Below are 55,507 nucleotides of genomic sequence, written 5' to 3'. Positions count from 1 at the left end.
TGCCGGGTGGCGCCCGCCGGCAAAAGCCGCGAAACCGTCGTTGTAGATCATGACGCCGTCGGCGCCCCACATCAGGAGCATAGGCACCTTGGCGCGCAGGACGACGGCAACGATAGACTTGAGCCCTGTGGACCAGCTCGAAAGAGGGCCGATCGATGTCTGCGCCCAGTCGAAGGTATTGATCAGCGATGCGATCTCGCCGTCCACGGCGAGGAACGGGTATCGCATGTCGGATGCAGCCGCTTGCATGAAAACCTGAAATGAAAAAGAGTAAATTCCGCGCCACGACATCAATCGTCAGCAAGGGCTAGATAGAGCGCTTTGCCCGCGCATCAATCGCGTGCCGGCAAAGTTTTTGCCACTTTCCTGTTCGCCCGAAAACAGGCCCGAAAAGGATAGCACATCTGGGCTTTTCAAGCACGAGCCAGTGGACAGATAGAGGACGTTACTCCGCCGCCTTTGCCAGAGCGGACGGCGCTTTTCTCCGGCGGTCGGGAATGAGCTGGGCGTAGAGGGCCGCATATTGTCCGGCGCTTCGCTCCCAGGAAAAATTGGCCTTCATGCCCTGGTTCTGCAGCCGCGCCCATTTCTTCGGCTCGCGATAGGCAGCGAAGGCGCGGTGGATGGAAAACCGCAGGTTCTCCGCCGTTGCCGGATGAAACTGGAAGCCGGTTGCCACCCGGGCCGAGACCGCCGCGTCATTGGCATCGATGATCGTTTCCGACAGGCCGCCGGTGCGCGAGACGACAGGGACCGCGCCGTAGCGCAGGGCATACAGTTGAGTGAGGCCGCACGGTTCGAAGCGCGACGGCTGGATGATGACGTCGCAGCCTCCGTGGATGAGGTGGGCGGTCGCTTCGTCATAGCCGATCCGCACGCCGATCCGATCGGGATGCCGGCCGGCGGCGGCCAGAAGCGCCGTCTCGATATGCTCCTCGCCCTTGCCGAGCACGATCAGCTTGCCACCGAGCGCGGAAATCTCCTCCGCCACCTCAGCCAGCATGTCGCCGCCCTTTTGCCAGGTCAGCCGGGTCACGGCGGCAAAGACCGGTCCCGGTCCGCCATCCAGCCGGAAGGTCTCCAGCAGTCTGGCGCGATTCTGTTCTCTCAGCCGAATTCTCTTGTGGTCGTATTTGACCGGCAGATAGGCATCCGTGGCCGGGTTCCAGATATCCATGTCGATGCCGTTGACGATGCCGGTCAGCGCCCGTGGACGTGAACTGAGCGCCCCCGCCATGCCCATGCCAAGCTCCGGCGCGATCACTTCGCGGGCATAGGTGGGGCTGACGGTGGTAATGGCGCTGGCGGTGCGGATGCCGCCCTTGAGATAGCTGACATCGCCGTAATATTCGAGGCAATCGAGCGACACCGCTTCCGGCGGCAAACCGATCTGGCTGACGACCGAGGTTGGGAACTGGCCCTGGAACGCCAGATTGTGGATCGTCAGAACGCTCGGAACCTTCCTGGCATTGCTCGAATATTGCATGTAGACGGAAGTCAGCGCCGTCTGCCAATCATGGGTATGGACCAGATCGGGCGACCAGCCCGCGATCAGACCGCCGGCAATGGCCGATGCCACATAGGACAGGACGGCGAAGCGTTTCCAGTTGTCGGGATGATCGTGGCCCCATTCATCGAGATAGGGACCGCCGGGACGATTGTAGAGGGCGGGCGCATCAAGGATGAGCAGATCGAGCTGCTCGTAGCGCGCTTGCAGCAGCGAGGCCGGAGCGCCGAACAGATCGGGGAAGAAATAAATCTGCCGGGCATCGGGCAGATTGGCAAACAGCTGGGGGTATCCGGGAACCAGCGTGCGTGTCTGGCAATTGTAGCCTTCCAGAGCCTTCGGCAACGAGCCCGTGACATCGGCGAGACCGCCGGTCTTGATCAATGGAAAAATTTCCGACGCCACCGAAAGTATCTTCACGCAGATCACATTCCTTGTACCAACGGTTTATCACTGCGACGCGATTGCACGAAGCACGTCGGCGAGCCCCATGATGTGGCAAAGAGAAGTCGATGTCCGCAGAAAAGCGCATCGGGGATCAAATTTTTTGCAGTGCGAAAACGATCCGCTACAAACGGCAAGGTCGCGCCTCCACTATCGCGTCCAGACACCTCCGGACACGGGAACCGCAGCGTGGAACCGTGTGAGATGCCGGCTTTCCGGCATCTCACCGCATGTCAAAGAAATCAGGCAGTCCGGCTGCGCTTGCGTGTGGCAGGTTCGATTGCCGCGTCGTTCTTGACGACCGAGAGCTTCGAGGCCTTTGCAGGCGTCAGCGGAATGCTGCCGGCTTCCTCCGTCAATTCCCGCAATGCCTGCAGCCAATGCGTGTCGTGGCTGCCGTCCGGGTGGCCATCGGCTTCCCAGAGAGCATAGGCACGTATTCTGATATCGTCTTCGCTGATACCCGTCATCTGCTTCTCCCTTGCAAAATGGTCAACAACAACTGTGACGAGAGCGCTTGGTTTCGCCGGAAATTTCAGCACGATCTGTCACCGCACTGAATTTTCGGACCTGGAAACCGGGGATTCTACAACAGGATTACGCGCTCCCAAGGCTGCGAAAAGGACGCGTCAAAAACGATTCGCACCCAATCCTGGGTGTAGTTTGCGTGCAATCCAAAGATAGCGCAACCACTACGTGGTGTTTTTGCACTGTCTTCTTCGGAACGAAAAACGGCCAGCCCCGTTATGTCCCTTGGGCTGGCCACAGGGCCGGCAATTCGGGAGCTTGCCATGAGAACAATCATCCTCGCCCTGGCGTTGATCGCCACTCCGGCCGCCGCGCAGACGATGAAGGTCGAGGATCTGTGCGTGAAAGTGGCAAAGCACCTGCTGATGACCGAGACCTTGCACACCGGCGTGGTCCAGTCGTTCCCCGAACTCAAGCCGCCGGGCGCGCGTATGACCTATTCCACCCGCGACGGCGTCGAGAAAAAGGACATGGTCGATACGTTCGAATGCCAATTCGACAGCGCCAAGCCGCCGTTCGGGCTGAAGCGCTTCTGCCTTGCCAGCACTTGCTACTCGGCGGATGAAAAGAACGAGGAAAACAAGCGCAGGTTCGAGGAGGTCCGAATCCTGCTGGAGCGCGACGGCCTGTAGCCGCCCAGTGCTATGAACCGTTCCTGGTCGCCATCCAGATGACATGACGGGCGCCACGGCCTTTGGTGCTGGCGCGCACCGACAGTTCCTCGACAGCAAACCCGGCGTCGCGCAGCCGCCGCGTGAACCCCGCATCGGGCGCCGACGACCAGACGGAAAGAACGCCGTTCGGCCTGAGCGCCTTGCGCGCCGCGCGCAGGCCGGAGACGCTGTAGAGATCGTCATTGGCCCTGCGGGTCAGCCCCTCCGGGCCGTTGTCGACATCCAGAAGGATCGCGTCGTAGCCGCTGGAGGCTGATTTGATCAGATGGCCGACATCGCCTTCGCGGATCACCACCCGCGCATCGTCGAGGCAGCCCGAAAACACCTCGGCCATCGGCCCACGGGCCCAGGCGACGACGGCAGGCACGAGTTCGCCGACCGTTATCCGCGCATCTTTGGGGAGTTCGGCGAGCGCCGCCCGCAGCGTGAAGCCCATGCCGAGCCCGCCGATCAGCATATGCGGCCGGGCATGGGTGCGGATTCGCTCGTAGGAAAGGCGCGCCAGCGCCTCTTCCGAGCCGCTGAGGCGGCTGTTCATCAGTTCGATCGCGCCGAGCATGATGGAGAATTCGCTGCCGCGCTGCTTCAGCCGCAGTTCCCCGCCGCCATCGGGCATTATCGCTGTATCAATCAGGGTCCAGGGTATCACGCGCGCTTCCAATCGTTTCAGGCGGACGCGATAGCACAAATGGATCGGGAAAACAGTCCATAACATCGCCACACCGCGGCTGAGCAAGGAGCCGGTGTCGGCTGGCTATGAAGGACTTGGGGGTTCCTCTCCCGTGCCTCGACGGGATCGAGACCGGAGGGAAACAGGCCGACCGTGGATCAAGGCCTATGGAGCAACAGTTTCGGGGGGAGTGTTTGCCGGCTGGCGGTAGGCGGCGATCGCTGCTTCGCAAGCTCGTTTGAACCGCATCGAGGGCCCTTCGCTGCCGGTGGCGAGTTTGCTGACCTGGGCGCCCTCCATCAGCATCGAGAGGGTATCGGACAACAGTTCCGGCTCGCTTACCCCGGCATCGCGACAGAGCTTTTCGAGGCGCTGGCGCTGCGCCAGCTTGAAATTTTCGATGACCACATGGGCCGGATGGCCCTGTTCCTTGAGTTCGACGGCGGCATTGGCAAGGTCGCAACCAAATTTATTGTCTTCGAGACACTGCGCTCTGGCCTTCACCCAGCCCATGAGCTGGGCCATCGGGTCGTTTGGATGGGAGGCTTCAAGCTGGTCCCAGAAGGCGGCTGCTTTTTCCGATGTATATCGCAAAGCCTCACAGACAAGGTCGTCCTTCGAGCCGAAATGACGGTAGAGCGTCATCTTGTTGGTTTCGGCGGCCTCCGCGATGGCATCGACGCCGATGCCGCGGATTCCGTGTTGCCGAAACAGCTCGCAAGCCATTGAAACAATACGATCGCGCGGCGCCTGACGCGCCTGCACACAGTCACCTTTTTCCAGCCTTACATCTGCCGGTTTCGGGGCTGATACGGATTTCGAATTTTTATTGACAAGGCTTCTTGACATAGGTGTGACCGGTCGGTAACTATTCGAATGTTACTTAGTGGTAACACCGCAAGAAAACGATGTCAAGTTTAAGACACCGGCCGGGATCCGCCCGCCGGAAAAGACGATGAACCCGAAGGAATACCCCAATGCACCAGGCAAACAGCGATCTGACCATCACAGAGGTCCTGACGGACCCGATGATCCGTGCCGTCATGCGTGCGGATGGCGTCACGACCAATGAAATGAAAACGCTCCTCTATTCGGCTGCCAGCGCACTTCGCCAGATGCAGCCCGGGACGGTGAGCGCCAAGAATCATACGGCCAACCTGCTCGCGGCGCCCAAACGCCGACTGCTGTCGATGGTCCACCCCCTCGCCTCGCGCGCCGACTGCCTGCGCCTGAGCGCGTAGCACAACCGTTCTGCCGGCGCTTCCCCCAACAGGAGCGCACATAAAAAACCCAGCCGGGCACCTCCGCCGGCTGGGTTTTTCTTTTCAGGCCCGGGCTCCGGCGGCACTTATGCCGCGCGGCGTCCGTAAGCATCGCTGCGATCGGTGGCCTGCAGCGTGAAGCGCGCAATCAGGGCGCGCAGATTGACGCTCTCATTGGCCAGCGTCGCCCCCGCCGCATTGGTCTCCTCGACCATCGCAGCGTTCTGCTGGGTAACCTGGTCCATCTGGTTGACGGCGGTGTTGACCTCGGCAAGGCCCGCTGACTGCTCGCGGGCCGATGTGGCGATGGCATCCATGTGCTGGTTGATCGTCACCACATAGGCCTCGATGGTCTTCAGCACGTCGCCGGTTTCGCTCACCAGCTTGACGCCGTTTTCAACCTCGGCCGTGGAATTGCGGATCAGCTCCTTGATTTCCTTGGCGGCCTTGGCAGACCGCTGCGCCAGTTCGCGCACTTCCTGGGCGACGACGGCAAAGCCGCGCCCCGCGTCCCCTGCCCGCGCCGCTTCGACGCCGGCGTTCAGCGCCAAAAGGTTGGTCTGGAAGGCGATCTCGTCAATGACGCCGATAATGCTGGAAATCTGGCTGGACGACTGCTCGATCCGGCCCATGGCGTTGACCGCGCTGGCAACGACGACGCCGGACTGCGATGCACTGGCATTGGCCTTGGCGGCGATGCTGCGCGCCTCCTCGGTGCGCCGCGACGAACTGGCGACATTCACCGTGATCTGGTCGAGTGCGGCGGCGGTCTCTTCCAGCGAGGCCGCCTGCTGCTCGGTGCGGCGCGACAGGTCGTCGGCGCTGTGACTGACTTCGCGCGATCCGGTGTCGATCAGGTCGGCGGCCTGCGCCACCGAAGACAATGTCTCCTGCAACTGGCTGACCGTGGCGTTCAGATCATGGCGCAAGGCCTCGAAATCCGGTGCAAATGGCTCGTTCAACTGGAACGACAGATCGCCGGCGGCAAGCCGCTTCAGGCCAGCAGCGAGACCGGAGGTCGCCTGCCGCAGGCGGGCTTGCGCGGCGGCTTCGGCCTCTGCCGTGAGGTGCTGGCGGTCGGCTTCGGTCCGGCGGCGCACTTCCTCGGCCTCGAGTTCCAGGCGCCTGTTGGAGATAGCGGCCTGGCGAAACACCTCGACAGCGCCGGCCATGGAACCGATTTCGTCGGCGCGGTCGGCATAGGGAATGGCCTTGTCGGTATCGCCATCGGCCAGATTGATCATCGACCGGGTGATGATGCCGATTGGCCGCGCGATGCCGCGCAGGGCATAAAAGGTCGATATCGCGATCAGCAATGCAACGGCCGCGATGATCGCATAGACGAAGGCGGTTGCCGATCCATGGGTATCCGTCGTCAGCTGGACAGCCTTGCCGACATCCTCGAATTTCATCGCGGCCAGCTCGTCGATCGCCTGAAAGGCGGGATCGGAGATCGTGTTCATGTTGGCCAGCGCCTTGGCGGCGCCGTCATACATGCCCATCTTCGACAGGTTCATCATGCCTTCACCGGCCTTGATATAGGCGTCGATCCCGTCGGTGATCCGCTTCAGAATGTCGCGCTCCTTGTCCGAGGCGGCAAGTGCTGCATAGCGTGTCGTGACCGTCCCGATATCATCCTGCGATGTCTTGATCGCTTCTTCCGCCGCTGCCGTCGCCTGCGGCGACGCGGCGGTGATATGGGCGAGATAGTCGATCTTCATCTCCAGCATCTTCGCCTTGATGTCCTTTGCCGCCAGCATGCCGGGCAGTGATTCAGCGGTGATGCGCTGCGTCGCCTGCTGGATGCGCGACAGGGAGTCGAGGGAGATCCAGGCGAAACCGGCCATGATGATGGCAATGGCCGAGAAGATGGCGACAAGCGACGTTCTGATAGACGGTCGGGACATGCACGGGCTCCATAATCGGTACGGTCCTTCCCGTCGCAGACGGTGAAGGGGCAACCCGGAGCAGGCCTCATGACTGGCGGGATCGATCTGCCGGATTCATTCCGGCAGCGCGCTCAATTTCGTCGCCAATATCCACTTAAAACGATTAAAACATGGTAAGCGTTTGAACTTCTGCCCAATCCGTTGGCAAAAGCCTCAAACGCGGTCAGACTTTGACGGCCTGTTCGGCAAAATCCTCGGTTCCGAAGAATTTCAGATAGCGCTCGACCTCCGACGGTTCGCCGGTCGCCTTGCGCGGATTGTCCGAGAGCTTGACGGCCGGCCGGCCATTTGCGTCGCTGACCTTGCAGACGATGGAGATGGGATTGAGGCCGCTGATCTCCATCGGCGCACAACCGGCAAAATCATTCGTCAGGTTGGTGCCCCAGCCGAAGCTCATCCGGACCCTGCCTTCGAAATGGCGGTAGGTTTCGAGGATCGTCTCGGCGTCCAGTCCGTCCGAAAAGATCAGCAGTTTCTCCCTGGGGTCGCGGCCCATCTTCTGCCACCAGGCGATGATCTTTTCACCGCCTTCGATCGGCGGCGCGCTGTCGGGGCGAAACCCGGTCCAGTCGGCCACCCAGTCGGGCGCATCGCGCAGGAAAGCCGCCGTGCCGAAGGCATCGGGCAGAACGATCAGAAGATTGCCGCCGTAAAGCTGGTTCCAGTCTTGCAGGACCTTGTAGGGTGCCTCGCCCAACTCCTGATCGTTGCGCGCAAGGGCGGCAGCGACCATCGGCAGTTCGTGCGCGTTGGTGCCGAGCGCTTCGAGATCGGTATCCATGGCGAGAAGTACGTTGCTGGTGCCGGAAAAGGACTTGCCGATGCCTTCCTTCAGCGCCTCGACGCACCAGCGCTGCCAGAGGAAGCTGTGGCGGCGGCGGGTGCCGAAATCGGAAATGCGCAGATCCGGATAGGCCCGAAGCTGCTCGACCTTCGACCACATCTTGGCTTTCGCCCGGGCATAGAGCACATCCAGGGCAAAAGGCCCCATATCCTTCATCGCCGTGCGCGAGCGCAACTCGTTGACGATCGCCAGCGCAGGAATTTCCCACATCGTCGTATGGGTCCACTTGCCCGGAAAGGTCAGTTCGTATTGACCATGCTTGCGTGACAGTTCGTAGTCGGGCAGCTGGAAATCGGCGAGCCAGGCGAGGAAGTCGGGCGCGAAAATCTGCTTGCGGCCGTAGAAGGTGTTGCCGGCGAGCCAGATCATCTCCTTCTTGGTGAAGCGCAGATTGCGCACATAGTCCAGCTGCTCGCGCAATTCCTGCTCGTCGATCTCGTCGGTGAGAAGCACGGTCTTGGTGCGGTTGATCACCGAGAACGTGGCGTCGACTTCCGGATAGAGGCGCCAGATCATCTGCAGCATCAGCAGCTTGTAGAAATCCGTGTCGAGCAGGCTGCGCACGACCGGATCGAGCTTCCAGGCATTGTTGTAGACCCGGCGAGCGATGTCCGTCTTGGTCATGAAAAATCTCCCCCGCTCCGGCACTGCATGCGCATGTGTGGTTCACCCCGCAGTCATGACACGGCATTCGCCCCCGCCGCAACAGGCCGATGCAACAAAGCAAAACTCCAAAGGCAGAAAGCCCGACAATCTGCGGCCCGGCTTGGCACTGCCAGGTGAAAATATCACATTTTCACATATTAAAATCACAAAACATCACAATGAAAGTTGCAATTCGCAAAGTTTCCGTTATTTTGGCGATGAATAAGCCCGAAAGAGAGCAGCTTGATGAAGCCTGACGACCGGCGGCAGGAGATCATGGACATTCTGATGGAAGCGGGCTCGGCCTCCGTCGAGGATCTCGCCGGCCGCTTCGGCGTCAGCAAGATGACCGTGCACCGCGATCTCGACGATCTCGAGCAGGCCGGCCTCCTGCGCAAGGTGCATGGCGGCGCCTCGATCCAGTCGAGCCCGCAATTCGAGAGCGATTTCCGTTACCGCGAGAAAATCGCGGCGGAAGAGAAGCGGCGGCTGGCGCAGCATGCCGCAACACTGATCGAGCCCGGCCAGATCATCATCATCGACGACGGTTCGACGGCGGGCGGCCTGGCGGATCATCTCAAGGATATCCGGCCGCTGACGGTCATCACCAACAATCTCGGCGTCATCAACAAGCTCGCGCCGGTGGCCGGCATCGACGTCATCTCGCTCGGCGGCCAGTATTCGAAGAAGTTCAACGGATTTTTCGGCATCACCACCGAGGAAGCCCTGCGTTCGCTCAGGGCCGACGCCGCCTTCCTGTCAAGCTCGGCCATTCACGGCGCCTCCGCCTTCCATCAGGACCAGGAAGTGGTCCAGACCAAGCGGCAGATGATGACCTCGGCGGCGCGCAGCTATCTGCTTGTCGATCACGGCAAGTTCGGAAAATCCGCCCTGCACTTCCTGACAGGGCTCGATGGTTTCGACGCTGTTCTGACCGGCGCGGAAATCGATCCGGCCTATGAGGCGGATCTGCGCGAGGCCGGTATCAAACTTCAAAAAATTGGCGCAAAAGCCACGGAGGAAACCGCATGACAAAGACGTCCGTCTGGGTTGGAACCAGCTGGAAGATGAACAAGACGCTCGCCGAGGCGATGGTCTTTGCCGACGGACTGGCTGAGGCCGACGCGGCGCGCGACAGCCGCATCCAGCGCTTTGTCATTCCGCCGTTTACCGCCGTCCGCCAGGTCAAGGACCGGCTTGCCGGCACAAGCGTCAAGGTCGGCGCGCAGAACATGCATTGGGACGACGCCGGCGCATGGACCGGTGAAGTCTCACCGGTCATGCTCAAGGATTGCAATCTCGATATCGTCGAGCTCGGTCACAGCGAGCGGCGCGAACATTTTGGCGAGACCGATCGCACGGTGGGCCTGAAGACAGCGGCGGCCGTCCGGCATGGCCTGATCCCGCTGATCTGCATCGGCGAGACGCTGGCCGAGCGGGAATCCGGCCAGGCCGATACCGTTCTCAAGCGGCAGGTCGAGGGTGCCCTGGCCCTGCTGAAGGGCGACGACAAGAGCAAGCCTGTTCTCCTCGCCTACGAGCCGGTCTGGGCGATCGGCGTCAACGGCATTCCGGCCTCCGCCGACTATGCCGACGCGCGCCATGCACTGATCGCACAATGGGCGAACGCGGTCCTCGGCGTTGCCGTTCCCGTCCTCTATGGCGGCAGCGTCAATCCCGGCAACTGCGAGGAACTGATCGCCAAGCCGCATATCGACGGCCTGTTCATCGGTCGTTCTGCCTGGGATGTCGCGGGCTATCTCGACATCCTGAAACGCGTCTCCTCGACACTCTGAAAACACGTCAACGGAAGGAAACAGTCATGAAAATCGCAATCGGCGCCGACAGCGCAGGCAAGCCGCTTCTCGACATCATCGAGGCCCATCTCGCCACCAAAAGCGGCCTTGAAGTCAGCAACCTCAGCCAGTCCGGCTTCTACGCGGACCTCTCCAAGGGATTGGCCGAAACCATCGTCAGTGGCCAGAACGACCGCGGCATCCTGATCTGCGGCACAGGCATCGGCGTCTCGATCTCGGCCAACAAGGTGCCCGGCATCCGCGCCGCGCTGACGCACGACACCTATTCGGCCGAACGCGCCGCCAAGTCCAACAACGCCCAGATCATCACCATGGGCGCACGTGTCATCGGGCCGGAACTGGCAAAGGCCATCGTCGACAAGTGGCTGGAATCCGAATTCGATCCGAACGGCTCGTCCGCCGGCAACGTCCAGGCGATCGACAGGCTCGACGCCGGCAAGTGATCCTCTGATCGAAGACCTTCCGCAGGTTATGTAGATCCTCCCTCATATCCTGCAGAGCGACGCCCGGCGAAAATGCCGGGCGTTTTCGTTTGGCCTGCGGAGGCACGCGCCTATCCCCGTCGGGGAACGAAGCAGCTTTTCGAGATTTAGGGATTAAGACGGTAGCCGTCCTGCGCTTCCGCAGCCAGGCGGTCCGAATAGCGCCGCATCATCTCCACCTGGACCTCGGTCTGGAAGGCCATGACCTGCGTGCGGATCGCTTCTTCGGTGCATCCGAGCTTGCGCAGGTTTTCCGCTAGCGCGCGGCACTCGGTCTTCCAGTAGAGAAGAGCCTGCTCGCCATGGATGTTTTCGAGCTCCGAGGCGCAGCGACGGACAGTGCTGACCTGTCCCGACAGAGGAAACGGCACGATCCGTTCTTCCGTCTGCGAAAATCGCACATCCTTCAACGCAGCACTCATCCGGCGGTTCTCCATGTTGGCGATTCTGATTTACAAAGCATATGGTTAACGCTTCGTATCCACGGCGGCCGCTTTGCCATTTTAGTGGCCGAAAGAGCCGTTCCGGTGGGCTGGCCTGCCTCCCGGACGCCAGCTCCCGCTCGTCCTCACCAATTTACGATTGATCGCCCGGCGCGAGTTGCCTGTCGCAAAATATGATGATCGCGCCTTCACGGCACGGGTCTTTCCCGCGGATAGACCTGGGCGAGCTCGGTCCGAATTCCGCTTCCCGGCGAGGAGAAAAGACCATGACCTTACAAAAGTCAGCAGAATATAATCATAAGTCAGAATTCAATATTGACATTTGTCGACTTAATATTGATATTTGTCAAATCGGCAGATGAGGTATTGCCGGGGCTTGGGAGGGTCGCAATGCAATCGCTTTTGAAAGTGGAAGGCCTGACGAAGTCGTTCGGCGGTGTTGCAGCCCTTCGCGATGGCCGCTTCGAACTCGAAGGCGGGTCCGTGCATGCGCTCTGCGGCGGCAACGGCGCGGGAAAGTCGACCTTTCTTTCCATCCTGATGGGCATCCACAAACGTGACGGCGGCAAGATCTGGCGGCGCGGCACGCCGGTCGAGTTCAACAGTCCCGCCGAGGCGCTCGCCTCCGGTATCGCCATCATCGAGCAGGAGCTAAGCCCGGTTCCGCACATGACGGTGGCGGAGAACATCTATCTCGGCCGCGAGCCCTCGGCCCGGTTCGGCGGAATCGATTTCAAGACGATGAACCGCAATGCACAGGCGCTGCTGGACCGGCTGGAATTCAGCATCCGCGCCAATCAGTACATGATGAACCTGTCGGTGGCGCAGATGCAGCTGGTGGAGATCGCCAAGGCGCTCAGCCACGATGCCGAAGTGATCTTCATGGACGAGCCGACGTCCGCGATCGGCGAAAAGGAGGCACAGCAGCTCTTCGCAGCGATCGCCCGCCTCAAGGCCGAGGGCAAGGGCGTCGTCTATGTCTCGCACCGCCTCTCGGAAATCTTCCAGATCGCCGACAGCTACACGGTGTTTCGCGACGGCTCCTATGTCGGCAGCGGCCGGCTGGCGGATATCGACCGTCCCGGCCTGATCCGCATGATCGTCGGCCGAGAGCTGGGCGAGGAATATATCAAGACCAACGCGCCGACGGACGTGACGGGCTTCGAGGTTTCAGGGCTGACGGCGCCCGGAAAGATCGAAGATATTTCCTTTGCCGTGCGCAAGGGCGAGATCTTCGGCATCTACGGCCTGATGGGCTCCGGACGCACCGAAATCTTCAACTGCCTCTTTGGCCTGGACAAGCCAACCGCAGGTGAGATGCGCCTCGGCGGTCAGTCGATTTCGGTATCCAAGCCGGCAGACGCCATGCGGCAAGGCATCGCTTTCGTCACCGAAAACCGCAAGGTCACCGGCCTCAATCTTTCCGACAGCGTCCGCAACAATATCTGCCTGGCAAGTCTGCCGGAAATGAGCCCGTCCTTCACCATGCGCGGGCGCGAGGAACAGGCCGCCAGCCGCGACATGATCGCCCATTTCGGCATCAAGGCTGCGCGCGACACCATGCCGGTCTCCGGCCTTTCCGGCGGCAATCAGCAGAAGGTCGTGCTCGGCAAATGGTTTCTGCGCAACCCCAAGGTCCTGCTTCTGGATGAGCCGACACGCGGCGTCGATGTCGGTGCCAAGCGGGAAATCTATCGCATCATCTGCGACTTCGCCGCTGACGGTGGCACGGTCGTGATGATCTCATCGGAAATTGATGAAGTCCTCGGCATGTCCGACCGCATCCTCGTCATGCGAGGCGGCCGGTCTGCCGGAATCTACAGCCGCGAGGAGACGGACGCGCAGTCGCTTGTCCATCTGTCCACCTGACAGGCCGCCACCAGCCCTGCACTTCCGTCCGGCATCGAAAGAGGTAACACCGTGTCCAGCATAGACAACAAACCGGCCAGCACCTGGTTCAGTTCGGATCGCCGTCGGCTGATCATCCAGGAATACGGGATCTTCCTCGCCTTCCTGCTGCTCGCCTTCATTCTTTCACTTTCGAACGAATATTTCCTGACGCCCGGCAATATTTCCAACGTGCTGCTGCAGACGTCGATCAACGGCGTTCTGGCGATCGGCATGACCTTCGTGATCCTGACGCGCGGCATCGACCTTTCGGTTGGCTCGGTCGTGGCGCTGACGGGCATCGTCAGCGCCAGCTTTGCAACCACATCTGCGACCGCGGGCATTGCGGGTGGACCCTACCCGTTCTACGTCGCGCTGGCGATCGGCATCCTCGTCGGCCTTGCCTGCGGCGCTCTGGTCGGCCTGATCGTTTCGCGCTTTGCTGTCCCGGCTTTCGTCGCAACGCTCGGCATGCTGTCGGCTGCGCGCGGCGCAACACTGATCTATGGCGGCGGCAAGCCCGTGCCCGCCCTGACGCCCGAATTCCGCTGGATCGGGACCGGCAATATCCTCGGCATTCCGATGCCGGTGATCCTGCTTGCCATCGTCTTTGCCGTCTCCTGGTGGGTGCTGACCCGGACGCGCTATGGCCGCTACATCTACGCTGTCGGCGGCAACCCGCATGCGGCAAAGACCTCCGGCATCAACGTCACCCGCATGAAGTTCTCGGTCTACATGATCTCGGGCAGCCTGTCCGGTCTTGCCGGCATGATGCTCTCGGCGCGCACCGGCTCCGCCCTGCCGCAGGCGGGTATCGCTTACGAACTGGATGCGATCGCAGCCGTCGTCATCGGCGGGACCAGCCTTTCCGGTGGCGTCGGCCGGGTCACCGGAACGCTGATCGGCGCTCTCATCATCGGCGTCATGAACAACGGTCTCGATCTGATGGGCATCCAGTCCTACTACCAGCAGGTTCTGAAGGGCGCGCTGATCGTCGGCGCCGTCATGCTCGACCAGAAACGCAATCAGGGTCTGTGAACCAAGCCATTCGGGTGCCTCGCACCCGTCACTGCAACGGTGCGCCATGACGGCTCCCGGACTTTTCAACGGAGGAGAATGACATGAAGAAACTGCTGATTGCCCTTGCCGCAACGACGGCGCTGATGATGTCGCCGGCCATGGCCCAGGATAAGAAACTGAAGATCGGGGCAGCCCCCTATGGCCTCAATGCCGAGTTCATGCAGATCTGGTCGGCAGCGCTCGAACAGCATCCGGCCGTCAAGAGCGGAGAGATCGAACTTACGGTGTTCGACGGCCGCTACGACGCACTGGTCCAGCAGGAACAGTTCAACACGATGATCACCCAGAAGTTCGATGCGATCATCTTCGTGCCGATCGATATCGAAGCGGGCGCCACCGCCGTTCAGGCGGCCCATGACGCCGGCATTCCGGTCGTCGGCTCCAACACCCGTGTCAATTCGGACCTGCTTGCATCCTATGTCGGCTCGGACGACACCATTTCCGGCTACATGGAAGCCAAGACCGTGCTCGACAAGATCGGCTGCAAGGGCAATGTCGTGATCCTCGAAGGCCCGATCGGCCAGTCGGCACAGATCTCGCGCCTCGAAGGCAACAAGAAGGCGCTGGCGGAATGCCCTGATGTCAAGGTGCTGGAGGACCAGACGGCAAACTGGTCGCGTGCCGAAGCCCAGACGCTGATGGAAAACTGGCTGACCTCGCATGCCGGCCAGATCAACGGCATCATCGGCCAGAACGACGAAATGGCGCTTGGCGCCATCGAAGCCATCAAGTCGGCCAAACTCAAGACCGAGGATTTCGCGATCGCCGGTATCGACGGCATCACGGATGCGCTGACTGCCGTCAAGGACGGCACGATGACCTCGATCCTTCAGGATGCCAGCGCTCAGGCGCAGGGCGCCCTGGATCTCGCGATTTTCCACGCCAAGAAGGGTGACTACAAGCCGGAATCGGCCATCTGGAGCCAGTATCCGGAGATGCCCTTCAACGACGGCAAGGACAAGGAATACAATGTTCCGTGGACGCCCGTAACGGCTGAGAATGTCGACAAGCTGCTGGAAGCGCGTAAGTAAGTAAAACACGAGCGGGGCGGCCACTCCACCGGGCAGGCCGCCCCGTCCACCCACAAGAGAGGTTTGACCTATGACCGACACTGCCCCGCAGATCGACCTGAACTTTCCTTTGACCGGCAAGGTGGCGCTGGTCACCGGCGGCGCCTCCGGCATCGGCGCGGCGGTAACCGCCGCCTTTGCCGCCAAGGGCGCAAGGGTCGCCGTGCTCGATATCAACGCCGATGCCGCCGCCGCACAGGCCAGCCGGATCGGCGGGGGCGCCAAGCCGTTCGTCTGTAATGTAGCCGAACCCGCTTCGGTCCAGGCTGCCGTTGCCGATGTCCTCGCAGCCTTCGGCGGCATCGACATTGCCGTCAACAGCGCCGGCGTTGCCTTTCTCGCCCCCGCCGAGGACCTGTCGCTGGAGCATTGGGACAAGACCATCGACATCAATCTGAAGGGCACATTCCTGGTGACCCAGGCCGTCGGCCGGGCGATGATCGCAGCCGCCAAGGGCGGCAAGATCATCAATCTGGCCTCGCAGGCAGGCACGGTTGCCATCGAGGAACACGTCGCCTATTGCGCCTCGAAATTCGGTGTGATCGGCCTGTCGAAGACCTTTGCCGCCGAATGGGGCAAGTACGGCATCTGCGTCAACACGCTGTCGCCGACCATCGTTCTCACCGAGCTGGGCAAGAAGGCCTGGGCCGGCGAAAAGGGCGAAGCTGCGCGCAAGCGCATTCCCACGGGACGCTTTGCCTATCCGGAAGAAATTGCCGCCGCGGCCGTGTTTCTGGCCTCCGCCGGTGCGGACATGATCAATGGTGCCGATCTTCTGATCGATGGCGGCTACACGATCCTCTGACGCGCGACGATCATTGACAGGAGTTATCATGCAACGTTTCATCAACAATCCGGACGAAGTGGTCGAAGACACGGTCAAGGGTTTCGTCAAGGCGCATAGCGATCTCGTTCGGCTTGCCGACAATCCGCGGGTCATCGTGTCGAAGACTGCGCCGGTAGCGGGCAAGGTCGGCGTCATCACCGGCGGCGGTTCCGGACATGAGCCGGCCTTCATCGGCTATACCGGCCGCAACATGCTGGATGCCGTGGCCGTCGGCGAGCTGTTCTCGTCGCCAACGGCCAAGAGTTTTTACGACGCCATGCGCGAGGCCAATTGTGGCAAGGGTGTGGTCTGCCTCTACGGCAATTATGCCGGCGACAACATGAACGTGAAGATGGCGATCAAACTGGCAGCGAAGGACGGCATCGAGATCGCCACCGTGGTCGCCAATGACGACGTCTGCTCGGCGCCACCGGACGAGCGCCACAAGCGGCGCGGCGTAGCCGGCGAGATCTTCATGTGGAAGGCCGGCGGCGCCAAGGCTGCCACCGGCGCATCGCTGGAAGAGGTGCGGGCGACCGCGCAGAAGGCGATCGACAACTGCCGCTCGATCGGCGTCGGCCTCGGCCCCTGCACCCTGCCCGCCGTCGGCCATCCGAATTTCCGGATCGAGCCGGGCACGATGGAAGTCGGCATCGGCCACCACGGAGAGCCCGGCGTCCGGGTCGAACCCTTGAAGACCGCCGACGCGGTGGCAAAGGACATGTGCAAGATCGTGCTCGACGATCACGATCTGCCGGCCGGAACCGACGTCGCGGTGCTGGTCTCCGGTCTCGGGGCCACGCCGCTCAACGAACTCTATATCCTCTACGATACGATCGAGCAGGAGATCACCGCGCGCGGCCTCAAGATCCACAAGACCTATATCGGCAATTACTTCACCTCGCTCGAAATGGTCGGGGCGACACTATCGGTAATGGCCCTCGACGACGAGCTGAAGACGCTCATCGATGCCGAGGCCCATTGCACCATCGTAGTTTGACGGGGGATTTGACCATGCAGACATTTTCCAATGCGGCGGCGGGCGGCATCGTTGCCGCGCTGGCCGGGCGGATCATCGAAAATCGCGCCTATCTCAGCGAGATCGACGGCAAGATCGGCGACGGCGACCACGGCGTCAACATGGCCAAGGGGTTCGGTATGGCGGCCGAGCGGCTGAAGGGCAAGGATGCCTCGCTCGCCGAGGCGCTCGACACGCTCGGCACGGTGCTGATGACGGAAATCGGCGGCTCGATGGGACCGCTCTACGGCGTGATGTTTACCGAGTTTGCCGAACAGCTTCAGGGTGTCGAGGCCGTGGATGCCAAGACCTACAGTGCCATGCTGCATGCGGGGCTGGACGGCATCCAGGCAATCGGCTCGGCCAAGGTCGGCGACAAGACGCTGATCGACACGCTGGTTCCGGCCGTGGAAGCCTTCGATGCGGCAACGGCAGCGGGCAAGTCCTTCGGCGAGGCGCTGACTGCCCTTGTCGACGCTGCGGAAGCCGGGCGTGATTCGACCATCGATCTCGTCGCCAAAATCGGACGCGCCAGCCGTCTCGGCGAGCGCTCGCTCGGCGTGCTCGATGCCGGCGCAACATCCTGCGCCATCATCCTGAAGGAACTCTCGCTCGGTGCGCGCGCCCTGCTGCAGTAAACCTCCCGGGACGGCGCGGCCACGGCGGAAAACGCTGTGGTCGCGCGCCGCCTCTTTCGGATTGCGGTTGCAAACGGTGGGTATTGCTTCCATCTTCGCGGCCTGATGTGTGACAGCAGCCTTTGTGCGTCTGAAAGGACGCGCAGCACTGTCGTGGACGAGGGAACAGCGGAATTTCATGACACCCAAGACACCATCGCCCCGCAAGGGCGGCGCGAGCCGGATCGGCACGACGGAGAGCCTCGAGGTCATGCCGCTGCGTTATGGCGACGATCCCTATGTCTGGGCCTGCTGGCTCTATTACGAAGACGGCATGACCCAGGGCGAGATCGCCGATGCGATGGGGGTGTCGCGCGCCACCGTCAACAGCTATCTGGCCGATGCGCGTGAAATGGGCATCGTCAACATATCGCTGGAGCCGGCCCGGCTTGCCTCGCTGACGATCGCGCAGGAGCTCAAGCGGCATTTCGGCCTTGCGGACTGTCTCGTCGTCCCCAGCGACGACAACGCCCGGCCGCTGATCGACCGGCTTGGAGTCGCCGGTGCCCATGCGCTGCAGAAGCTCTTGAAATCGGGCGATACGCTTGCCGTCGCCTGGGGCCGGACGATCCTGTCCGTCGGCGAGCATACGAATATCGGCTCGTTGCAGGACATGACCGTCGTCCAGGCGACGGGCGGCACCACCGCATCCTTTGCCTATACGCCGGAACTGACCGCCTCGGCCGTTGCACAGGCGATCTCCGCGCGCTGCGTCAACATCACGGCCCCTGCCGTCGTCGCCTCGCCCGAAATGCAGCGCATGCTTCTGGACGAGCCCCTGCTCAAGGAGCAGTTCGCAACGCTCGCCCGCGCGAACCGGATCGTCTTTGGCATCTCGTCGCTCAGACCGAACTCGACGATCCACACCAGCGGCTTCTTCGAATCCGTGCCGCTGCAGCAATATCTTGCCAAGGGTGCCGCCGGCGTCGTGGCGGGCCGCTTCATCGACGAACGCGGCAAGCCGGTAACAGGCCCGCTGGATGATCGCACCATCGGCATCTCGCTGGAGATGCTGCGCGGCATCAGTACGCGGATCGCAGTTGCCGGCGGTTTCGACAAGGTGCCTGCCCTGCTGGCGGCACTTCGGGGCGGTTACGCCAATGTTCTCATCACCGATGCGGCGACCGGCGGCGGTATCCTGCGGGCGGATGGGGTGACCAGCCTCGACAGCCGTCTTTCTCAACGTCAGAAGCCGATTGCCACGCCGAGCAGTTACCGCACCCACGTCAAGAAATTCCTTAACAATCCCAATGATGTGGTGGAGGAAATGCTGGAGGGCGCCGTCAGCGCCCATCGGAAATACCTGGAACCGATCAAGGGCTCGCAGCGCGCGCTCGTTGCCCGCTACGGTCCGCGCGCCGGCAAGGTTGGCCTGGTCATCGGTGGTGGTACCGGTCACGAACCGGCCTTTCTCGGCTATGTCGGCAAGGGCCTGGCCGATGCCGTCGCCATCGGCAACATCTTCTCCTCGCCACCGCCGGATCCCATCGTCCAGTGCGCACTGGCCGCTTCCGGCGGCAAAGGCGTGTTGTTCGTCTACGGCAATTATGCCGGCGACGTGATGAACTTCGAAATGGCCGCCGAAATGGCCGAGGAACAAGGTATTCCGATCCGCACGGTGTTGACGACCGACGATATTGCCTCGTCCCCTTTGGAGGACAAGGATGGCCGGCGCGGCGTGGCCGGCAATTTCTTCATCTTCAAGGTCGCCGGTGCCGCCTGCGATCAGGGTCTGACGCTGGATGCCTGCGAAGCCGCGACCCGGAAAGCCAACGACCGGACCTTTACCGTCGGCGTGGCGCTGGAGCCATGCTCGATGCCCCAGACCCGGCGGCACAATTTCGAGATCGGCCCGGAGGATATGGAAATCGGCATGGGCATCCATGGCGAGCCCGGCGTCTCGCGTGAGCGCATCCGCACGGCCGACGAGGTGGTCGATGCGATCATGGACAACATCTTCAAGGAAATGAAGGCGCAGCCGGGCGACCGGGTGGCGGTTCTGGTCAATTCCTTTGGTGCGACGCCGATGATGGAACTGTACATCCTCTTCCGCCGCGTCGAGCAACGGCTGGCGGCCAAGAACATCGTCATCGAGGCCAACTGGGTCGGGCATTATTGCACGTCGCTGGATATGGCCGGCGCCTCGATCTCGATCCTGCATCTCGACCCGCAGCTGACCGAACTGCTGCACCATCCTTGTGAAACCGCAGTCCTGAATATCAACTAGCATGGGCCGGCGGTTCGACGGAGGGACCGCCGGGCTGTGCGAGGCACCGGGAGGAATACCATGTCCAAGAGCGCGGCGCGAAGCATGGCCAGTATGTTTCAGATGATGTCGCAGATGATCGAGACTGAAAAGGATCATCTTTCGGAACTCGACGGTGCCATCGGCGATGGCGACCACGGGATCACCATGTCCATCGGCTTTCTCGCCATCAACGCCGAACTGTCAAAACTCGATCTTGACCGGGCAAGCCTCTCGGACGTGATGTCGACCGCGGCAAGCGGCTTCCTGAATGCTGTCGGCGCCTCGACCGGGCCGCTTTATGCGACCGGCTTTCGCCGTGCCGCCAAGGCACTCGCTGGTCACGATGCGCTGGACCTGTCCGCCTGCACCGACGTGATCGAAGCCATTTCAGCCGGCATCCGGGAACGCGGCAAGGGGCAACGTGGCGACAAGACGATGCTCGACGTCTGGCTTCCGGCGGCGGACGCGGCGGCACATGCGCGCGCCGAGAACAAGCCTGTGGACGCCTACTGGCATGATGTGGTGACAGCAGCGGACAATGGCGCCGCCGCCACCCGCTCGATGATCGCGACGAAGGGACGGGCGGCCAGAGTTCGCGAGCGATCACTCGGCCACATTGACCCCGGAGCCGCCTCCGCTGCCCTCCTGATCCGGGTGATGGCCGAGGCGCTTCGGCCGGATCGCCGGGACGGCGCCTGAAGGCTCGGATACAACTGTTTCGTACTCCGTCGATCACCAACGGGACGTGATCTTACGTTTCCTTGACTGGCGTAGACGGCGTGCGGACGAGCTTGCCCTCTTCCGCCTTGTAGAAATATTGGCTGGCGACCAGCCATCCCTTCAGCGGCCGCAAAGGCGGTATGCAGGTGGCCAGCATGAAAGGACCGGTGACCAGAAGCTGGACCCACAGGGGCGCGCTGTGCTGGACTTCCAGCCACACGCCGAGCAGGACGCTTGGAATACAGGCAAAGCACATGACGAAAAACGCGGGGCCATCTGCCGGATCGGCGAAGCCATAGTCGAGACCGCAGGCTTCGCATTCGGGCCGCATCTTCAGGAAACCGTTGAAAATATGCCCTTGGCCGCAGCGCGGGCATCTTCCCTTGAGCCCCGTTGTCGTCGGCGGGAGTGGCGGCCATTCCGTTTGCATGACGAATGCTCCTATGTTTGCGATCAATATCGTTATTGATTGCAGTCAATATAGATACATTCATCCGATTGATGCGATATGGCATAGTGACGCAGACGCCCGCTCACTCTGTAGCGAGACGCGTTTCTTGCCAGCACGTAAGACTAGAAGAAGGATGCAGCGAGTTCCGGCGGGCCTTCGAGCGCGTGGCCCATATATTCGAGGGCGCCCTGAAGCTTTTCCCTGTCGATGGGACCACCGAGGCAGACGCGCACCGCCTCCGGAGCCGGACCTTCGACGGTGAAGGCATCACTGGCGACGACGCCGATGCCGGAAGCGCGCATGTGGCTGCCGAAGGTCGAGCGCGTCCAGCCGTTCGTTAGCGGCAGCCAGATGTTGAAGCTGATCGGATCGCCGCGATAGCTGCCCGCCGGCAGAATGGCTGCGACCATTTCCTGGCGTGCCGTTGCTTCCTTGCGGATGAAGCGCAGGATCGTATCGGCCGTGCCGTCCTCGATCCAGCGGGTGGCCAGCGCCATGTTGAGCGGCGACGCCATGACATTGTTGGCGCGCATCGCGCTGACGAAAGGCCAGATCGCCTTGGTATCCGGGGCGACGACATAGGCCAGCCGGAGGCCGGCGCCGATGCATTTGGCCAGCCCGCCGATATGCCAGGTGAGGTCCGGAGCCATGGCAGCGAATGGCGGCGGCGCATGCAGCGGAATGAAGCCATAGGCGTCATCCTCGATGATCGGCACGTGATATTTGCGCGCCACCGCGCAGATTTCCTCGCGCCGCCGTTCGGGGATCGTCAGCGTCACCGGGTTCTGCAGGGTCGGGTTGAGATAAAGCCCCTTGGGCTTCAGTCTCTCGCAAGCATCGGCGAAGGCGTCCGGCAGGATGCCGTACTCGTCCATCGGCAACCCGGAAAGGTTGAGGCGCAATTGCGCGGCGATCGAGCGGATACCGGGATAGGTGATGCTTTCCGACAGGATGATTTCGCCCGGCTTGGCCAAGAGGCCGCAAATCGCCAATAGCGCGGGGTGCGCCCCGGGCGTCACGAAGATGCGCTCCTGCGACGGCACGAGCCCGCGCCGGCTGAGCCAGGCGGCGGCGGCCTCCTTATCCATGCCCGAACCGCCGAACCCCTGATAGCGCAACAGCGGGATGAGACTGGAGGCGACCGCCGAGAGGCCCTCGCGCATCCGGGCGATCAGCTCCGGATCGGTCGGCTCCGGCGGCATGTTCATTGAAAGGTCGATCGCAGAGGTGCGGCGCGGATCGGGAGCGGTGTCGGATGCGAAACCACGACGTTCCTTATCGGCGCCACCGGTGACGAAGGTGCCGCGGCCGACATGCGAATCCACCAGCCCACGCTTTTGCGCCTCGACATAGCCGCGTGCCACGGTGGTGAAATCGATATTCAGGCGCTTGGCCAGCTCGCGCTGCGGCGGCAGCCGGTCTCCGATGACCAGATGACCGCTGCGCAAATCCATCTCGATCAGATCGGCGATGGCCATGTAACGGGGGCTGCCGCTGCGGCTGAGATCGGGTCGCCAGTCTTTCATCGTGATGCTGCCATGTTCTTCTTGATCGACATTGACTGTATATTGTTGCAGCTACGCCCTGTCACGAAAAATGTCTCGGCTGCCGGGATAAATGGTATTCGCGGGAAAGATCCGCCAACACAGCGCCTCCGGCAAACTTATTGAATGCATAATGATGGCATTCATCTTGAACTTTCCTGCATTCGATTTTTGCACTGAATCGCCCAGAAAATCGGCCTCGAATTTTCCTTCTCCAAAATTGATTGCATAATTGAATGTATTTTTTCGATATTTGACTGCCGTTTGTGCAAAATCAATCTGGCACGGGGCTTGCAATTGGATGGATACTCCCCGGATGGGGATCGGATTTCAACCAAGGAGCCATCCATGCCCGCAGTGACCAAGCCAGCCAATCAAAAAGGCGACTTTCTTGTCGACTACGAAGAAAAGGTTTTCGAAGACGTCCAGGCGACAGCCGGCGAGAAAGCCCTCGTCACCTTCCATACCGTCGCCTTCGAAGGCTCGATCGGTTTCGTCAATCTGCTGCAGGCCACCCGCCTGAAGCGGAAGGGCTTCGAAACGTCCATCCTGCTCTACGGCCCGGGCGTGACGCTCGGTGTTCAGCGCGGCTTTCCGACGCTTGGCGCCGAAGCCTTTCCCGGCCACCTGAACTTCAACAACCAGATCGTCAAATTCATGGAAGAGGGTGGCAAGGTCTATGCCTGCCGCTTCGCACTGCAGGCGCTCTACGGCCATGGCGAAGGCGCGCTGATCCCCGGCATCAAGCCGATCAGTCCGCTCGACGTGCTGGACCTGATCCTCATCCATCGCCGCGATGGCGCCTTTATCCTCGATACCTGGACCCTTTAGAGCCGCCGTTTATCCATCGAAAACGGGCGGAGCCCCCTGCTCCGCCCCTCACTTCACCGACCGAGGAATTCGTCATGGAGAAAAAGTCGACCGTCCGGGTTGCCGCCGTCCAGATCGCGCCGGATCTGACGTCTCGCGAAAAAACGCTTGCGCGCGTGCTGGATGCTATCCGCGAGGCAGCGGCCAAGGGCGCCGAACTGATCGTTTTCCCGGAGACCTTCGTTCCCTGGTATCCGTATTTTTCCTTCGTCCTGCCGCCCGTCCTGTCCGGCCGCGAGCACGTCCGGCTCTACGAAGAGGCGGTGACCGTCCCGAGCGCGGCCACGCAAAGCGTCGCGGCGGCGGCGCGCGAACACGGCATCGTCGTGGCGCTGGGCGTCAACGAACGGGATCACGGCACGCTCTACAACACCCAGCTTCTGTTCGATGCCGACGGAACGCTGATCCTCAAGCGCCGCAAGATCACGCCGACCTTCCACGAGCGGATGATCTGGGGTCAGGGCGACGCGTCCGGCCTGAAGGTCGTCGATAGCGCTGTCGGCCGCCTCGGAGCACTGGCCTGCTGGGAACACTACAATCCGCTGGCCCGCTACGCGCTGATGGCCCAGCACGAGGAAATCCACATCGCCCAGTTTCCGGGCTCGATGGTCGGGCCGATCTTTGCCGATCAGATGGAGGTAACGATCCGCCACCATGCGCTGGAAAGCGGCTGTTTCGTCGTCAATTCCACAGGCTGGCTGAGCGACGAGCAGATTGCCTCGATCACTCCGGATCAGGGCCTTCAAAAGGCCCTGCGTGGCGGCTGCATGACGGCGATCATCTCGCCGGAAGGCAAGCATGTCGTTCCCCCGCTGACCGAAGGCGAAGGTATCCTGATTGCCGATCTCGACATGAGCCTGATCGTCAAACGCAAGCGGATGATGGACTCGGTCGGCCACTATGCCCGCCCCGAACTGCTGCATCTGGTGATGGACGGGCGCGCCACCGCGCCGATGACGGATGCATCCCTTCTTTCAACTCCCGACATCGCACCGACAAGGACAAAGACCGATGGAGAACTCCCTCTCGACCGAAACGCTGATCAACGAGTTGCAGTCCTTCGGAGCCCGGCTGGTTGATCCGAAGGCCGGACACGAGAGCCGCCGCGGCGGTGCCGGGCCTTCCGACCACAAGGCGATCACCATCGATGGCATGACGGTGATGGTGCCGGTACACACGGCGCCGGCCTTCGAAAGCCCCTATCTGGTGGAAAAACCGGATGATGCCGGCAAAAGCCGCATCAGCCGCGATGGCACGGTCATCGGCGAGGTGTCCTTCCCCTTGCGTCCGCGCTTCTACGAGCGCTCAACGGCGGACGGCATCCCCTATTCGCAGATTGCCGTCCTGCACGGCAAGGACGTGCTGGCAACGACGGTACTGCAAACCTGCATCCGCTATCAGAGCCGCACCAAGACCTGTCAGTTCTGCGCCATCGGCCAGTCGCTCGCAGCCGGCCGCACGGTGGCGCACAAGACACCCCAACAACTTGCCGAAGTTGCCAAGGCCGCCGTCGAACTCGATGGTGTCAAGCATATGGTGATGACCACGGGAACGCCGAAGGGCGACGACCGGGGTGCCGCCGTGCTTGCCGAAAGTGCCCGTGCCATCAAGGCGGCCGTCGACCTGCCGATCCAGGCGCAATGCGAGCCGCCGGAAGACAACATCTGGTTTCAGCGCATGAAGGACGCCGGCGTCGATGCGCTCGGTATGCATCTCGAAGTCGTCACGCCAGAAATCCGCGCCCGCATCATGCCCGGCAAGGCGCAGGTGCCGATCGAGAAATACATGGCGTCCTTCAAGGCGGCCGTCGCGGTTTTCGGTCGTGGGCAGGTCTCCACCTATATCCTCGCCGGTCTGGGCGATACAAGCGAGGCCATCCTCGATATCTGCGCGAAGCTCGTGGCGCTCGGCGTCTATCCCTTCGTCGTGCCCTTCGTGCCGATTTCCGGAACGCCGCTCGAAAGCCACCCGGCGCCAAAGCCGGAGTTCATGCACTCGATCCTCGCGCCGCTCTCAAGGATGCTGGTCGAGAGCGGGTTGAAGGCCGTAGATATCAAGGCCGGCTGCGGCAAATGTGGCGCCTGCTCGGCCCTTTCCACCTATGAAAGGATGCTGACCAGATGATCTTCGAACCTTTCGCACCCTATCGCGCCAGTGAATTCCAGGTGAAGTTCGCCACATCCGGCTGGGAGCGGCAGCAAGCCCATGCGCTGCGCCGCGCGGTCTTCTGCCGGGAGCAGCAAATCTTCAAGGATGACGACCGCGACGCAATCGACGATTACGCAACGCCGATTGTTGCCCTCTCGATGCTCGGAGTAGCCGCCGACCGGCTCGTCGGTACGGTGCGCATCCATGAAGCAGAACCGGGCGTCTGGTGGGGCTCGCGCCTCGCCGTGCACGAAGATTTCCGCAAGATCGGCGCGCTGGGAGCGACGCTCATCAGGCTCGCCGTCTCCTCTGCCCATGCGATGGGCTGCCACACCTTTCTGGCCAATGTGCAGGTACAGAACGGCCTCCTGTTCCGGCGCCTGCATTGGGACCTGCTCGCCGAAATTGAAATCCACGGCAAACCGCATCTGAGCATGAAGGCCGACCTTAATTTCTATCCGCCCTGCATCACACCGGAGGCCGGCTTCGTCGCACTCCCCAGGAAGGCGGCATGACCATGGGTGCGATCGACATCAAGGCACTGGCCGCCACATTGGCCGCAAGCAACGGCATCGCCGCCAAGCAGGATATCGGCTCTGTGGCGGCAAGCCTCGGCCTTCAGGGCCAGTCCGTAGCCGTTGGTGACGACTGCGCCGCGCTGCCGGATGGCGACGGCTATCTGCTCTTTGCCATCGAAGGCTTCATGAACGAGTTCGTCGCCGCCGATCCGTGGTTTGCCGGATGGTGTGGCGTCATGGTCAATATTTCCGACGTCGTCGCCATGGGCGGACGCCCGGTCGCCGTCGTCGATGCCGTCTGGGCCGACGGCGAAATGGGTGCCGCTCCCGTTCTCGAAGGCATGCGGGCGGCGGCTAGAACCTTCGGTGTGCCCATCGTCGGCGGCCACACCAATATCCGTACAGATCGGGGCCAGCTTTCGGTCGCGATCCTCGGCCGGGCGAAAAAACTGCTGACAAGCTTCGATGCTCGGCCCGGCGATGTCCTGATCGCCGCCATTGACCATCGCGGCCGCTACCGCGAGCCGTTCAACAATTGGGAAGCCGCAACCGACGCGCCATCCGCGCGGCTGCGGAGCGATCTGGAACTCCTGCCCGAGATCGCGGAAGCCGGATTGGCGCTGGCGGCCAAGGACATCAGCCAGGGCGGCATCGTCGGCACCGCCATCATGCTGGCCGAATGCTCCAATGTTGGCATCGAGATCGATGTTTCCGCCATTCCCCTGCCCGCCGGCGTCAGCCTGGAGCGCTGGCTCGCAACGTTTCCGAGCTTCGGCTACCTGCTTTCCGTTTCCCCCGGCAATTCGCAGGAGGTTCTACACCGGTTTGCCAAACGCAACATCACAGCAGCCGTCATCGGCGCGGTGCAGGCGGGAACTGAAATCGCCATTACGGACGGTACGCAGCGTGCCCTGATCCGCGACTATGCCGATATGCCGCTGTTGCGTCTCGGAAGCCGGGAGGATGCCGCATGAGCCGGCCGTTGCGCATCGCCATGCTGACCCATTCCACCAATCCGCGTGGCGGTGTGGTACATGCCATGCAGCTTTCGGAAGCCTTGACGGCACTCGGCCACGAAGTGATCCTGCATGCGCCAGATGCGAAAGGGACCGGCTTCTTCCGCAATCCCGCCTGCAGGACGCAGTGCATTCCCGTCCAGCCCGCAGCCGCGGACATGACGGAGATGGTCGAGCAGCGGATCCATGACTATGTCGCTTACTTCGATAAGGCCGGAGCCGACGGCTTCGACCTTTTCCACGCGCATGACGGTATTTCCGGCAATGCCCTTGCAACGCTGAAGCAGAAGGCGCTCATTCCCGGATTCGCCCGCACCGTCCACCACATCGAGCAGTTTGCCGACGCCCGGCTGATGGCCCTGCAGGATCGCTCGATCGATGCGGCGGATATCTTCTTCACCGTCAGCCGGATGTGGCAGAAGGTGTTGCAGGACGATCGCGGCCAGACAGCTTCCGTCGTCGGCAACGGCGTCGATACCGAGCGTTTCTCACCCGCCTGGAACGGCGAGCAGGCAGCACTGCGCGATCGGTTGACGCTGACGAACGGTCCGATGTTTCTCAGCATCGGTGGTATCGAGGCGCGCAAGAACACGCTGGGCATTCTCGAAGCCTTCCGTCAGATACGCGCGATCCGGCCGGATGCGCAGCTGGTCATTGCTGGTGGCGCTTCGCTGCTCGATCATCACGGCTATCAGCAGGAGTTCCACGAAGCCCTTTCAAGCCTGCGCGGCCACGCCGCCGCCGTCCATATTATCGGGACGGTCGCCGATGCGGATATGCCCAATCTCTACCGGCTGGCGGATGCTCTGGTGTTCCCGTCCATCACCGAGGGATACGGTCTCGTCGTACTCGAAGCGATGGCAAGCGGCGTGCCTGTCGTCGTCTCCTCCATCGCCCCTTTCACCGAATATCTGCAGCCGGAGGACGCGATCTGGTGCGACCCGCGCCATCCTGCCTCGATCGCGGAGGGCATGGCGCTTTCGCTGATCGGCCCTGTGCGCGACCGTATCATCGCGCGCGGTCTCGATGTTGCCGCCCGTCACGCCTGGCCGCGCACCGCTGCCGCGCATCTTGCCTCCTATCAACGCCTGATGGAGCCCACCCATGCCTGAAATGCGCTTCATCATTGCCTGGCCGGATGGCCGCAAGGAGACCTGCTATTCCCCGTCGCTTGTCATCAGGGATTTCCTCTCCGAGGGGCAAACCTACGGGCTCACCGACTTCCTCGACCGCAGCCGCAAGGCACTGACGATCGCCAGTGACCGGGTCGAGGCGAAATACGGTTATCCGTGTTCGCGTGCCCTGGGGCAGTTGGCCCGTATCGAACAGGCCGCCTTTCCCTTTGTCTCCGATGCGGATGCGACCGTCCGCTGCGAAATCTTCATCCTGTGAAAGGAACTCCCATGGCCACTCTTCCCCTGAAGCCCCATTACAGCGCTGTCGTCATCGGCGGCGGACAGGCCGGCCTGTCCGCCAGCCATTATCTGACAGTCCATGGTATCGATCATGTTGTCTTTGAAAAGAAGACAGTTGCCCACAAATGGAAGAACGAGCGCTGGGATGCCTTCTGCCTGGTGACACCCAACTGGCAATGCCAGCTGCCGGATCATCCCTATGACGGCACGGACCCGAACGGCTTCATGGTCAAGGACGAGATCCTCGCCTATGTCGATCGCTTCGTCGCCAAGGTGGATGCGCCGGTTCTCGAACACACCGCCGTCACCGCGCTGGAACGCCATGGCGAGTTCTTCCGCATCGAGACCTCGGCCGGGACCGTCACCGCCAACACGGTGGTCATCGCCACCAGCCTCTATAGCGAACCCGCAATCCCCCGCGCCGCCGAACGCCTCCCCGAAGAGATCATGCAAATCCACACCGCGCAATACCGCAATTCCGGCCAATTGCCCGAGGGGGACGTCATCGTCGTCGGCTCCGGCCAGTCCGGCTGCCAGATTGCCGAAGACTTGCATCTGGCTGGCCGCAAAGTGCACCTCGTCACCGGCAACGCGCCGCGCTGCGCCCGGTTCTATCGCGGCCGCGATGTGGTGGACTGGCTGTCGGATATCGGTCAGTACGACATCACCGTCGAACAGGACGGCATGACGAAGAAGAAGCATGACACCAACCACTACCTGACCGGCCGTGACGGCGGCCGCGATATCGACCTGCGCAAGTTCGCGCTGGAGGGCATGGCGCTTTATGGCCGCATGTCAGGCGTGGCCGCCGGCCGCATGTTGTTCGAACCCAACCTCAAGTCCAATCTCGACGGTGCCGACCGCGTCTATAACGGCATCAATGCGCTGATCGATCGCCACATCGCGGCGAAAGGCATCGAAGCGCCAGCCGGGTCGCCCTATGTGCCCCTTTGGGAGCCGGAGGCCGAGACCATGGAGCTCGACCTGAAGGCGGAACGCATCACCTCCGTCATATGGGCAACCGGATTCAGCCCCGACTGGTCCTTCGTCGGTCTGCCGATCTTCGATGGCAATGCCTATCCCGTCCATCGCCGCGGCGTGACGGCGGTCGATGGCGTCTACGTCCTCGGTCTTCCGTGGCTGTGGACCTGGGGCTCCGGCCGTTTCCTCAGTGTCGGCAAGGATGCGGAATATGTGGTCGGCCATCTGGCGGCCCGGCTTTCGGCCGAAGAGCCCGCCCTGAAGAAGGCGGCAAACGCCTGATGAGCAGCGCTGCCCTTCTCGAGTTTCCACCGCCAAAACCGTCGGCGCGCGATCTGATGGCGCGCGCCCTTGATCCGCATGTCCTGATCGGCATGCCGCACCTGAACGGCTGCGGCCTGTCGGAAACCTGGCTGATGAAGGAGCTTGGCCATCGCCACTGGCTGATGCTTGCGCTGCATCTCGGCATGGACGACGCCGACTTCCGGACAGCCGACGGAGAAGAAGCCTATGCTGCGATCTGCGCGTCCTCGCTGACGGCGGCGCAGTTCGGTGAAGTGCAGGCAAATGACATCCTGACAATCCGCTCGGTGCTCAGCACTATCTCGCGCACACAGATATCGACCCACCACGACATGTCCGTCCATGGCCGGAGCATTGGCACTTGCGAACTGGTTTCGACCTTCGTGCGCAGAATGGTTCGAGGTGACAATCATTCCATCGCGCGTGTGGCGTTGCGAGAGCCGCAGTCGAAGCGGTTCGAGCCCAGTCGCCTCGCGCGCGCAGCCGCGGATATCCGCAATGGCCGTTTGGAGGCACATTTCGGATTTCCGATCATGCCTGACAAGGCGCTGCGCGAACACCGGTTCGAACCAAGTCTTTCTCAGGACTTCAACGGCGCCGGCCTGCTCTATTTCGCCGAATTCCAGGCGCTGGCCGATCGCGCCTTCGAGCGCTGGCTTCCCGAGCGCCGCCGTCTGGTTGACAGGGACGTTTTCTTCCTGGGAAACATCCAGCCGAATGAAAGCGTTTTCTTCGATCTGCTTGCCGTTTCCGGTGACCGGTTGTCCGCCCAGGGACAGTTGCGGCGTGAGGACGGGCACGTGATCGCAAAGATATTCTGCAGATGGATGCTTTAGCTGCGACCGCGCCCCGCTTATTTCAGACGCCGCGCTTGTTGCCCCAGAGCAGGACGTGCAGTTGCGGCAGCACGCGGGCCTCGAACCACCGGTCTTCGGTCACCTTGTCGACCAGCCACAGCATGCGGTCCATCACGCCGTCGATATCGACCCGCGCGTCGTCGTCATCGGGCGGCGGCGGAGTATGATTGCCCGGCTGGAGATAGACCGGGAGATCGGGATAACCAGCGGCGGCAGCGCGGGCATAGGCATAGTCGCGATCGTCGAAGACAACGACTTTCAGCGCTATCTGCGGTCTTTCGGCTGCCATCGCCAGACATGCATCGAATGCGTCCCAGTCCGTCTCCATGCCACTGGACGGCGGCTTGGGGCTCAGCACCAGAACATCGAGATCGGCAAACCAGTCTTTCGCGACGCTGCCCTGGGTCTCCAGCGCAAAACGATACCCCTCGCGATGACCGCGTTCGATGAGCGGCCCGAGTGGCTGGATCGCCGGATTGCCGCCGGACAGAGACACGGTCAGCGGCTTGTTGCCGGAAAGCCGGGCGACGTCCTGCCAGATCTCGTCTGCCGACATCGGGCGCCATTGATCGCGATAGGCGCTATCGACCGCATGCAGCGTATCGCACCACGAACAGCGGTAATCGCAGCCGCCGGTCCGGACGAAGACGGTCGGAAGGCCGATCAGGATGCCCTCGCCCTGGATTGTCGGCCCGAAAATTTCGCTGACGCGGATCTGTGCCTCGCGAACGCCACTCATGGCCGGTATTCCGCCCAGGTTTTCGGTGTTTCGCTGACCCGCACGGCCGATGTTTCCGGCAGGCGGTCCTTGCACCAGTCATAGAAGTGCTTCGCCAGACATTCAGACGTTACCCGGTCGTGGCCGAGAACCTCATTCAGATGGCGATGATCGAAGCTGTCGTCGATATAGCGCTTCAGCGGCGCAAGCTCGTGGTAATCGCGAACGAAGCCGTCGCCGTTCAGCGCCGCGGCGGACAGCTCCACCACGACGATGTAATTGTGCCCATGCAGGCGCGCGCATTGGTGTTCGGCCGGCAGATGCGTGAGCTGATGCGAGGCGGAGAAATGAAATTCCTTGGTGATGCGGAACATCATTTCACCTCGGCAGCCGAAAAGCCGGTGGTCGCGCCCACCCAGAAATCCGGATCGTCGTAGTCAGTGGGATCGTCGACCCCGGCGAGATGGAAGGCCTCGCGCCGCTCGACACAGGTTCCGCAACGGCCGCAATGACGCGCGCCACCCTTGTAGCAGGACCAGGTCTCCGCAAACGGCGTACCGTATTTAACACCATCGGTGACGATATCGGCCTTGGAGATGGTGACATAGGGGGCAAGGAGCAGGACATTGGCGTAACCGTCGAGCGCCTGGTTCTGCATCGCCTGAAAGGCATCGATGAAGCCCGGCCGGCAATCGGGATAGATGAAATGGTCGCCGCCATGCACGGCGACGGCGACGGCATCGGCTTGCTGCGCGGCGGCAAGACCGAAGGCGATGGCCAGCATGATGGCGTTGCGGTTTGGAACGACGGTGGCTTTCATCGTCTCCTCGGCATAGTGCCCGTCCGGAACCTCGATATCGTCGGTCAGGGCCGATCCGGTGAGATGGCTGCCGATCGCGCTGATGTCGATGATCTGGTGGGCAACGCCCAGCCGTTTGGCGCAGGCCGCCGCGTAGTCCAGCTCCTTGCGATGCCGCTGTCCGTAGTCGAAGGACAGAAGGCCGATGAGCTGATGTTCCGCCGCGACCTTGTGCGCAAGCGAAACGGAGTCCAATCCGCCGGAGCAGATGACGATGGTTTTCATAGGATAGGGTCCCTTGTTTTGACCGGGTGGGCTGCGACCGGAATACGCGCGGCTTCTAACGCAAAGACGTGCCTTTGTGAAGGCCGGGTGGAAAACAGGGCGCGGATGTCGCACCCTGTTCGTCCCGCGGGCCATTGCCTTACGGGAAGAAACGGTTCTCCGGACGGGGCAGACCGAGATGGTCGCGCAGCGTGCTGCCCTCATAGTCCGTGCGGAACAGGCCACGGCGTTGCAGTTCGGGAACCAGCCGCTCCGTCACGTCGTCAAGCCCCTGCGGCAGATAGGGAAAGACCACGTTGAAACCGTCGGAACCCTCGCCGGATAGCCATTCCTCCATCTCGTCCGCGATCGTCTGCGCGGTACCCACAAAGGCGAGACCGGAATAGCCGCCGTAACGCTGCGCCAATTGCCGCACCGTCAGCTTCTCCTCTTCGGCAAGTTTCAAAACCTGCGCTCGGCCCGTCTTGCTGGCATTGGTTTCCGGAATAGCCGGCAGCGGGCCGTCCGGGTCGAAACCGGAGGCGTCATGGCCAAGCGCGATCGACAGCGAGGCGATGGCGCTGTCGTAGTGAACCAGACTGTCGAGCCTGGCGCGTTTGGCGCGGGCCTCCTCGACGCTGTCGCCCACAACGACAAAGGCTGCCGGCAGGATTTTCAGATGATTGCGGTCCCGCCCGGCGGGCGCCATCCGTTGCTTGATGTCCGCATACAGCGCCTTGCCGCCTGCCAGGTCCCGCGGCGAGCAGAAAACCACCTCGGCCGTTTCGGCCGCCAGCTGCCGGCCCGGCTCGGACTGGCCGGCCTGGACGATAACAGGCCATCCCTGCGGCGGGCGGGCGATGTTGAGCGGTCCGCGCACCTTCAATCCATCGCCCTTGTGATCGAGAACATGCATCTTTGCCGGATCGAAGAAGATGCCGCTCTCGACATCGCGCAGGAAGGCATCGTCGGCAAAGCTGTCCCACAGCCCCGTCACGACATCATAGAATTCGCGCGCCAGCCGATAGCGCTCGCCGTGCTCGACATGATCCTCGAGACCGAAGTTCAGCGCCGCATCGGGATTGGAGGTGGTGACGATGTTCCAGCCCGCCCGGCCATTGCTGATATGATCCAGCGAGGCAAAGCGCCGGGCGATATGATAGGGTTCGTCGAACGTGGTGGAGGCCGTTGCCACAAGGCCGATCCGTTCGGTCACGGCCGCAAGGGCGGACAGCAGCGTAAACGGCTCGAACGATGTCACGGTATGGCTTCGCCGCAACGCTTCCACCGGCATGTTGAGCACCGCCAGATGATCGGCCATGAAGAAGGCGTCGAATTTCGCCCGTTCGAGCTTTTGCGCAAAGCTCTTGATATGCGTGAAGTTGAAATTGGCATCCGGATAGGAGCCCGGATAGCGCCATGCACCGGTATGCAGGCTCACCGGGCGCATGAAGGCTCCCAGGTGCAATTGACGTGACTGAGCCATGAGGTCTCCGTTGAGGGCAATGATAAGGATGTGGCGTCAAAAAAATGTCGTTGCCGTTGTGGGTTTGTGTTCGTCGTCGGCACGGGCTCTTCGAAAAGGGACCGGCTATTTTTCCTTCGTCTTTTCAATACGGCCAAACGGTATAGCACCCCTCCTGTGAGGCGCTTTCAGTACCGCTTCGCCGTGGCTGACCGGCATCCATGCGCTTCAGACGCTCGAATATCTCATAGCCATTCGTCCATCGTCCGAACCCGCTCGCAACATTGATGTGGCCCGCCGCGCCGATTTCGACAAGGTCGCTGCCCCAGTCGGCCGCGACATGCCGTAGCGTGTCAAAAGGCATGTAGGGATCGTTCAGGCCCGCGACAATGATACTTGGAAACGGAAGTCGCCGCAGCGGCATGGCAAGCGGCAGGACCACACCGGGATGCAGTCTTGCCGTGGCTTCGAGATCGCAGGGCGCGACCAGCAGGGCTCCGCGAACCTTGTGCGCAACGGCGCTGGTTGCCAGCTGCGCCGCGAGCAGACAGCCGAGACTGTGAGCGACAAGCCAGACACCGTCGCTTGCCGAAATGGCCGCCGCCAGACGCACGCGCCAGACATCGAAATCCGGCTGAACCCAGTTTTCCTGTTCCACGACCATGCTTGACGGATGATCGCGCGCCCAATGCTGCTGCCAGTGGTTCTCACCCGATCCGTTGAGGCCGGGCAGGATCAGGGTATCCGGCAGGCTTTTGAAAAGGGCACGCATGTCATCCTGTTTCCTATGTATGTTTTGCCGCGCCGCGGCACAGGCGGCCTCTCAAACCGGGCTGGCTTTTGCCAGATCGCGGGCCCGCAGGAACACGTTTTCCATCTGCCAGTGTTCGTTGGTGTAGCGGGGATCGCCGGCCCATTCATCCCAGCCGTGATGACGCCGGTACTCGCCAAGAAGGCCGGAGGCCAGGATCGCGGCCTTGTCGACCGGTTGCGGGTTTTCGCAATCCGGCCCGACATAGATGGCGTCGTGCGGACAATAGAGCTCGCACATGAAACATGTCTCGCAATCCTCCTGCCGGGCAATGCGCGGGATCTGGTCCGCCACGATTGCGAGCACATTGGTGGGACAGATCTCGACGCATTTGTTGCAGGCCGTGCAGCGGTCTTCGAGGATGAGTTCGATCATGACGCAAGCTCCAGCGGCTGGCTGCCGTCCTTCGATGTCCAGACCTTGTCAAGGCCGCCGGCAAGGATGCGATGGCTGAAACGGGCATTCGTTTCCGGCCTGTCGTCACGCTGGTGCATGCCACGGCTTTCGTCACGGGCCAGCGCGGAAGCCGCCGACCAGCGCGCGGTCGCCAGCATTGCCGCCGTTTCCCGCGTGCGCAGTACATTGGCGCCGTTGCCGAGAGCATGCGCATGAAAGACGCTCCAGATATCGTCCAGAACCTCCCCCGTCCGTTTCAGCTTTTCGCCGGTCCGGAAGATGTTCTTGTCGTAGGACAGCATTTCATTCTGGATAATCGACAGCGTTGCCCGCAGATCGACCTCGTGTTGCGCGACGGGACGCAGACCCGCCTGTCCGATTGGACGGCCGGCATCGCGGCCGCGCTGGCGGGCGGCAAACCGCGTGGCGCCCTGCCCTGCCCATTGCCCCGACGAGACCGCCCAGGCCGAGTTGATATTGCCACCGCCCGAGATCGCACCGGCGACAAGCTCGCGGGTTGCCGCGTCCCCTGCCGCATAAAGACCGGGAACGGAGGTGCCGCAATCTTCGGTGACGATGCGCAAGCCGCCGATACCGCGCACCGTACCCTCGCCATGCATGGTCACCTCGAACTTGTCGCGATAGGGATCGATGCCCCAGCGGTGGAAGGGCAGCATGAAATTGGGGGAGATGATCGGCACCTTGGCGCGGATATCCTCCGGCGTGCGGCTGAGATCGCAAAATACCTTGCCCTTGAGCATCGCCTGCGCCAGCGGCCGGGAGACATCCGGCCCCGGTGGGATCGGGATGACCGCGCCATCCTCGTCATAATAGGTGGCGAAGGCGTAGGACATCGAGCGCGTCATGTTCGAGCCGGCAAGCGCGACGGTATAGTAGTTGGTAAACTCCATGCCGGAGAGTTCGGCGCCTGCTTCCGCGGCCATCAGATAACCATCGCCGGTATTGGTATGGGACCCGAGCAGGCGCGACAGAAACGAGGTGCCGCCGGTCGCAAGCACCACCGCGCCGGCATTGACCTGCCACTCGCCGCCCTGCTGGCGCCTCAATCCACGTGCGCCACTCACCGAACCATCGGCCCGCTGGAGAAGTTCGAGCGCCGGACAGTGGTCGAGAACGGTGATGCCGAGACTGTCGACCAGCTTGCGCAAAGCACGCATATATTCCGGACCGCGCAGTTCGCGATAACGCGTCGCGCCCGTGCCGTCTTTCGAAAAGTCATAGAACCTGTGAAGGGTCGGCAGGCTCTCCCAGGTCTTTGCCAGCACCCGCGCCATCCATTCCGGATCGTTCAGCCCGAAGCCGGTCTTCTGGCGATTGCGAATGGTGTTTTCCCGCAGCTCCGGCGGATCGGGCGGCACCCACCAATGGCCGGGTCCCGCCGTTGCCGTGACGCCGCTGGTGCCACAACAACCCTTGTCGGCAAGGACCACCGAGGCTCCGGCCCGGCGCGCGGCGGCTGCCGCCCAGGTTCCGGCCAGTCCGCCGCCGATGATGAGGACATCGGCGTCAAGGTGAACAGTATCGCCGCCATTCGCCACGCCCATCTCAGGAATTCCCGTGCGTTCCGTGGCGAACGCCCAGCCAATCCAGCAGATTGCCGCGGATTTTCGCAAAGGCGGGATCGGCCACATCGCGCGGGCGCGGCAGATCGATGATCTCCTCATGGGCGATGATGCCATCCTTCATCACCAGAACCCGGTCGGAGAGAAGCACTGCCTCCTCGACATCATGGGTGACCAGAAGCACTGCGCAGCCATGGCGCTGCCAGAGTTCACCGACCAGCTCCTGCGCCTTGATCCGGGTCAGGGCATCGAGCGCGGCGAAGGGTTCGTCGAGCAACAGAAGATCGGGTTCGCGGACAAGCGCCCGGGCCAGCGAAGCCCGCTGCGCCTCGCCGCCGGACAGGACTTTCGGCCATTGCTCGGCGCGATGGCCGATACCGACTTCCTCCAGTGCTTCAAGCGCCCGCTTGCGGCCACCGCCGCCCGGCAGCCCCAGCACGACATTGCGCCAGACGGTTTTCCACGGCAGAAGGCGCGGTGCCTGAAAGGCGACCGCGCGGCGTTGCGGCACCTCGACAGCGCCGGTGAACTCGCGGTCCAGATCGGCCAGAATGCGCAACAGCGTGCTCTTGCCGCAGCCGCTCGCCCCAAGCAGGGCCACGAATTCGCCGGCAACGATATCGACGTCCAGGTTTTGCAGAACGTCGCGCGATCCGAACCGGCGCGACAGGCCGCGAACCCTGACGGCGGCCGCAGGCTCAATGACTGGAGCCGGGACCACCTGCGGCGTTGCCTTCTTCAGCGCCGCCACGGGCAATTGCGGATCTGAAATACTTAGGTTCCGTTGAACGCTGGTCGCCATGACAGGAACACCTTTTCGAGAGTGCGGACGGTGAAGTCGACGCCAAGGCCCAGCAGCGCATAGACGACGAGGCAGACGACGATCACATCGGTCTGGAAGAATTCGCGGGCGTTGGCCATGAGGTAACCGATACCCGCCGTCGCGTTGATCTGTTCGCCGAAGACCAGCGCCAGCCAGGCAATGCCGAGCGAATAGCGCAGGCCCACCAGCGCACTGGGCAAGGCACCGGGCAGAACCACATTGACGATCATCGCCAGACGCGAAAGCCCGAGCGTGCGGCCAACCTCGATCAAGGACTGATCGACATTGCGGATACCGGCATAGACATTGAGATAGAGCGGAAAGGCGGTTCCGAGCGCGATCAGGGCGATCTTGGGTGCCTCGCCGATGCCGAACCAGATGATCAGCAGCGGGATGAGCGCCACATTCGGCACGGTGCGCATCATCTGCATGGTGGCATCGACCAGATCCTCGCCGAGGCGGAACAGCCCGGCAATCACCGCCAGCGTCACGCCGATGCTGCCGCCGATCGCAAGTCCGGTCAGCGCCCGGCTGAGAGAGACCCACATGGCTTCCTGCAGCTCACCTGTTTCAATGAGCGTCGCGGCGCTGGACAGGACGGTGGACGGACCGGCCAGAACCTCGCTCGGCAGAACGCCGGTGACCGACAGGATATGCCAGAGGAGAACCAGTGCGACGGGGCCGGATGTCCGGCGCAGCCAGCGAGGCAAGCCCCGCCCGGACACGGAGACCGGTTCGATCCGCTGGAGCGGAAGCTCATTTCCCCCCAGACGCCGGGCCTGCCGCCACTCGCGCTGATCGGCACACTCCGTTGCAGCCGGACCTATTGTCGCGATAGCCATGGCGATACCCCGCTCCCAAGTCAATTGATCGGAATACCGCGATAGACGTAATCGCCGAGATTGAGCGAGCCCTTCAGCACTCCGGCCTCTTTCCAGGTGTCGAAGACGTTCTGAAGCGACGCGACGAAGGCGTCGTCGATCGGCTGGCGCTTGTAGGCAGCCTCGTCCGGATAGATCTTCTCGATGGTTGCCTTGTCCTGCTTGGCGAAACCCGCGTAAAATTCGATATAGGCATCCTTGCTGTTCAGCGACCAGTCGTAGCCCTTCTCAAGGCGATCGGCGAAATCAGCGATCGCCGCGACCTTGCCCGGATCGGAAAGAGCGTTGTCCGTCGCGCTCAATACGAAATTTCCGGTGCTGATGCCCGGTCCGTCGAGCAGAACGGTTGCCTTCAGCGTGCCGATGGCGCGCGCCTTGTAAACGCCCCAGGTGCCCCAGGCGTCGATGCTGCCTGCCTGAAAGGCGGCACTGGCATCGGCCGGTGTCAGAAACGCGAGCTTGACGTCATCTGCCGTCAGTCCGGCCTTTTTCAGCGCGCCGAGTGTCAGATAATGGGCGACGCTGCCGCGCGTGGTCGGCGAGATGGTCTTGCCTTTCAGGTCGGCCAGCGTCTTGATCGGGCTGCCGGCCGGCACCAGGATGGTGCTGCCAAGGCCGCCGTTGGAAAAATTGGCGACGACCTTGATCTTCGAACCGCCGGCAATGGCGCTGACCGTCGGGGAATCGGCCGCCTGGCCGATATCGACGGCATCCGCTTTCAGGGCTTCGTGCAAATTAACCGCAGCCGGAAAGACCGACCATTCGATCTGATAGGATACGTCCTTCAAAAGCCCGGCGGCTTCCAGCTTGGCGCGGGTCGCGCCGGTCTGGTCGCCGACGCGCAGGATGACTTTGCTCAGATCTTCCGCCGCCAGGACGGGAAAGAAGGCTCCGATGGACAGCGCTGCGGCAAGGCCGCCAAGAACCGTGCTGAAGAGACGCCGGGAAAGATTGGTCATGAAGCTTCGACTTTCAAAAGGTTCGGGTTTCGTGAAGGAGCCTGCCTTTATTCAGCGGCATCGGCGATCTGCGCATGGGAATAGCGATTGGCCGGCGCAGGAATTCCGAGGCTCTCCCGGAAGGTTTCCCCCTCGTATTCGGTGCGGTAGATGCCGCGTTCCTGAAGGATCGGCACCACCGTCTCGACGAAGACTTCGAGTTCGCGCGGCAGCGAGACGTTGACGACGAAGCCGTCCGAGCCACGCTCCTCCAGCCAGCGCTGGAGTGCATCCGCCACCTGGACCGGCGTACCGACGAAGTCCGTGCGCGGCGTTGCAAAACGCAAGGCCGTCTGGCGGAGCGTAAGGTTTTCGGCACGGGCAACGGCAAGGATCTTGCCGGATGTGCTCTGGTTGCTGTTGGCCCCGTGTGCACCGACATCCGGGAACGGTGCATCGAGATCGTGCTGCAGGAAATCATAGTCGTTGAACGGCCGGCCGAGCATCGACAGGGCATTCTCGATCGAGGTCAGATTGGCGAATTCCTGATATTTGCGTTCGGCCTCTTCTTCTGTCGATCCGATGACCGGGCGAATGCCGGGCAGGATGAACAGCTGGTCGGGATCGCGCCCGAAGGCAGCGGCCCGCGTCTTGATATCCTGGTAATAGGTCTTGCCGTCATCGATATTTTCGTGATGCACGAAGATCGCATCCGAGCGCCGCGCGGCAAAATTCTTGCCATCTTCCGATGCGCCCGCCTGAAAAATGACCGGCTGCCCCTGCGCCGAGCGCGCGATGTTGAGCGGCCCCTTCACCTGAAAGAATTCACCCTTGTGATTGAGCGTGTGCAGCTTGGTGGGATCGAAGAAGACACCGCTCTGCTTGTCGTGCACAAGCGCGTCGTCCTCCCAGGAATCCCAGAGACCCTGAACGACATCGAGATATTCGCCAGCCAGCCGATAGCGCGTATCATGCGCCAGATGCTTCGACTTGCTGTAGTTCTCCGCCGAACCTTCAAGCCACGAGGTCACCACGTTCCAGCCGGCCCGGCCGCCGCTGATATGGTCGAGCGAGGCGAACTGGCGGGCAACGTTGAAGGGTTCGCTGTAGCTGGCCGTCAGCGTCGCGACGAGGCCGATATGCGATGTGGCACCGGCAAGCGCCGACAGGATGGTCAAAGGCTCGAAGCGGTTGAGATAATGCGGGCTCGATTTTTCGGTGATGAAAACGCTGTCGGCGACAAAGAGGAAATCGAACTTGGCCGCCTCGGCCAGTTGCGCCTGCTTCCTGTAATAGGCAAAATTCGTGCTGGCGTTCGGCTCCGCGTCCGGATGCCGCCAATCGCCCCATCCCATGCCCACGCCATGCAGCATGAATCCGAGTTTTAACTGACGTTTTGCCGACATATGATCTCTCCTGCAGGCGTTCGAACACGTTTCGAGATATCAGGCTAATCATTATAAAAACTATGGAATAGGTATTTTATTGCCAATTGCTCGCTGATGCGCGAAAGGATTTCTGCGCCGAAGGGCACACGCTAGGCGCGCGGTCATTTCGACGCGGGGCTTGCCTTGGCAACGTCGAACACATCCGTCAGCGTCACCGAGCGAAAATCCGAGACAAGCACCGTCACGCGCACAACCCAGAAACCATCGAGCGGCAGGACAAAGCCCTCGGCACGATACCGTTGCGGGTCGATCTTGCTTGCCTGTTTGCTGAACGGGCCGATGCCATAGGACGGCTTATCGAGATCGATGCTGACGGAGATCGGCTCAAGCGGCTTGCCGTCGAGGAGGAGATCGCGAACCTCGATGCTGACCGGCCCGGTGACCGGAGGATGAATGGAGAGAACAGCACTCAGCCCATCCTTCCGCGTTTGTATTTCGTGCACGGCCGCAGGGGCTGCGACAAGGGTGCGCGGTGGTGGCGTGAAACGCCACAGACCGAGCACGGCAATGATCAGGCTGCCCAGAACCACTTCCGCAAGGATACTGCGCCTCAAGTGCCGCGCGGCCGTTTCATTTCCGGCGAGAACAGGTTTGGTCAGCCGGCAGCGGTTGACGGCTGCGGCCGCGAGCAGAGCTGCGACGAGCACGAGCTTTGCCAGGAGCACCCGCCCATAGCCGCTCGTCCACAATGCCGGGACAGAGCGCACTTGCACGATGGCCAGCGCCAGGCCGGACAGGATCAGGATGCCGACGATCAAAGGTATGACCGTCGAGAAGCGCGTGAGAGCCAGCAAGCTGTCCGGCGATGTCTGCCGAAACAGGACCGCGAGGGGGAGCAGCGCGCCGATCCAGAGCGTCGCCGTCACGGCATGAAGAAAGAGCGTTGGCCGCATCAGCAAGATTGGTGGCGCCGTCGCGGCATGGCCGGCACTGGCGATCGCAAGGCCTACGGTCAAAAGGGCCAGCGATGCGAGGATAATACCGGTGCGCGTTGCCGCCCCCGTCTGGCGGGCGGCATAGGCGAGAACAAGCGCCGTCGCCCCTAGCAGGGCCACCCGGCCAAACGTGGTGGCAAACAATCCGGCGCTCCAGATATCGGGCCGAACCAAAGCCGATACCGGCTCGCCCAGTGCATCAAGCCCCTGGAATGCGATCAGCACCGGCGTGGCCAGAAGGCCGGCAAACAGCAGGCCACTCGCCAGCCCTCCCCCGCGAACGACGGGCTGGCGGGCAATCAGGATCGAAAACGCCGTGCCGCCGACGCCGAACACCAGACCCAGCATCAAAACCAGCCGCGAGGCCCACAGGCCCGCTCTCACCGCCAGATCGACCTGCTCTTCAGTATGCAGAGCAACCGCGCTCGGTGCGCCGACAGAAAAGACCAGGCCACCACCGATCGGATGACCATCCGACGAGGTGACGCGCCAGGAGAGAATATGGGTACCGCTTTCCAGCCCGCCCGGCAGAGTGAGGATGATCGCATCCCCCTTCTCGCCGATGTCCTTCAAAACATCCGTATGTCCACCCGGATGGATGAGCCGCGCGACGAGAGGCCGCACCGGCTCCGAAAATCGCAATGTGACCGTCCTGGGAGGGACGTCCGATACCGAACCATCGGCGGGCTCGGAAGCGATCAGGTTGGCGTGGGCAAAGGCAGAGTTCGCGCCGAGAGCCGACAGAAAGACGGCGATGCAGATCATCGCCGCCCATTTTGCGATGTAATTCACGATCAGGGCTGAACGCGGACGGAGGGTGCCGGATACTTCAGATCGTCGGAGACCCCGCCGGCCGACGGAATTTCGATCCAGCGATCGACGCCGCCTTCGCATTCCTGCACGACAGGCACGAAGATCCGGTTGGACGCCGTCTTGCTGACCGTCGCGCGGAAGACGAACTCGTCGTAATGGGCATCCTCGAGCTTACCGCCCGTCCAGGATATCTCCTTGATCGTGGCGCCATGGCCGTGCGCATGGGTTTCTTCCGCGGACGCCTTGTGGACGTCGTCGGTGATGACCGAGAGCGTCCAGCCGGGCTTCGGCTGCGGTTTTGCCGATGTCAGCTCCGCCGGAATGGCAATGCGCACGCCGGTTGTTGCCGCGCCCGAGCAGCCATGCGGCAGCCGCAACACGAATTTGACGGTTGCGCCGGGGGCCACGTCCTTGTTCTCGAAGGTGATGTGGGCGCTTACCGGTAGGGCAATTGCGACGGCCATCGTGGTCAGAAAAGCGCGGGCGCCCGTTTTCAGAATGTTCATTGTCGGTCCAATTTTTCGTTACCAGGTTGCCGCAAGGCCGAGATGCCCGAGCGCTTCGCGCCGCAGTTCCGCCAGGCGCGGATCGCCGCGATGGCGGGGATAAGGGAGATCGACGCGGATATCGGCGACGATTCGCGCCGGGCGCGGCCCGAAGATCAGCACGCGCTGCGACAGAAACAGCGCTTCCTCGACATCATGGGTAACGAGCACCGCCGTCAGCCCGGCCCGCTGCCAGAGGCTGACCAGTTCCGTCTGCATGGTCAGGCGGGTCAGCGAATCCAGCTTGCCGAGCGGCTCGTCGAGCAACAGAAGGCGCGGCTCGTTGACCAGTGCCCGGGCCAGCGCCACCCGCTGCGACATGCCGCCGGAGAGCTGGTGCGGATAGGCCTTGTCGAAACCCTTCAGCCCGACGAGTTCGATCGCATTGTCGACGCGGTGGCGGGAGCGCTTGAGAACGCCCTGCGCTTCCAGCCCCAGCGCGACATTGTCCCAGACCGTGCGCCAGGGAAACAGCGTCGGATCCTGAAACACCAGAATGCGCGAGGGATCGGGTTCGCCGACGATTTCCCCGTCAACGCTGAGCGCACCGCGCGTCGGATGGTCGAGCCCGGCCAGAAGCCTGAGCAGCGTCGATTTTCCGCATCCGGACGGGCCAAGCAAGGCGACGAAGGATCCAGGCTCCACCGAGAAATCGACATTGTCGAGAACCGGTAGCGGCTCGCCTTCGAGCTCGAACTGATGCGAGACGTTGCGGATGTCGATCTTTTGGCCGACGGCGGAAAGCTCCGGCTGTTTCGTTGCAAGGGCTACCATCGGACAAGGCCTTTCTGCCAGGACAGGGACCAGTCCCGAACGCGGAAGAGAATGGTGATCAGCGTCGAGCACATCAGCGCCATGACGAGCAGCGCCGCATACATGTTGGCATAGGCCGCCCACCCCTGCGCCCATTGCAGGTACCAGCCGAGACCGGCCTTGACCCCCAGCATTTCGGCAACGACCAGTACCGCGAAGGATGTACCGAGCCCCATGAACAGGCCGACGAAGACATGCGGCAGGGCCGCCGGGATTGCCACCTTGAAGATCAGGAACAGCGGCTTGGCCCCGAGCGTCCGGGCGATGTCGTAATAATCGCGGTTGACACTGGCGATACCCGACCAGGTGAGGATGGTGACCGGGAAGGCCGTTGCGAGCGCGATCAGAAAGACGCTGGCCGAGCCGCTGGTCGGGAAGATGAAGAAGGCGAGCGGCAGCCAGGCGGTGGCCGGCAAGGGGCCGATCAGCCGCAACACCGGATGCACCCAATAACTCGCCGCCCGCGACCAGCCGATGGTGACGCCGGTGATGAAACCTGCGAGCGCGCCGAAAAAATACCCCTTGGCGAGAAGCAGGACGGAATAGAACACGCTCAATCCGAGCCGTTCCCAGTCGTCGAAGAAGACCTCCAGTATACTCTGCGGCGAGGAGAAGAATGGCACCGGCAGCAGCCCGGTCTTCGCCGTGACGATTTCCCAGGCAGCGACGGCCAATGCGGAGACAAGAAACCATGGCCCGTAGTAGCGGATCGCGACCGCAATCTTGCCGCCGAGCTTGCCGGTCGCCGCGACGACGGCCAGCAGCAGCGCGATCACCAGCGAACCGGCCGCCAGTTCACGCCCATAGGGCTGCGGAATGATTTCCGGCCAGAGTTCGATCAGCGCGGCAGTCCCCGCCCAGGCTGCAGCGGCGATCAGGCCGGTCCACCAGAGTGACGCCGCCGGACGAGCAGATGCGGCGACCTCTACGGCGCCATCGGAAATGGGTGGATCGATCGAAGCCATGTCCTATCCCCCTCAGGCCGAAAGCACGTCGGCATAGACCTTGTCGGCAAACTCGTGCGGATCGGTCGAGTTCTTGAACACCTGCACGTCGCGCAGCTCCTGCGCATAGAGCGCGATTTCCTGGCGCAGGTCGGCGCCGGTCGGATTGTGATTGTGCGTCTGGGCGAGAAGTACGCCGACGAGATCCTCGACCGACTTGTCTTTCGGCGCATTCGGCAGGAAGGCCCTGGCCGCATCTTCCGGCTTGGCGACCGTCCAGTCCTGTGCTTCGAGCAGGGCGCGGGTGAGCGCTGTTGCCGTCGGCAGATCGTCTCGGATCAGGCTGCCGCGCAGGCCGACGATGCAGCAGACCCGGTTTTCGAAGCCGTGGTCGAGATTGGAGGCGACCTGGATATATTTCGGATCCTGCAGCCAGAAGTAAGCCTTCGGATCGCCATCGGCGATGGCGTGGATTTCGCCCTTTTCGGCCGCGAGCTGCAACAGTTCGCCCGGATATTGCCGCCACTCGACGTCGGCGACGGGATCGATGCCTTCCTTGTGCAGGAGGATCGAGAAGAAATTCTTGCCGGGGCTGGCAAGGTCGGAAATGCCGATCGTCTTGCCCTTGAGCTGCGACAGCGTGGTGATCCCGGCCGATTTCAGCGCCACCAGACGCGAGCAGCCGCCGTGGGTGCCGGCAGTGATCTTGACGTCAAACCCCTGCTCCAGCGCTTTCAGCCAGCGCAATGCCATGCCGATGCCGCCATCCGCCTTGCCGGTGGCGATGGCTTCGAGCAGCGCTTCGGTGGAGGCGCCGAAATTGACGAGTTCGACATCGAGCCCGTATTTCTTGAAGATGCCGTGCTCCTGCGCGACGAAGACCGGGGCAAGGCAGATCGCCGTGGCATTGGTGGCAAACTTGATCTTCTTCAGCTCCCCGGCCGGCGCCGTGGTCTGGGCGAGCAGGCTGTTTGCGGAGAAGGCGCCAAGCGGTGCTGCCAGTCCCAGTGCGCCGGCCGTCTTGAGGAACGAGCGGCGATCCAGTCCGCCGATCAGAGAGCCTGTTGCGTTTGCTGTCGGATTTTTCAAATTCAATGTCATTCAAATATCTCCTGCCGCTCGGGCGCTACAGTAAAATCGGGATTTATTCGGCAGCCTGCGCACGCGAGGCACTGGCGTCACGCTCGGCAACCAGCGCCCGCACGCGCGGGATCAGATCGCGGCCATAGTGAAAAGCGTCTTCCAGCGGATCGAAGCCGCGGATCAGAAAGGTGGTAACGCCGAGGTCGTAATAATCGAGCAGGGCTTCGGCGACCTGATCCGGCGTGCCGACGAGGGAGGTGGAATTGCCACTGGCACCGGTCAACGCCGCCATCTCGGTCCACAATCGCTTGTCGAGCCGAGCGCCTTGCGCGGCGGCGGCCAACAGGCGCCGCGATCCCTCATTGGGTGGCTGGTGATCGGCTGCGGAAGCATTCACATTGATCAGCCGTTCGCCGGCTGCCGATGCCCTGAGAGCCTTCGCCCGCTCCAGCAGCCTGCCGGCCTTGGCCCAGGCTTCCTCCTCTGTATCGGCGAGGATCGGACGCAGCGACAGGCTGAAGCGCGGCCGACGGCCGTAAGGGGCAGCGGCCTGGCGGATGCGCTTGATGGTTTCCGCCACCTGCGCATAGGTTTCGCCCCAGAGCGCGTAGATATCGGCATGCTTGCCGGCAACGGCGATCGCCGCCTCGGAGGACCCGCCGAAATAGACCGGGATGCCGTCGGGACCTTGCGGCTTGACGTGCGAGAAGCCGCCTTTCACCTGATAATAGGTGCCGTCATAATCGAACGGCCTTTCGCTCGTCCATTCTTCCCGCACGATATCGAGATATTCGCTGGTGCGGGCATAGCGCTCGTCCTTGGTGAGCCTGTCGCCATCCTGCGCCAGCTCCTGATCGTTGCCGCCGGTGATGATGTGGACCGAAACGCGGCCGTTGCTGAGGTGATCGAGCGTCGCCAGCTGCCGGGCGGCCAGCGTCGGCGCGGTAAAGCCCGGCCGATGCGCGATCATCAGCTTCAGTTTCGTCGTCCGCGCCGCCACATGCTGGGCGATCAGGATGCTTTCCGGCGAGGTCGAATGGAAGGCGAAGAGCACGCGGTCGAAGCCGCCGTTCTCGTGGATGGCGGCAGCAGCGGCGATATGCTCGGGATTGATGACCGGGCCGGCGGCCGGGATCGTCTCGGAGGCATTGTGATTGCCGATGTAACCGATGATTTCGACTGGCATGAAACTCTCCTTGATCCTGTTGGTCAAAGCCCGAGGGCAAGCTTGCCTGCGCCCACCCTGACGGTATCTTCCTGCGGACTGTGAATACGGCCGCACAGCACATCGCGGTGGTGGCGTTCGAGCGGATTGTTGCGGGAGACGCCGTGATTGCCGGTGAGCTTCAGCGCTTTTTCGACGGCGAGAATGGCGTTCTCGGTGGTGACGACCTTGATCAACCCGGCCTCCGACTGGCTGATGCCGCGCCCCTCGTCGATATCGCGGGCAGCAGATGCGATCAGCCGGCGGTTGACGGTGAGCAGTTCCTCGATCTCGCCAACGGCCTGCTGGATGCGGGGAACGGTCGAAAGCGGCTGGCCGAGATTGGTGGGGACGCGGTTTTGCAGAAACTGCACCAGCCAGTCGCGCGCAGCTTCCGCCACACCGGTGTAGAGCGCGCCGGGCAGCATGCCGAACCAGGCGGCCTGTCCCTCGCCGCGCACATCCCATTCGGATGGCCGGCGGATATCGACGGCGTGGTCGAGCGGAACGACGACCTCTTCAAGGATCGCATCATGGCTGCCGGTGGCCCGCATGCCGAGCGGGTTCCAGGTCTTCTCGATCCGGAATCCCGGCGCATCGACCGGCACCAGGAAGCCGCCAAGCCTTACATCTTCCTCATCGGTCCTTGCCCAGACGATCGCCCAGGTCAGCCCCTCGACGCCGGTGGCGTAGATCTTGCGTCCGCTGATCGACCAGCCATCGGCAACGCGCCTGGCCGTCGTTGCCGGCAGGCCGCCGCGGATCGGCGTGCCGAGTTCGGGCTCGACCCGCAGGGCATTGATCAGCGCGCCGTTGTTCACCGCATCGCCGATGACACGGGCAATGAGATGAGCCGGCCAGCGGCTGGCCGGCAGGGTTGCCAGATTAATATATTGCATGATCAGGATCAGCGCGGTCGAAGGCTCGCCCCGCGCAATCAGGCGGATGACCTCCGCTGCTTCAGCAAGGTTAGCACCACGCCCGCCGAACGCCACCGGCGCCGTCAGCGCCGTCAGGCCAGCCGCGTGCACCTGCCTGATATTCTCGTGCGGGAACTCGGTGCTGGCGTCGTAATGCGCGGCGGTTTGCGCAAAGGCCAGCGACAGCTCGGCGGCCACGTCCAGCGATGCACGCTGGGCTTTTTCGGCAAGCGGACGAAGCGGTGTCACGGTCATGGACGAAAATCTCCGGCAGTGCTGAGCCAGTCTCAACTATCAATTGATATTATCTAGGTATTTACTGGACTAAAGAGATTGAGTTTGTGATGCGGCGCAGGATTTTGAAAAATCCTGCCTGCCCCGAGGCGAATTCTCAAAAATTCGTCCCTCGTTCCCGCCTGCGTCGCAGAACTATGATTGGAGCAACCGTTAATGCACATCGCTGCAAAGGATAAAAGTCATGGCTCCGGAACACGCCCTCAACCGGGCACTTGCCGATATCAGCTCGAACCGGCTGGCGCCGACCGAAGCAGCTGATATCATCGGCGCCGTTTCAAGCCTTGCAACGCGCGCAGCCGCCTGACGATCTCACGACCAGAGTTGGATAAGACAATGACCGACCACCATCATCACGACCACGACGATCACAGCCACGACCACGCGCATGAACACCGCTGGAAGCATGACGGTATCCGCGTCATCAAGGGCGACCAGCTCGATTCCAATACGGCGCAGACACCCGGCATGTTCCGGCAGGCGGCGATCAATCATGCCCGTGTCGGCGCCCAGAAGATCTGGGCGGGCACGGTGGCGATCGAGCCGAACGCCAAGACCGGCGTTCATCACCACGGCGCGCTCGAAAGCGTGATCTTCGTCATTCGTGGCAAGGCGCGGATGCGCTGGGGCGACCGGCTGGAATTCGTTGCCGAGGCCGGCCCCGGCGATTTCATCTTCGTCCCGCCCTATGTTCCGCATCAGGAAATCAACGCCGATCCCGACAACGTGCTCGAATGTGTTCTGGTGCGCTCCGACAACGAGGCCGTCGTCGTCAACATCAGCGATGTCGATCCGGTGGAAAATCCGGAAGCAGTCTACTGGGTGGACCCTATCCACAAGCATCCCGGGTAAGATCGTGCACCCTGGTTCGGGTCTCTGCCTATGGCTGAGCGAAGTTTGATGTCAGAGCTTCTTCGCCCTGACATCAAACCCAGAGCCATGATATAACTTTTGGAAAGCAAGGCCTTACTCCCTGATACGGTTGCCCAAAGTGGCGGCTGACGGCCTCATGGCCATCAAATGTTCATTAACCGAAGAACAACGCCACAGGGCCCGCGACTAGCCAGCGCGATCGTTGTCATGCTAACAATCTATCGGTGCAATGTCCCTTTCAGGAGCCATGGCGATGTCGACCGAAGAGCATAGAAACGCACAGCGGACACGCGCATTGAAGGGTGCGCGCATCGTCTACAATCACGGTCACTCCTCCCTCAATTGCACCATCCGGAATCTGTCCGAGGGAGGTGCAAAGATCGTCGTCGAAACGACGATCGGCATTCCGGACGGCTTTACGCTCATGCTCGACGACGGAGCGTCCCATGACTGCAGTGTGCGGTGGAAGAAAATTACCGAAATGGGCGTGCAGTTTCTCCCCGCTTGAAAAGGGCTGCCCCTTGTGACGAGCAGTGAAGTGTCACGGCTCTACCGGCACGAACATCCCCAGTTTAATCTCCTTCAACACGACGTTCGTGTGAATCCGCTTGATCTGCGGGTTTTGAGACATGATGGCGGCCGTGATTTCGTCATATTGACCGACATCCCGGGCGGTGATGATGGCAATGAGATCAACGGCTCCCGTGACATAGTAGATCTGCTGGATATGGTCGTGCTTTTCCGCCCAAACCCGGAATTTCGACAGCGCGTCGTAGTTTTCGCGCTCGATTTCCATGCCCGTGATGAAGGTCATCGGATTGCCGGCGATCTTGCGGTCGACGATCGCGATCTCGGCCGAGATCACACCGGTTTCCCGCATCCGCTTCAATCGCCGCTGAACCGCAGACGCTGAAAGCCCCACCCTGTCGGCGATCGTCTCCGCCTTGAGCTGGCAATCGCGCTGCACGATCTCAAGAATGCTGCGGTCGAACTGGTCCAATGGTTCCGGCATTTGCCCCTCACCCGTGATGTTTTTCCGCACCCTACAATGAGATGTCGCAGCTCGTCGCTGAATACAGCCTTACCTGCGCATTTTTCCCGCATCAATCGACGAAGAGACCGCTGTGGACGTAGCGGGTAAAAACAGCGCGAACCGCACTGTGGCGCGGATTTTCGGCGAATTCCAGAGCAATTGGGCGGCCATTCGTCTCAAATGATGCCTAGAGTCCGCGAAATGGGAATGAACTGAAAGGCTTCCAATGTCTTTGAACATGCCGTCAGATTTGGCCGGATCGGCTCTCCCGGAGACGATCGCCGGCACTCACCGGATCCTGCGCCCGGAGACCTTGGCGCTCTCCGGCGGCCTGAGCATCGATCCGACCACGCGGGCAATCGCGCCCAATATCTCCATGTCGGTCAACAATCTGCTCGTTCCCGGCGATGGCGCCTTTTCCGCCGACGGCGTTTCCGATCTCACGGCCCTGCCCTTCCTTTATGCCCGCTGGACCAACCCGACCGTGCGGCAGCTCGAACAGCGGCTGGCGGCGCTGGAGGGTGCAGACGATGCGCTGGCAACAGCAACCGGCGTCGCCGCGATCGCGGCAACTTTTCTGACCTTTCTCAAGGCCGGCGATCATCTCATCGTCAGCGATGTCTGCTACGCGGGCGCCAACGAGCTCGCGCGGCGTATCCTGCCGGACTATGGTATCGAGGTGACGGCCGTGAACATGTCGCGTCTCGATGAGGTCGCCGCTGCCTTCCGGCCCAACACCCGGCTCGTTCATTGCGAAAGCCCGTGCAACCCGATCCTGCGATTGACGGACCTCCCGGCCGTGGCGGCGCTGGCGCATGAACACGGTGCGCTCGTCTCGGTCGATTCGACGCTGGCGACGCCGGTTGCGACGCGGCCGCTCGCGCTCGGTGCCGATCTCGTCATCCATTCGCTGACGAAGTTCATCAACGGCCACGGCGATGCGCTGGGGGGCACGGTGTGCGGCCGCCAGGAGCTGGTCGCTAAAATCCGCTCGCGCGCCGGGGTCTATCTCGGTGCCACGCTGTCCGCGCAGAATGCCTGGCTCATCATGCGGGGTATCGACACGCTCTTTCCGCGGATACGGACGATCTCCGAAACGGCGATGCGCCTTGCCCGGTTTCTCTGGGATCATCCGGCCATCACCTCGGTGGTTTACCCGGGGCTGGAAGCACATCCGCAACACGATCTGGCGAAGCGCCAGATGGACGTCTTCGGTGGCATGATCACCTTCCAGACGGCATCCCCGCACGCCACCGCCGCCCGGCTCGCGAGCAAATTGAAGGTTGCCCACTACGCCTTCTCGCTCGGCCACCAGCGCAGCATCGTCGTTCTTCTCGATACCGCCGAGATGATGACCTCGACTTACCGGCTGGAGGGTTCGCAACTGGAGGATTACCGCGCTTTTGCCGGCGATGGCGTCTTCCGGCTTTCGGTGGGGCTTGAGTCCGTCGATGATCTTATCGAAGACCTCGACCAGGCGCTTCGCGCCTAACCGGAAGGTTCCGCAGATGGCGACAGGGAAACGACCTATCTGTTTTGCTCGCCCCACGGCGAATTCATCGTTATTCTGTTCGAAAGGGGCGACAACCCCTTCGATCTGGAACGCGTCTTCCAGACAATCGAACAACTGTCGATGGCCGGCATTCCCTGCCGGGTGTCCGCAATATCCTTATAGCCTTTACCCCGTCATCGGTTATTCACCGACAAACGGATTTCAACCCGATTGGAGAATTCTACCCCATGAGTACGATACGCATTCTTGACGGCGGCATGAGCCGGGAACTGCTGCGCCTCGGCGCGCAATTGCGGCAACCGGAATGGTCGGCGCTGGCGCTGATCGACACGCCCGATATCGTGCTGCAGGTCCACCGCGAATTCATCGAGGCCGGCGCGGATGTGGTCACGACCAACAGCTATGCGCTGGTTCCGTTTCACATCGGCGAGGAGCGCTTTAGCAGTCAGGGTCCGGCGCTGATCGATCTGTCGGGACGGCTGGCCCGCGAGGCCGCGGATGCACAGACAGACCGCAAAGTCCTCGTTGCCGGGTCGCTGCCGCCGATCTTCGGCTCCTACGAACCGCAACTCTTCGACCCCACGCGGGTGCAGGAATACCTCGCGGTTCTCGTCAAGGGACTGGTGCCGCATGTCGATGTCTGGCTGGGCGAAACCCTGAGCCTGATCGCCGAGGGCGAAGCGGTTCGCACCGCGACCGCGGGAACCGGCAAGCCGCTCTGGGTTTCCTTCACCCTGGCAGACGATCCGGAACTGGGCGCCGGAGATGAGCCGAAACTGCGATCGGGCGAGACCGTCGCCGATGCCGCCGCCTGGGCTGCCGGCGCCGGGCTTCGGGCGCTGCTGTTCAACTGCAGCCGGCCCGAAGTGATGGCGGCAGCTGTCGCGACCGCCTCGAGCGTGTTTCAGGACCGCGGCGCGAATATCGAGATCGGCGTCTATGCCAACGCATTCGAGGGCGAGACGGAGGGCGGCGCGAACGAAACCTTGCATGCCACGCGCGAGGATCTGACGGGGGACAGCTATTCCCGCTTTGCCTGTGACTGGGTGGCCGCCGGCGCGACGCTTGTCGGCGGTTGCTGTGGCATCGGCGCCGAACATATCCACCGTCTGGCGGGTGCGCTCAGACGATAGGAATGCCGGACCGTTCAGCACCGGAAAGCGACGCGCGTCGCGTCTCGCTTTCCGGTGCTGAACGGGACGCCGATGTGCTATGTAACTCACTATATTTTGCGTTAAGAAATTCTTTTACGTGTGGGATATTTTTGTAGTAAGAATTGAGCCAGAAACTTTCTATCGGGCAAGTTTTGCTTTTCTCCACGAGATGCATCGACAGTGCCTGGATCGAAAGGCGTGCCTCACTTTTTAGGAACGCGGCAGGGCAAATGACGAAACCGACACATCGGACCATGGATGACTTTGCACGGTCTTGCGGCGTCTCCAGACCCACACTTTCCAAGTATTTCGACGATCCGGGCAGTGTCAAATCCGCGACGCGCGAGCGGATCGAGATGGCGTTGAGCGCCTCCGACTACCGGCCGAACCTTTTTGCACGCAACCTCAATCGTAAACGCACGCGCAATGTCGGCATTCTGGTCCCCGCCATCACCGATCCCTTTTACGCGGAAATGGTCAATCGCCTCGAACTGCGGTTGCGCGACGAGGGGTACTGGCCAGTGGTGATTTCGTCGCACGGTTTGCCGGAACTGGAACTCGAGGCCGCCAATACGATGATGTCGCTGAAGGTCGCCGGCGCCATCGTCGCGCCGCTCGGCCTCACCTCCGACCCGCGGGTGTTCGAGAAGCTGGGCCAGGATATTCCCGTCGTCTATTTCGACACCTATATCGAGGGAGATACCCCCTTCATCGGCAACAACAACCGGCAGAGTGTCGCGACGATCGTCGACTATCTCTGCCGCTCGGGCGAGCCCCCGGCTTATTTTGACATACCGCACGTCAACCACAATTCGGGCGAACGGCTCGATGGCTACATCACCACGATGGAAGCGCTGGGGCTGGAGCCCATCGTTTTCGGCAACACCAGGGACTATAGCTGGGATTTCGAACGGATCGGCTACGAACAGACCGAAGCTCTGCTGGCGAACGGCACCCTGCCGAGCAAGACGATCCTGTGCTCCAACGACCGTCTCGCCTTCGGCGTGATGGCGGCCGCCTATTCGCGGGGCATCGGGATTGGCCGCAAGAGCGGCAGCCAGCTGCGCATAGCGGCGCATGACGACCATCCGCTGAGCCGCTATGCCTGCCCGCCGCTCACCACCATGGCGCAGGATTTCGCGGCGATGGCCGGGCACAGCGTCGAGATGCTGCTGGCACTGCTCGAGGAAACGGACGGCGGGACGGAACCCCTCGCTCGCCGGGTCAGCCTCAACGGCACATTGGTCATGCGCCAATCGGCCTGATCAAGCCGGCCGATCACGCCGGGTCAAGCCGCGGATAGAAGCTTCGCCATGCGGCAACCGCCTCCTGGATAGTCTCGCGTGCCGCCGGGATATGCCGGCCCATCGAAACGAAACCATGGATCTGATCCGGCCGGTGCCGCCGTACCAATGGGACGCCAGCCAGAGCCAGGCGTTCGGCGTAGGCTTCTCCCTCGTCGGCCAAAATGTCGTATCCGGCCGTGACGATGTAGGCCGGCGCAACGCCGTCAAGATGATCCGCCGCGAGCGGCGACACCCGCCAATCGGCGAAATCGGCCTCGTTGCGGATATAGTGATCGCGAAACCACTTCATTGTCGATGCCGACAGACCATAGCCTTGCGAGAACCGGCGATAGCTGTCGGCGGTCTGCGCTGCATCCGTATTCGGGTAGATCAGCAATTGCGCAGACAGCGGTGGCACATCGCCGTCGCGGGCCATCAATGCCAAGACGGCTGCGAGATTGCCGCCGGCGCTGTCTCCCGCAACGGCAATGCGTGCAGGGTCGATGCCGAGTGCTTCGGCCGCACCCACCATATGAACAAGGGTCGCCGCGCAGTCCTGCAAGCCGGCCGGAAACCTGTGTTCCGGCGCAAGACGATAATCGGGGCAGACCACGACGCAGCCGGCAAGATTGGCGAACCACCGGCAGATGTCGTCATGTGATTCCAGATTGCCGATCACCCATCCGCCGCCGTGAAGATAGAGCAAGGCCGGCGCCTCGGAAGCCGGCGCATGCTTGCCGCGGTAAACCCGGACGGTGATCGGAGCACCGGGACCGGCGATCTCGATGTCTTCGACCGCACCCACAGGCTCCCGGTCTCCCTGAAGGGTGGAACAGCCGGCATCATAGGCTGCCCTCGCCTCCTGCGGGCTCCCCGCCTCGAAAGGTGTGCCGCCAGCGGCACGGCCGATATCGAGGACACGCTGCGCCCCCGGGTGAAGTGGTACGGTCATCGCCAGATCCCCCTATGCCAGCAGACTGCGCGCTTCGTCTTCGTCCAGCAATGGCGGCTGGACGACGCTGCCTGCAATGGCAACCGCGCCGCGGCTCTCGCCGGACGCAAGGATCGCTTCCATGA

The 55,507-nt window shown here is 62.2% G+C and carries 59 protein-coding genes and 1 pseudogene (2 of these 60 cut by a window edge); 29 read left to right on the top strand and 31 right to left on the bottom strand.

The window, feature by feature from the left end:
* From ADU59_RS16185 to ADU59_RS16175, 3 genes are all read right to left on the bottom strand, one after another.
* Window positions 1-228 carry the start of a response regulator gene (locus tag ADU59_RS16185; RefSeq protein ID WP_099050843.1) on the bottom strand. The gene continues 2,625 nt to the left of window position 1, outside the view, so 228 of the gene's 2,853 nt are visible here — the first part of the coding sequence; the start codon lies at window positions 226-228; the stop codon falls past the left edge of the window.
* 217 nt (window positions 229-445) lie between these two features.
* On the bottom strand, window positions 446-1,927 hold the full coding sequence (gene glgA, locus ADU59_RS16180; protein WP_068955194.1) for a glycogen synthase GlgA: 1,482 nt from the start codon (window positions 1,925-1,927) through the stop codon (window positions 446-448).
* Between the two features lie 266 nt (window positions 1,928-2,193).
* Window positions 2,194-2,421: a DUF2934 domain-containing protein gene (locus ADU59_RS16175; RefSeq protein ID WP_068955150.1), complete on the bottom strand. Its 228-nt coding sequence runs from the start codon at window positions 2,419-2,421 to the stop codon at window positions 2,194-2,196.
* Between the two features lie 321 nt (window positions 2,422-2,742).
* Between ADU59_RS16175 and ADU59_RS16170 the strand changes: the two genes are divergently transcribed.
* Window positions 2,743-3,111, top strand: coding sequence for a hypothetical protein (locus ADU59_RS16170; RefSeq protein ID WP_068955193.1), 369 nt, complete (start codon window positions 2,743-2,745; stop codon window positions 3,109-3,111).
* Between the two features lie 10 nt (window positions 3,112-3,121).
* On the opposite strand, the gene ADU59_RS16165 is transcribed toward ADU59_RS16170, so the two are convergent.
* Window positions 3,122-3,802: a spermidine synthase gene (locus ADU59_RS16165; protein ID WP_068955192.1), complete on the bottom strand. Its 681-nt coding sequence runs from the start codon at window positions 3,800-3,802 to the stop codon at window positions 3,122-3,124.
* Between the two features lie 186 nt (window positions 3,803-3,988).
* Window positions 3,989-4,672 carry a TetR/AcrR family transcriptional regulator gene (locus tag ADU59_RS16160; RefSeq protein ID WP_068955149.1) on the bottom strand — a complete coding sequence of 228 codons (684 nt, stop codon included), beginning with the start codon at window positions 4,670-4,672 and terminating at the stop codon, window positions 3,989-3,991.
* Between the two features lie 128 nt (window positions 4,673-4,800).
* Between ADU59_RS16160 and ADU59_RS16155 the strand changes: the two genes are divergently transcribed.
* A complete protein-coding gene (locus ADU59_RS16155; protein WP_068955148.1) occupies window positions 4,801-5,064 on the top strand; it encodes a hypothetical protein in 264 nt (87 codons plus the stop codon).
* A gap of 107 nt (window positions 5,065-5,171) precedes the next feature.
* Here ADU59_RS16155 and ADU59_RS16150 read toward each other — a convergent pair whose 3' ends face one another.
* Window positions 5,172-6,992 carry a methyl-accepting chemotaxis protein gene (locus ADU59_RS16150; protein WP_068955147.1) on the bottom strand — a complete coding sequence of 607 codons (1,821 nt, stop codon included), beginning with the start codon at window positions 6,990-6,992 and terminating at the stop codon, window positions 5,172-5,174.
* A gap of 205 nt (window positions 6,993-7,197) precedes the next feature.
* Window positions 7,198-8,502 carry a nicotinate phosphoribosyltransferase gene (gene pncB / locus ADU59_RS16145; protein ID WP_068955146.1) on the bottom strand — a complete coding sequence of 435 codons (1,305 nt, stop codon included), beginning with the start codon at window positions 8,500-8,502 and terminating at the stop codon, window positions 7,198-7,200.
* A gap of 267 nt (window positions 8,503-8,769) precedes the next feature.
* Between pncB and ADU59_RS16140 the strand changes: the two genes are divergently transcribed.
* From ADU59_RS16140 to derI, 3 genes are read left to right on the top strand one after another with little or no spacing between them, the layout of a single operon-like run.
* Window positions 8,770-9,555 (top strand): DeoR/GlpR family DNA-binding transcription regulator, encoded by a 786-nt coding sequence (locus tag ADU59_RS16140; protein WP_068955145.1) that lies wholly within the window; start codon window positions 8,770-8,772, stop codon window positions 9,553-9,555.
* Entirely contained in the window at window positions 9,552-10,319 is a 768-nt protein-coding gene (locus ADU59_RS16135; protein ID WP_068955144.1) for a triose-phosphate isomerase, read from the top strand. The genes ADU59_RS16140 and ADU59_RS16135 overlap by 4 nt, the downstream gene beginning before the upstream one ends.
* A 26-nt stretch (window positions 10,320-10,345) precedes the next feature.
* Window positions 10,346-10,783: a D-erythrulose-4-phosphate isomerase gene (gene derI, locus ADU59_RS16130; RefSeq protein ID WP_037110215.1), complete on the top strand. Its 438-nt coding sequence runs from the start codon at window positions 10,346-10,348 to the stop codon at window positions 10,781-10,783.
* A 146-nt stretch (window positions 10,784-10,929) separates the two neighbouring features.
* Here derI and ADU59_RS16125 read toward each other — a convergent pair whose 3' ends face one another.
* The gene (locus ADU59_RS16125; protein WP_068955143.1) at window positions 10,930-11,244 is read right to left on the bottom strand and encodes a DUF6074 family protein; all 315 of its coding nucleotides are present in this window, start codon (window positions 11,242-11,244) and stop codon (window positions 10,930-10,932) included.
* Window positions 11,245-11,655: 411 nt separating this feature from the next.
* On the opposite strand from ADU59_RS16125, the gene ADU59_RS16120 reads away from it, so the two are divergent.
* From ADU59_RS16120 to dhaL (ADU59_RS16080), 8 genes are all read left to right on the top strand, one after another.
* On the top strand, window positions 11,656-13,134 hold the full coding sequence (locus ADU59_RS16120) for a sugar ABC transporter ATP-binding protein (RefSeq protein ID WP_068955142.1): 1,479 nt from the start codon (window positions 11,656-11,658) through the stop codon (window positions 13,132-13,134).
* 51 nt (window positions 13,135-13,185) lie between these two features.
* The gene (locus ADU59_RS16115; RefSeq protein WP_068955141.1) at window positions 13,186-14,190 is read left to right on the top strand and encodes an ABC transporter permease; all 1,005 of its coding nucleotides are present in this window, start codon (window positions 13,186-13,188) and stop codon (window positions 14,188-14,190) included.
* Between the two features lie 83 nt (window positions 14,191-14,273).
* The gene (locus ADU59_RS16110; RefSeq protein WP_068955140.1) at window positions 14,274-15,263 is read left to right on the top strand and encodes a substrate-binding domain-containing protein; all 990 of its coding nucleotides are present in this window, start codon (window positions 14,274-14,276) and stop codon (window positions 15,261-15,263) included.
* Between the two features lie 70 nt (window positions 15,264-15,333).
* On the top strand, window positions 15,334-16,107 hold the full coding sequence (locus tag ADU59_RS16105; RefSeq protein ID WP_068955139.1) for an SDR family oxidoreductase: 774 nt from the start codon (window positions 15,334-15,336) through the stop codon (window positions 16,105-16,107).
* Between the two features lie 28 nt (window positions 16,108-16,135).
* The gene (locus ADU59_RS16100) at window positions 16,136-17,128 is read left to right on the top strand and encodes a dihydroxyacetone kinase subunit DhaK (protein WP_068955138.1); all 993 of its coding nucleotides are present in this window, start codon (window positions 16,136-16,138) and stop codon (window positions 17,126-17,128) included.
* Between the two features lie 14 nt (window positions 17,129-17,142).
* The gene (gene dhaL, locus ADU59_RS16095) at window positions 17,143-17,784 is read left to right on the top strand and encodes a dihydroxyacetone kinase subunit DhaL (RefSeq protein ID WP_068955137.1); all 642 of its coding nucleotides are present in this window, start codon (window positions 17,143-17,145) and stop codon (window positions 17,782-17,784) included.
* A 178-nt stretch (window positions 17,785-17,962) separates the two neighbouring features.
* Window positions 17,963-20,050 carry a bifunctional sugar-binding transcriptional regulator/dihydroxyacetone kinase subunit DhaK gene (locus tag ADU59_RS29675; RefSeq protein ID WP_083198298.1) on the top strand — a complete coding sequence of 696 codons (2,088 nt, stop codon included), beginning with the start codon at window positions 17,963-17,965 and terminating at the stop codon, window positions 20,048-20,050.
* 60 nt (window positions 20,051-20,110) lie between these two features.
* Window positions 20,111-20,770 (top strand): dihydroxyacetone kinase subunit DhaL, encoded by a 660-nt coding sequence (gene dhaL / locus ADU59_RS16080; protein WP_068955136.1) that lies wholly within the window; start codon window positions 20,111-20,113, stop codon window positions 20,768-20,770.
* 52 nt (window positions 20,771-20,822) lie between these two features.
* On the opposite strand, the gene ADU59_RS16075 is transcribed toward dhaL (ADU59_RS16080), so the two are convergent.
* A complete protein-coding gene (locus ADU59_RS16075) occupies window positions 20,823-21,221 on the bottom strand; it encodes a DUF983 domain-containing protein (RefSeq protein WP_068955135.1) in 399 nt (132 codons plus the stop codon).
* Between the two features lie 143 nt (window positions 21,222-21,364).
* The gene (locus tag ADU59_RS16070) at window positions 21,365-22,768 is read right to left on the bottom strand and encodes an aminotransferase-like domain-containing protein (RefSeq protein WP_068955134.1); all 1,404 of its coding nucleotides are present in this window, start codon (window positions 22,766-22,768) and stop codon (window positions 21,365-21,367) included.
* A gap of 366 nt (window positions 22,769-23,134) precedes the next feature.
* Between ADU59_RS16070 and ADU59_RS16060 the strand changes: the two genes are divergently transcribed.
* The 9 genes from ADU59_RS16060 to ADU59_RS16020 all read left to right on the top strand — a co-directional run bounded on the left by ADU59_RS16060 (window position 23,135) and on the right by ADU59_RS16020 (window position 30,873).
* Window positions 23,135-23,617, top strand: a complete 483-nt coding sequence (locus ADU59_RS16060) for an MSMEG_0572/Sll0783 family nitrogen starvation response protein (RefSeq protein ID WP_045021474.1) — start codon at window positions 23,135-23,137, stop codon at window positions 23,615-23,617.
* A 74-nt stretch (window positions 23,618-23,691) separates the two neighbouring features.
* Window positions 23,692-24,735 (top strand): Nit6803 family nitrilase, encoded by a 1,044-nt coding sequence (locus tag ADU59_RS16055; RefSeq protein WP_068955132.1) that lies wholly within the window; start codon window positions 23,692-23,694, stop codon window positions 24,733-24,735.
* Window positions 24,668-25,780: an MSMEG_0568 family radical SAM protein gene (locus tag ADU59_RS16050; RefSeq protein WP_193427086.1), complete on the top strand. Its 1,113-nt coding sequence runs from the start codon at window positions 24,668-24,670 to the stop codon at window positions 25,778-25,780. The genes ADU59_RS16055 and ADU59_RS16050 overlap by 68 nt, the downstream gene beginning before the upstream one ends.
* Window positions 25,777-26,319 (top strand): MSMEG_0567/Sll0786 family nitrogen starvation N-acetyltransferase, encoded by a 543-nt coding sequence (locus ADU59_RS16045; RefSeq protein WP_068955131.1) that lies wholly within the window; start codon window positions 25,777-25,779, stop codon window positions 26,317-26,319. Before ADU59_RS16050 ends, ADU59_RS16045 begins: the two co-directional genes overlap by 4 nt.
* Before the next feature lie 2 nt (window positions 26,320-26,321).
* The gene (locus ADU59_RS16040; RefSeq protein ID WP_068955190.1) at window positions 26,322-27,296 is read left to right on the top strand and encodes a sll0787 family AIR synthase-like protein; all 975 of its coding nucleotides are present in this window, start codon (window positions 26,322-26,324) and stop codon (window positions 27,294-27,296) included.
* Complete coding sequence (locus ADU59_RS16035; RefSeq protein ID WP_068955130.1) at window positions 27,293-28,450, top strand: MSMEG_0565 family glycosyltransferase; 1,158 nt, start codon at window positions 27,293-27,295, stop codon at window positions 28,448-28,450. The genes ADU59_RS16040 and ADU59_RS16035 overlap by 4 nt, the downstream gene beginning before the upstream one ends.
* Entirely contained in the window at window positions 28,443-28,730 is a 288-nt protein-coding gene (locus ADU59_RS16030) for an MSMEG_0570 family nitrogen starvation response protein (protein ID WP_068955129.1), read from the top strand. Before ADU59_RS16035 ends, ADU59_RS16030 begins: the two co-directional genes overlap by 8 nt.
* Window positions 28,731-28,741: 11 nt before the next feature.
* The gene (locus tag ADU59_RS16025) at window positions 28,742-30,016 is read left to right on the top strand and encodes an MSMEG_0569 family flavin-dependent oxidoreductase (protein ID WP_068955128.1); all 1,275 of its coding nucleotides are present in this window, start codon (window positions 28,742-28,744) and stop codon (window positions 30,014-30,016) included.
* The gene (locus ADU59_RS16020) at window positions 30,016-30,873 is read left to right on the top strand and encodes a Pnap_2097 family protein (RefSeq protein ID WP_068955127.1); all 858 of its coding nucleotides are present in this window, start codon (window positions 30,016-30,018) and stop codon (window positions 30,871-30,873) included. The genes ADU59_RS16025 and ADU59_RS16020 overlap by 1 nt, the downstream gene beginning before the upstream one ends.
* 22 nt (window positions 30,874-30,895) lie before the next feature.
* Here ADU59_RS16020 and queE read toward each other — a convergent pair whose 3' ends face one another.
* The 18 genes from queE to ADU59_RS15930 form a co-directional block, all read right to left on the bottom strand.
* On the bottom strand, window positions 30,896-31,633 hold the full coding sequence (gene queE / locus ADU59_RS16015) for a 7-carboxy-7-deazaguanine synthase QueE (protein WP_068955126.1): 738 nt from the start codon (window positions 31,631-31,633) through the stop codon (window positions 30,896-30,898).
* Complete coding sequence (queD, locus tag ADU59_RS16010) at window positions 31,630-31,986, bottom strand: 6-carboxytetrahydropterin synthase QueD (protein ID WP_068955125.1); 357 nt, start codon at window positions 31,984-31,986, stop codon at window positions 31,630-31,632. Before queD ends, queE begins: the two co-directional genes overlap by 4 nt.
* Window positions 31,986-32,696, bottom strand: coding sequence for a 7-cyano-7-deazaguanine synthase QueC (queC, locus tag ADU59_RS16005; RefSeq protein WP_068955124.1), 711 nt, complete (start codon window positions 32,694-32,696; stop codon window positions 31,986-31,988). The genes queD and queC overlap by 1 nt, the downstream gene beginning before the upstream one ends.
* Window positions 32,697-32,835: 139 nt before the next feature.
* Window positions 32,836-34,161 (bottom strand): LLM class flavin-dependent oxidoreductase, encoded by a 1,326-nt coding sequence (locus ADU59_RS16000; protein WP_068955123.1) that lies wholly within the window; start codon window positions 34,159-34,161, stop codon window positions 32,836-32,838.
* Window positions 34,162-34,285: 124 nt separating this feature from the next.
* Window positions 34,286-34,891 carry an RBBP9/YdeN family alpha/beta hydrolase gene (locus ADU59_RS15995; RefSeq protein WP_083198304.1) on the bottom strand — a complete coding sequence of 202 codons (606 nt, stop codon included), beginning with the start codon at window positions 34,889-34,891 and terminating at the stop codon, window positions 34,286-34,288.
* A gap of 72 nt (window positions 34,892-34,963) precedes the next feature.
* Complete coding sequence (locus ADU59_RS15990; protein ID WP_068955121.1) at window positions 34,964-35,326, bottom strand: 4Fe-4S binding protein; 363 nt, start codon at window positions 35,324-35,326, stop codon at window positions 34,964-34,966.
* The gene (locus ADU59_RS15985; RefSeq protein ID WP_068955120.1) at window positions 35,323-36,912 is read right to left on the bottom strand and encodes an FAD-binding protein; all 1,590 of its coding nucleotides are present in this window, start codon (window positions 36,910-36,912) and stop codon (window positions 35,323-35,325) included. Before ADU59_RS15985 ends, ADU59_RS15990 begins: the two co-directional genes overlap by 4 nt.
* A 1-nt stretch (window position 36,913) precedes the next feature.
* Entirely contained in the window at window positions 36,914-37,732 is an 819-nt protein-coding gene (locus tag ADU59_RS15980; protein WP_083198297.1) for an ABC transporter ATP-binding protein, read from the bottom strand.
* Window positions 37,705-38,595: an ABC transporter permease subunit gene (locus tag ADU59_RS15975; RefSeq protein ID WP_083198296.1), complete on the bottom strand. Its 891-nt coding sequence runs from the start codon at window positions 38,593-38,595 to the stop codon at window positions 37,705-37,707. The genes ADU59_RS15980 and ADU59_RS15975 overlap by 28 nt, the downstream gene beginning before the upstream one ends.
* 20 nt (window positions 38,596-38,615) lie before the next feature.
* Window positions 38,616-39,593 carry an ABC transporter substrate-binding protein gene (locus ADU59_RS15970; RefSeq protein ID WP_068955119.1) on the bottom strand — a complete coding sequence of 326 codons (978 nt, stop codon included), beginning with the start codon at window positions 39,591-39,593 and terminating at the stop codon, window positions 38,616-38,618.
* A 47-nt stretch (window positions 39,594-39,640) separates the two neighbouring features.
* Window positions 39,641-40,978, bottom strand: coding sequence for an LLM class flavin-dependent oxidoreductase (locus tag ADU59_RS15965; protein WP_068955118.1), 1,338 nt, complete (start codon window positions 40,976-40,978; stop codon window positions 39,641-39,643).
* 143 nt (window positions 40,979-41,121) lie between these two features.
* Entirely contained in the window at window positions 41,122-42,747 is a 1,626-nt protein-coding gene (locus ADU59_RS15960; RefSeq protein ID WP_158515728.1) for a copper resistance CopC/CopD family protein, read from the bottom strand.
* A gap of 2 nt (window positions 42,748-42,749) precedes the next feature.
* A complete protein-coding gene (locus ADU59_RS15955; protein ID WP_068955116.1) occupies window positions 42,750-43,274 on the bottom strand; it encodes a YcnI family copper-binding membrane protein in 525 nt (174 codons plus the stop codon).
* A gap of 18 nt (window positions 43,275-43,292) precedes the next feature.
* The gene (locus tag ADU59_RS15950) at window positions 43,293-44,087 is read right to left on the bottom strand and encodes an ABC transporter ATP-binding protein (protein ID WP_068955115.1); all 795 of its coding nucleotides are present in this window, start codon (window positions 44,085-44,087) and stop codon (window positions 43,293-43,295) included.
* Complete coding sequence (locus ADU59_RS15945; protein WP_068955114.1) at window positions 44,081-45,091, bottom strand: ABC transporter permease; 1,011 nt, start codon at window positions 45,089-45,091, stop codon at window positions 44,081-44,083. Before ADU59_RS15945 ends, ADU59_RS15950 begins: the two co-directional genes overlap by 7 nt.
* A gap of 12 nt (window positions 45,092-45,103) precedes the next feature.
* Window positions 45,104-46,171, bottom strand: coding sequence for an ABC transporter substrate-binding protein (locus tag ADU59_RS15940; protein WP_068955113.1), 1,068 nt, complete (start codon window positions 46,169-46,171; stop codon window positions 45,104-45,106).
* A gap of 43 nt (window positions 46,172-46,214) precedes the next feature.
* A complete protein-coding gene (locus ADU59_RS15935) occupies window positions 46,215-47,339 on the bottom strand; it encodes an LLM class flavin-dependent oxidoreductase (protein WP_068955112.1) in 1,125 nt (374 codons plus the stop codon).
* Window positions 47,340-47,362: 23 nt separating this feature from the next.
* Entirely contained in the window at window positions 47,363-48,532 is a 1,170-nt protein-coding gene (locus ADU59_RS15930) for an acyl-CoA dehydrogenase family protein (RefSeq protein ID WP_068955111.1), read from the bottom strand.
* 223 nt (window positions 48,533-48,755) lie between these two features.
* Between ADU59_RS15930 and ADU59_RS31325 the strand changes: the two genes are divergently transcribed.
* From ADU59_RS31325 to ADU59_RS15920, 3 genes are all read left to right on the top strand, one after another.
* Window positions 48,756-48,878 carry a hypothetical protein gene (locus ADU59_RS31325; protein WP_274534650.1) on the top strand — a complete coding sequence of 41 codons (123 nt, stop codon included), beginning with the start codon at window positions 48,756-48,758 and terminating at the stop codon, window positions 48,876-48,878.
* A gap of 29 nt (window positions 48,879-48,907) precedes the next feature.
* Window positions 48,908-49,423, top strand: a complete 516-nt coding sequence (locus tag ADU59_RS15925) for a cupin domain-containing protein (RefSeq protein ID WP_068955110.1) — start codon at window positions 48,908-48,910, stop codon at window positions 49,421-49,423.
* A gap of 274 nt (window positions 49,424-49,697) precedes the next feature.
* Window positions 49,698-49,952, top strand: coding sequence for a PilZ domain-containing protein (locus ADU59_RS15920; RefSeq protein ID WP_099050840.1), 255 nt, complete (start codon window positions 49,698-49,700; stop codon window positions 49,950-49,952).
* Window positions 49,953-49,985: 33 nt separating this feature from the next.
* Here ADU59_RS15920 and ADU59_RS15915 read toward each other — a convergent pair whose 3' ends face one another.
* Window positions 49,986-50,456 carry an Lrp/AsnC family transcriptional regulator gene (locus tag ADU59_RS15915; RefSeq protein ID WP_068955108.1) on the bottom strand — a complete coding sequence of 157 codons (471 nt, stop codon included), beginning with the start codon at window positions 50,454-50,456 and terminating at the stop codon, window positions 49,986-49,988.
* A 259-nt stretch (window positions 50,457-50,715) separates the two neighbouring features.
* Between ADU59_RS15915 and ADU59_RS15910 the strand changes: the two genes are divergently transcribed.
* The 4 genes and pseudogenes from ADU59_RS15910 (at window position 50,716) to ADU59_RS15900 (ending at window position 54,409) form a co-directional block, all read left to right on the top strand.
* Window positions 50,716-51,969, top strand: a complete 1,254-nt coding sequence (locus ADU59_RS15910; protein WP_083198303.1) for a trans-sulfuration enzyme family protein — start codon at window positions 50,716-50,718, stop codon at window positions 51,967-51,969.
* Between the two features lie 6 nt (window positions 51,970-51,975).
* Window positions 51,976-52,128, top strand: a pseudogene (locus ADU59_RS31185) (homoserine kinase); the annotation flags it as partial.
* An 89-nt stretch (window positions 52,129-52,217) separates the two neighbouring features.
* Window positions 52,218-53,123 (top strand): homocysteine S-methyltransferase family protein, encoded by a 906-nt coding sequence (locus ADU59_RS15905; RefSeq protein WP_068955107.1) that lies wholly within the window; start codon window positions 52,218-52,220, stop codon window positions 53,121-53,123.
* A gap of 251 nt (window positions 53,124-53,374) precedes the next feature.
* A complete protein-coding gene (locus tag ADU59_RS15900; RefSeq protein ID WP_068955106.1) occupies window positions 53,375-54,409 on the top strand; it encodes a LacI family DNA-binding transcriptional regulator in 1,035 nt (344 codons plus the stop codon).
* Between the two features lie 13 nt (window positions 54,410-54,422).
* Here ADU59_RS15900 and ADU59_RS15895 read toward each other — a convergent pair whose 3' ends face one another.
* Both ADU59_RS15895 and ADU59_RS15890 read right to left on the bottom strand, forming a co-directional pair.
* Window positions 54,423-55,382: an alpha/beta hydrolase gene (locus ADU59_RS15895; RefSeq protein WP_068955105.1), complete on the bottom strand. Its 960-nt coding sequence runs from the start codon at window positions 55,380-55,382 to the stop codon at window positions 54,423-54,425.
* Window positions 55,383-55,394: 12 nt separating this feature from the next.
* On the bottom strand, window positions 55,395-55,507 hold the end of the coding sequence (locus tag ADU59_RS15890; RefSeq protein WP_068955185.1) for a Gfo/Idh/MocA family protein. Its footprint extends 1,030 nt past the window's final position; only the last 113 of its 1,143 coding nucleotides appear in the window; its start codon lies beyond the right edge, outside the window; the stop codon is at window positions 55,395-55,397.

The organism is Pararhizobium polonicum (assembly GCF_001687365.1).
Taxonomy (GTDB): domain Bacteria; phylum Pseudomonadota; class Alphaproteobacteria; order Rhizobiales; family Rhizobiaceae; genus Pararhizobium; species Pararhizobium polonicum.
Note: the sequence above shows the minus strand (reverse complement) of the source record. Positions and strands in the feature narration are given on the sequence as shown.

Coding starts and splice junctions, on each gene's coding strand:
- ADU59_RS16150 (WP_068955147.1), bottom strand. CDS start 6,992: ATGTCCCGACCGTCTATCAGAACGTCGCTTGTCGCCATCTTCTCGGCC.
- ADU59_RS15920 (WP_099050840.1), top strand. CDS start 49,698: ATGTCGACCGAAGAGCATAGAAACGCACAGCGGACACGCGCATTGAAG.
- derI (WP_037110215.1), top strand. CDS start 10,346: ATGAAAATCGCAATCGGCGCCGACAGCGCAGGCAAGCCGCTTCTCGAC.
- ADU59_RS16120 (WP_068955142.1), top strand. CDS start 11,656: ATGCAATCGCTTTTGAAAGTGGAAGGCCTGACGAAGTCGTTCGGCGGT.
- ADU59_RS16040 (WP_068955190.1), top strand. CDS start 26,322: ATGGGTGCGATCGACATCAAGGCACTGGCCGCCACATTGGCCGCAAGC.
- ADU59_RS16050 (WP_193427086.1), top strand. CDS start 24,668: ATGGAGAACTCCCTCTCGACCGAAACGCTGATCAACGAGTTGCAGTCC.
- ADU59_RS16000 (WP_068955123.1), bottom strand. CDS start 34,161: ATGGCTCAGTCACGTCAATTGCACCTGGGAGCCTTCATGCGCCCGGTG.
- ADU59_RS15975 (WP_083198296.1), bottom strand. CDS start 38,595: ATGGCTATCGCGACAATAGGTCCGGCTGCAACGGAGTGTGCCGATCAG.
- queC (WP_068955124.1), bottom strand. CDS start 32,696: ATGAAAACCATCGTCATCTGCTCCGGCGGATTGGACTCCGTTTCGCTT.
- pncB (WP_068955146.1), bottom strand. CDS start 8,502: ATGACCAAGACGGACATCGCTCGCCGGGTCTACAACAATGCCTGGAAG.
- ADU59_RS16135 (WP_068955144.1), top strand. CDS start 9,552: ATGACAAAGACGTCCGTCTGGGTTGGAACCAGCTGGAAGATGAACAAG.
- ADU59_RS16125 (WP_068955143.1), bottom strand. CDS start 11,244: ATGAGTGCTGCGTTGAAGGATGTGCGATTTTCGCAGACGGAAGAACGG.
- ADU59_RS15935 (WP_068955112.1), bottom strand. CDS start 47,339: ATGCCAGTCGAAATCATCGGTTACATCGGCAATCACAATGCCTCCGAG.
- queD (WP_068955125.1), bottom strand. CDS start 31,986: ATGTTCCGCATCACCAAGGAATTTCATTTCTCCGCCTCGCATCAGCTC.
- ADU59_RS15945 (WP_068955114.1), bottom strand. CDS start 45,091: ATGGCTTCGATCGATCCACCCATTTCCGATGGCGCCGTAGAGGTCGCC.
- ADU59_RS16105 (WP_068955139.1), top strand. CDS start 15,334: ATGACCGACACTGCCCCGCAGATCGACCTGAACTTTCCTTTGACCGGC.
- ADU59_RS16170 (WP_068955193.1), top strand. CDS start 2,743: ATGAGAACAATCATCCTCGCCCTGGCGTTGATCGCCACTCCGGCCGCC.
- ADU59_RS15905 (WP_068955107.1), top strand. CDS start 52,218: ATGAGTACGATACGCATTCTTGACGGCGGCATGAGCCGGGAACTGCTG.
- ADU59_RS31325 (WP_274534650.1), top strand. CDS start 48,756: ATGGCTCCGGAACACGCCCTCAACCGGGCACTTGCCGATATCAGCTCG.
- ADU59_RS16140 (WP_068955145.1), top strand. CDS start 8,770: ATGAAGCCTGACGACCGGCGGCAGGAGATCATGGACATTCTGATGGAA.
- ADU59_RS16070 (WP_068955134.1), bottom strand. CDS start 22,768: ATGAAAGACTGGCGACCCGATCTCAGCCGCAGCGGCAGCCCCCGTTAC.
- ADU59_RS16155 (WP_068955148.1), top strand. CDS start 4,801: ATGCACCAGGCAAACAGCGATCTGACCATCACAGAGGTCCTGACGGAC.
- dhaL (WP_068955136.1), top strand. CDS start 20,111: ATGTCCAAGAGCGCGGCGCGAAGCATGGCCAGTATGTTTCAGATGATG.
- ADU59_RS16175 (WP_068955150.1), bottom strand. CDS start 2,421: ATGACGGGTATCAGCGAAGACGATATCAGAATACGTGCCTATGCTCTC.
- dhaL (WP_068955137.1), top strand. CDS start 17,143: ATGCAGACATTTTCCAATGCGGCGGCGGGCGGCATCGTTGCCGCGCTG.
- ADU59_RS29675 (WP_083198298.1), top strand. CDS start 17,963: ATGACACCCAAGACACCATCGCCCCGCAAGGGCGGCGCGAGCCGGATC.
- ADU59_RS16035 (WP_068955130.1), top strand. CDS start 27,293: ATGAGCCGGCCGTTGCGCATCGCCATGCTGACCCATTCCACCAATCCG.
- ADU59_RS16045 (WP_068955131.1), top strand. CDS start 25,777: ATGATCTTCGAACCTTTCGCACCCTATCGCGCCAGTGAATTCCAGGTG.
- ADU59_RS16055 (WP_068955132.1), top strand. CDS start 23,692: ATGGAGAAAAAGTCGACCGTCCGGGTTGCCGCCGTCCAGATCGCGCCG.
- ADU59_RS15915 (WP_068955108.1), bottom strand. CDS start 50,456: ATGCCGGAACCATTGGACCAGTTCGACCGCAGCATTCTTGAGATCGTG.
- ADU59_RS16110 (WP_068955140.1), top strand. CDS start 14,274: ATGAAGAAACTGCTGATTGCCCTTGCCGCAACGACGGCGCTGATGATG.
- ADU59_RS15970 (WP_068955119.1), bottom strand. CDS start 39,593: ATGACCAATCTTTCCCGGCGTCTCTTCAGCACGGTTCTTGGCGGCCTT.
- ADU59_RS15980 (WP_083198297.1), bottom strand. CDS start 37,732: ATGGCGACCAGCGTTCAACGGAACCTAAGTATTTCAGATCCGCAATTG.
- ADU59_RS16020 (WP_068955127.1), top strand. CDS start 30,016: ATGAGCAGCGCTGCCCTTCTCGAGTTTCCACCGCCAAAACCGTCGGCG.
- queE (WP_068955126.1), bottom strand. CDS start 31,633: ATGAGTGGCGTTCGCGAGGCACAGATCCGCGTCAGCGAAATTTTCGGG.
- ADU59_RS15955 (WP_068955116.1), bottom strand. CDS start 43,274: ATGAACATTCTGAAAACGGGCGCCCGCGCTTTTCTGACCACGATGGCC.
- ADU59_RS15950 (WP_068955115.1), bottom strand. CDS start 44,087: ATGGTAGCCCTTGCAACGAAACAGCCGGAGCTTTCCGCCGTCGGCCAA.
- ADU59_RS16075 (WP_068955135.1), bottom strand. CDS start 21,221: ATGCAAACGGAATGGCCGCCACTCCCGCCGACGACAACGGGGCTCAAG.
- ADU59_RS16060 (WP_045021474.1), top strand. CDS start 23,135: ATGCCCGCAGTGACCAAGCCAGCCAATCAAAAAGGCGACTTTCTTGTC.
- ADU59_RS15965 (WP_068955118.1), bottom strand. CDS start 40,978: ATGTCGGCAAAACGTCAGTTAAAACTCGGATTCATGCTGCATGGCGTG.
- ADU59_RS15985 (WP_068955120.1), bottom strand. CDS start 36,912: ATGGGCGTGGCGAATGGCGGCGATACTGTTCACCTTGACGCCGATGTC.
- ADU59_RS15895 (WP_068955105.1), bottom strand. CDS start 55,382: ATGACCGTACCACTTCACCCGGGGGCGCAGCGTGTCCTCGATATCGGC.
- ADU59_RS15990 (WP_068955121.1), bottom strand. CDS start 35,326: ATGATCGAACTCATCCTCGAAGACCGCTGCACGGCCTGCAACAAATGC.
- ADU59_RS15900 (WP_068955106.1), top strand. CDS start 53,375: ATGACGAAACCGACACATCGGACCATGGATGACTTTGCACGGTCTTGC.
- ADU59_RS15910 (WP_083198303.1), top strand. CDS start 50,716: ATGCCGTCAGATTTGGCCGGATCGGCTCTCCCGGAGACGATCGCCGGC.
- ADU59_RS16100 (WP_068955138.1), top strand. CDS start 16,136: ATGCAACGTTTCATCAACAATCCGGACGAAGTGGTCGAAGACACGGTC.
- ADU59_RS15940 (WP_068955113.1), bottom strand. CDS start 46,171: ATGACATTGAATTTGAAAAATCCGACAGCAAACGCAACAGGCTCTCTG.
- ADU59_RS15925 (WP_068955110.1), top strand. CDS start 48,908: ATGACCGACCACCATCATCACGACCACGACGATCACAGCCACGACCAC.
- ADU59_RS15930 (WP_068955111.1), bottom strand. CDS start 48,532: ATGACCGTGACACCGCTTCGTCCGCTTGCCGAAAAAGCCCAGCGTGCA.
- ADU59_RS16025 (WP_068955128.1), top strand. CDS start 28,742: ATGGCCACTCTTCCCCTGAAGCCCCATTACAGCGCTGTCGTCATCGGC.
- ADU59_RS16160 (WP_068955149.1), bottom strand. CDS start 4,672: ATGTCAAGAAGCCTTGTCAATAAAAATTCGAAATCCGTATCAGCCCCG.
- ADU59_RS16030 (WP_068955129.1), top strand. CDS start 28,443: ATGCCTGAAATGCGCTTCATCATTGCCTGGCCGGATGGCCGCAAGGAG.